Annotated in this window: 52 protein-coding genes (1 of these 52 running past the window's edge); 40 read left to right on the top strand and 12 right to left on the bottom strand. The window is 35.6% G+C overall.

From position 1 onward, the window contains the following. Positions 1 to 99: 99 nt before the first annotated feature. Positions 100 to 1,911, bottom strand: coding sequence for an excinuclease ABC subunit UvrC (gene uvrC, locus ACQV2T_RS03075; protein WP_428893226.1), 1,812 nt, complete (start codon positions 1,909 to 1,911; stop codon positions 100 to 102). Between the two features lie 15 nt (positions 1,912 to 1,926). Beyond that, complete coding sequence (locus tag ACQV2T_RS03080; protein ID WP_428893227.1) at positions 1,927 to 2,250, bottom strand: hypothetical protein; 324 nt, start codon at positions 2,248 to 2,250, stop codon at positions 1,927 to 1,929. A gap of 129 nt (positions 2,251 to 2,379) precedes the next feature. Here ACQV2T_RS03080 and ACQV2T_RS03085 point away from each other — a divergent pair, with 129 nt between their 5' ends. The 7 genes from ACQV2T_RS03085 (at position 2,380) to map (ending at position 9,733) form a co-directional block, all read left to right on the top strand. Further along, positions 2,380 to 4,083 (top strand): M3 family oligoendopeptidase, encoded by a 1,704-nt coding sequence (locus ACQV2T_RS03085; protein ID WP_428873571.1) that lies wholly within the window; start codon positions 2,380 to 2,382, stop codon positions 4,081 to 4,083. A gap of 25 nt (positions 4,084 to 4,108) precedes the next feature. Beyond that, a complete protein-coding gene (locus tag ACQV2T_RS03090) occupies positions 4,109 to 5,119 on the top strand; it encodes a Gfo/Idh/MocA family protein (RefSeq protein WP_428873572.1) in 1,011 nt (336 codons plus the stop codon). Positions 5,120 to 5,180: 61 nt separating this feature from the next. Then, entirely contained in the window at positions 5,181 to 6,449 is a 1,269-nt protein-coding gene (locus ACQV2T_RS03095) for a DEAD/DEAH box helicase (protein ID WP_428893228.1), read from the top strand. 97 nt (positions 6,450 to 6,546) lie between these two features. Continuing rightward, the gene (locus ACQV2T_RS03100; protein ID WP_428874871.1) at positions 6,547 to 7,698 is read left to right on the top strand and encodes a glycosyltransferase family 4 protein; all 1,152 of its coding nucleotides are present in this window, start codon (positions 6,547 to 6,549) and stop codon (positions 7,696 to 7,698) included. 109 nt (positions 7,699 to 7,807) lie between these two features. Next, entirely contained in the window at positions 7,808 to 8,053 is a 246-nt protein-coding gene (locus tag ACQV2T_RS03105) for a GlsB/YeaQ/YmgE family stress response membrane protein (protein WP_428873575.1), read from the top strand. Between the two features lie 84 nt (positions 8,054 to 8,137). Beyond that, entirely contained in the window at positions 8,138 to 8,929 is a 792-nt protein-coding gene (locus tag ACQV2T_RS03110) for an acyl-ACP thioesterase domain-containing protein (protein ID WP_428874870.1), read from the top strand. A gap of 45 nt (positions 8,930 to 8,974) precedes the next feature. Further along, positions 8,975 to 9,733 (top strand): type I methionyl aminopeptidase, encoded by a 759-nt coding sequence (gene map / locus ACQV2T_RS03115; RefSeq protein WP_428873577.1) that lies wholly within the window; start codon positions 8,975 to 8,977, stop codon positions 9,731 to 9,733. Between the two features lie 620 nt (positions 9,734 to 10,353). Here the strand turns inward: map and ACQV2T_RS03120 are convergent. Genes ACQV2T_RS03120 through ACQV2T_RS03135 form a run of 4 tightly spaced genes read right to left on the bottom strand, consistent with a single transcriptional unit; the run spans position 10,354 to position 13,475 of the window. Then, a complete protein-coding gene (locus tag ACQV2T_RS03120) occupies positions 10,354 to 11,466 on the bottom strand; it encodes a glycosyltransferase family 4 protein (RefSeq protein WP_428876296.1) in 1,113 nt (370 codons plus the stop codon). Positions 11,467 to 11,471: 5 nt separating this feature from the next. After that, a complete protein-coding gene (locus ACQV2T_RS03125; protein WP_428873579.1) occupies positions 11,472 to 11,744 on the bottom strand; it encodes a hypothetical protein in 273 nt (90 codons plus the stop codon). A gap of 24 nt (positions 11,745 to 11,768) precedes the next feature. Further along, on the bottom strand, positions 11,769 to 13,010 hold the full coding sequence (locus ACQV2T_RS03130) for an aminopeptidase (RefSeq protein ID WP_428893229.1): 1,242 nt from the start codon (positions 13,008 to 13,010) through the stop codon (positions 11,769 to 11,771). A 15-nt stretch (positions 13,011 to 13,025) separates the two neighbouring features. After that, entirely contained in the window at positions 13,026 to 13,475 is a 450-nt protein-coding gene (locus ACQV2T_RS03135) for a flavodoxin (RefSeq protein ID WP_428873581.1), read from the bottom strand. Between the two features lie 195 nt (positions 13,476 to 13,670). Here ACQV2T_RS03135 and galE point away from each other — a divergent pair, with 195 nt between their 5' ends. The 9 genes from galE (at position 13,671) to ACQV2T_RS03180 (ending at position 23,706) form a co-directional block, all read left to right on the top strand. Then, a complete protein-coding gene (gene galE / locus ACQV2T_RS03140) occupies positions 13,671 to 14,681 on the top strand; it encodes a UDP-glucose 4-epimerase GalE (protein ID WP_428873582.1) in 1,011 nt (336 codons plus the stop codon). A 24-nt stretch (positions 14,682 to 14,705) separates the two neighbouring features. Further along, on the top strand, positions 14,706 to 15,536 hold the full coding sequence (locus ACQV2T_RS03145; protein ID WP_428885015.1) for a hypothetical protein: 831 nt from the start codon (positions 14,706 to 14,708) through the stop codon (positions 15,534 to 15,536). Positions 15,537 to 15,559: 23 nt separating this feature from the next. After that, positions 15,560 to 16,735: a glycosyltransferase gene (locus ACQV2T_RS03150; protein ID WP_428885016.1), complete on the top strand. Its 1,176-nt coding sequence runs from the start codon at positions 15,560 to 15,562 to the stop codon at positions 16,733 to 16,735. 15 nt (positions 16,736 to 16,750) lie between these two features. After that, positions 16,751 to 18,151, top strand: coding sequence for a lipopolysaccharide biosynthesis protein (locus tag ACQV2T_RS03155; RefSeq protein WP_428893230.1), 1,401 nt, complete (start codon positions 16,751 to 16,753; stop codon positions 18,149 to 18,151). Between the two features lie 35 nt (positions 18,152 to 18,186). After that, positions 18,187 to 19,488 carry an O-antigen ligase family protein gene (locus tag ACQV2T_RS03160; protein ID WP_428873586.1) on the top strand — a complete coding sequence of 434 codons (1,302 nt, stop codon included), beginning with the start codon at positions 18,187 to 18,189 and terminating at the stop codon, positions 19,486 to 19,488. Further along, positions 19,485 to 20,552 (top strand): hypothetical protein, encoded by a 1,068-nt coding sequence (locus tag ACQV2T_RS03165; RefSeq protein ID WP_428873587.1) that lies wholly within the window; start codon positions 19,485 to 19,487, stop codon positions 20,550 to 20,552. Before ACQV2T_RS03160 ends, ACQV2T_RS03165 begins: the two co-directional genes overlap by 4 nt. 13 nt (positions 20,553 to 20,565) lie before the next feature. Next, positions 20,566 to 21,327, top strand: a complete 762-nt coding sequence (locus ACQV2T_RS03170; RefSeq protein WP_428873588.1) for a glycosyltransferase family 2 protein — start codon at positions 20,566 to 20,568, stop codon at positions 21,325 to 21,327. Between the two features lie 48 nt (positions 21,328 to 21,375). Beyond that, a complete protein-coding gene (locus tag ACQV2T_RS03175) occupies positions 21,376 to 22,698 on the top strand; it encodes a nucleotide sugar dehydrogenase (RefSeq protein WP_428873589.1) in 1,323 nt (440 codons plus the stop codon). A gap of 129 nt (positions 22,699 to 22,827) precedes the next feature. Then, positions 22,828 to 23,706, top strand: coding sequence for a M15 family metallopeptidase (locus ACQV2T_RS03180; RefSeq protein ID WP_428874865.1), 879 nt, complete (start codon positions 22,828 to 22,830; stop codon positions 23,704 to 23,706). A 158-nt stretch (positions 23,707 to 23,864) separates the two neighbouring features. On the opposite strand, the gene ACQV2T_RS03185 is transcribed toward ACQV2T_RS03180, so the two are convergent. Both ACQV2T_RS03185 and ACQV2T_RS03190 read right to left on the bottom strand, forming a co-directional pair. Beyond that, positions 23,865 to 24,419: a chromate transporter gene (locus ACQV2T_RS03185; protein ID WP_428873591.1), complete on the bottom strand. Its 555-nt coding sequence runs from the start codon at positions 24,417 to 24,419 to the stop codon at positions 23,865 to 23,867. 4 nt (positions 24,420 to 24,423) lie between these two features. Continuing rightward, complete coding sequence (locus tag ACQV2T_RS03190; RefSeq protein WP_428873592.1) at positions 24,424 to 24,975, bottom strand: chromate transporter; 552 nt, start codon at positions 24,973 to 24,975, stop codon at positions 24,424 to 24,426. Positions 24,976 to 25,119: 144 nt separating this feature from the next. On the opposite strand from ACQV2T_RS03190, the gene ACQV2T_RS03195 reads away from it, so the two are divergent. From ACQV2T_RS03195 to ACQV2T_RS03235, 9 genes are all read left to right on the top strand, one after another. Beyond that, entirely contained in the window at positions 25,120 to 26,235 is a 1,116-nt protein-coding gene (locus ACQV2T_RS03195; protein ID WP_428873593.1) for an ATP-NAD kinase family protein, read from the top strand. 300 nt (positions 26,236 to 26,535) lie between these two features. Continuing rightward, the gene (locus ACQV2T_RS03200; protein WP_428873594.1) at positions 26,536 to 28,206 is read left to right on the top strand and encodes a formate--tetrahydrofolate ligase; all 1,671 of its coding nucleotides are present in this window, start codon (positions 26,536 to 26,538) and stop codon (positions 28,204 to 28,206) included. A 94-nt stretch (positions 28,207 to 28,300) separates the two neighbouring features. Further along, positions 28,301 to 29,155, top strand: a complete 855-nt coding sequence (locus ACQV2T_RS03205) for a bifunctional 5,10-methylenetetrahydrofolate dehydrogenase/5,10-methenyltetrahydrofolate cyclohydrolase (RefSeq protein WP_428873595.1) — start codon at positions 28,301 to 28,303, stop codon at positions 29,153 to 29,155. A gap of 9 nt (positions 29,156 to 29,164) precedes the next feature. Beyond that, positions 29,165 to 29,791 (top strand): cyclodeaminase/cyclohydrolase family protein, encoded by a 627-nt coding sequence (locus tag ACQV2T_RS03210; RefSeq protein ID WP_428873596.1) that lies wholly within the window; start codon positions 29,165 to 29,167, stop codon positions 29,789 to 29,791. Between the two features lie 18 nt (positions 29,792 to 29,809). Next, the gene (gcvT, locus tag ACQV2T_RS03215) at positions 29,810 to 30,946 is read left to right on the top strand and encodes a glycine cleavage system aminomethyltransferase GcvT (RefSeq protein ID WP_428873597.1); all 1,137 of its coding nucleotides are present in this window, start codon (positions 29,810 to 29,812) and stop codon (positions 30,944 to 30,946) included. Between the two features lie 83 nt (positions 30,947 to 31,029). Then, positions 31,030 to 31,389, top strand: a complete 360-nt coding sequence (gene gcvH / locus ACQV2T_RS03220; RefSeq protein ID WP_428873598.1) for a glycine cleavage system protein GcvH — start codon at positions 31,030 to 31,032, stop codon at positions 31,387 to 31,389. 119 nt (positions 31,390 to 31,508) lie between these two features. After that, on the top strand, positions 31,509 to 32,858 hold the full coding sequence (gcvPA, locus tag ACQV2T_RS03225) for an aminomethyl-transferring glycine dehydrogenase subunit GcvPA (protein ID WP_428873599.1): 1,350 nt from the start codon (positions 31,509 to 31,511) through the stop codon (positions 32,856 to 32,858). Next, positions 32,858 to 34,351, top strand: coding sequence for an aminomethyl-transferring glycine dehydrogenase subunit GcvPB (gcvPB, locus tag ACQV2T_RS03230; protein WP_428873600.1), 1,494 nt, complete (start codon positions 32,858 to 32,860; stop codon positions 34,349 to 34,351). Before gcvPA ends, gcvPB begins: the two co-directional genes overlap by 1 nt. Positions 34,352 to 34,478: 127 nt before the next feature. Continuing rightward, a complete protein-coding gene (locus ACQV2T_RS03235) occupies positions 34,479 to 34,937 on the top strand; it encodes a Fur family transcriptional regulator (RefSeq protein WP_428874863.1) in 459 nt (152 codons plus the stop codon). Positions 34,938 to 34,985: 48 nt separating this feature from the next. Here ACQV2T_RS03235 and trpS read toward each other — a convergent pair whose 3' ends face one another. Beyond that, on the bottom strand, positions 34,986 to 35,975 hold the full coding sequence (gene trpS, locus ACQV2T_RS03240; RefSeq protein WP_428893231.1) for a tryptophan--tRNA ligase: 990 nt from the start codon (positions 35,973 to 35,975) through the stop codon (positions 34,986 to 34,988). A gap of 333 nt (positions 35,976 to 36,308) precedes the next feature. On the opposite strand from trpS, the gene spxA reads away from it, so the two are divergent. From spxA to pepF, 4 genes are all read left to right on the top strand, one after another. Then, positions 36,309 to 36,707, top strand: coding sequence for a transcriptional regulator SpxA (spxA, locus tag ACQV2T_RS03245; RefSeq protein ID WP_428873603.1), 399 nt, complete (start codon positions 36,309 to 36,311; stop codon positions 36,705 to 36,707). Positions 36,708 to 36,869: 162 nt separating this feature from the next. Next, the gene (locus tag ACQV2T_RS03250; protein ID WP_428873604.1) at positions 36,870 to 37,625 is read left to right on the top strand and encodes an adaptor protein MecA; all 756 of its coding nucleotides are present in this window, start codon (positions 36,870 to 36,872) and stop codon (positions 37,623 to 37,625) included. A gap of 58 nt (positions 37,626 to 37,683) precedes the next feature. Continuing rightward, positions 37,684 to 38,799, top strand: a complete 1,116-nt coding sequence (locus ACQV2T_RS03255) for a competence protein CoiA (protein ID WP_428874860.1) — start codon at positions 37,684 to 37,686, stop codon at positions 38,797 to 38,799. Between the two features lie 122 nt (positions 38,800 to 38,921). Then, positions 38,922 to 40,736, top strand: a complete 1,815-nt coding sequence (gene pepF / locus ACQV2T_RS03260; protein ID WP_428874859.1) for an oligoendopeptidase F — start codon at positions 38,922 to 38,924, stop codon at positions 40,734 to 40,736. A 43-nt stretch (positions 40,737 to 40,779) separates the two neighbouring features. Here the strand turns inward: pepF and trmB are convergent, their stop codons facing one another. The 3 genes from trmB to ACQV2T_RS03275 form a co-directional block, all read right to left on the bottom strand. Continuing rightward, a complete protein-coding gene (gene trmB, locus ACQV2T_RS03265; protein WP_428874857.1) occupies positions 40,780 to 41,457 on the bottom strand; it encodes a tRNA (guanosine(46)-N7)-methyltransferase TrmB in 678 nt (225 codons plus the stop codon). A gap of 12 nt (positions 41,458 to 41,469) precedes the next feature. Next, positions 41,470 to 42,249: a phosphotransferase family protein gene (locus ACQV2T_RS03270; protein ID WP_428873608.1), complete on the bottom strand. Its 780-nt coding sequence runs from the start codon at positions 42,247 to 42,249 to the stop codon at positions 41,470 to 41,472. 178 nt (positions 42,250 to 42,427) lie between these two features. Beyond that, positions 42,428 to 42,754 (bottom strand): hypothetical protein, encoded by a 327-nt coding sequence (locus ACQV2T_RS03275; protein ID WP_428873609.1) that lies wholly within the window; start codon positions 42,752 to 42,754, stop codon positions 42,428 to 42,430. Between the two features lie 197 nt (positions 42,755 to 42,951). Between ACQV2T_RS03275 and pepA the strand changes: the two genes are divergently transcribed. The 11 genes from pepA to mutM all read left to right on the top strand — a co-directional run. Next, entirely contained in the window at positions 42,952 to 44,025 is a 1,074-nt protein-coding gene (gene pepA, locus ACQV2T_RS03280) for a glutamyl aminopeptidase (protein ID WP_428885022.1), read from the top strand. A gap of 13 nt (positions 44,026 to 44,038) precedes the next feature. After that, the gene (gene ytpR / locus ACQV2T_RS03285) at positions 44,039 to 44,668 is read left to right on the top strand and encodes a YtpR family tRNA-binding protein (RefSeq protein WP_428873611.1); all 630 of its coding nucleotides are present in this window, start codon (positions 44,039 to 44,041) and stop codon (positions 44,666 to 44,668) included. A gap of 29 nt (positions 44,669 to 44,697) precedes the next feature. Then, positions 44,698 to 45,366: a hypothetical protein gene (locus ACQV2T_RS03290; protein ID WP_428873612.1), complete on the top strand. Its 669-nt coding sequence runs from the start codon at positions 44,698 to 44,700 to the stop codon at positions 45,364 to 45,366. Continuing rightward, entirely contained in the window at positions 45,366 to 46,700 is a 1,335-nt protein-coding gene (murC, locus tag ACQV2T_RS03295; protein ID WP_428873613.1) for a UDP-N-acetylmuramate--L-alanine ligase, read from the top strand. The genes ACQV2T_RS03290 and murC overlap by 1 nt, the downstream gene beginning before the upstream one ends. 63 nt (positions 46,701 to 46,763) lie before the next feature. Further along, the gene (polA, locus tag ACQV2T_RS03300) at positions 46,764 to 49,439 is read left to right on the top strand and encodes a DNA polymerase I (protein ID WP_428885023.1); all 2,676 of its coding nucleotides are present in this window, start codon (positions 46,764 to 46,766) and stop codon (positions 49,437 to 49,439) included. Positions 49,440 to 49,653: 214 nt separating this feature from the next. Next, positions 49,654 to 50,808, top strand: a complete 1,155-nt coding sequence (locus tag ACQV2T_RS03305; RefSeq protein ID WP_428874854.1) for a DUF819 domain-containing protein — start codon at positions 49,654 to 49,656, stop codon at positions 50,806 to 50,808. A gap of 225 nt (positions 50,809 to 51,033) precedes the next feature. After that, on the top strand, positions 51,034 to 51,435 hold the full coding sequence (locus ACQV2T_RS03310) for a GtrA family protein (RefSeq protein WP_428873616.1): 402 nt from the start codon (positions 51,034 to 51,036) through the stop codon (positions 51,433 to 51,435). Then, positions 51,432 to 52,373 carry a glycosyltransferase PgfS gene (gene pgfS / locus ACQV2T_RS03315; protein WP_428891864.1) on the top strand — a complete coding sequence of 314 codons (942 nt, stop codon included), beginning with the start codon at positions 51,432 to 51,434 and terminating at the stop codon, positions 52,371 to 52,373. Before ACQV2T_RS03310 ends, pgfS begins: the two co-directional genes overlap by 4 nt. Next, a complete protein-coding gene (locus ACQV2T_RS03320; protein WP_428891865.1) occupies positions 52,370 to 55,150 on the top strand; it encodes a YfhO family protein in 2,781 nt (926 codons plus the stop codon). Before pgfS ends, ACQV2T_RS03320 begins: the two co-directional genes overlap by 4 nt. Before the next feature lie 8 nt (positions 55,151 to 55,158). After that, entirely contained in the window at positions 55,159 to 57,174 is a 2,016-nt protein-coding gene (locus ACQV2T_RS03325) for a DUF2079 domain-containing protein (protein ID WP_428891866.1), read from the top strand. A 128-nt stretch (positions 57,175 to 57,302) separates the two neighbouring features. Then, positions 57,303 to 57,671, top strand: the 5' portion of a protein-coding gene (gene mutM, locus ACQV2T_RS03330) for a DNA-formamidopyrimidine glycosylase (protein ID WP_428876501.1). Its footprint extends 483 nt past the window's final position; only the first 369 of its 852 coding nucleotides appear in the window; it begins with the start codon at positions 57,303 to 57,305; its stop codon lies off the right edge, out of view.

The following is a 57,671-nucleotide window of genomic DNA, read 5'->3' on the forward strand; positions in this document are numbered from 1 at the left end:
AACACCTCCATTAAATTCATTTCACACGAATTCAACGGAGGTGTTTTTATGTTTGTCTCACTATTCGGGGTCAGTGCCAATTATGCAAGGTTTTTCTTATCAGTTATTAGAATCATTAAGAAATTCGAGAATTCGTTTTGAGGTCGGACGGGAAATGCCCAATCTACGCAGAGTGTCTACATCAGATTCTTTAATTTTTTGTAATGATTTAAAGTGTTTTAAAAGTTTAGAGCGTGTAGCCGGGCCAACTCCTGGTATAGTATCTAAAATAGAAGCCACCTGACTCTTAGCACGTACTTTTCGGTGATAAGATATTGCATACCGATGAACTTCTTCTTGCACTCTTTGAATAAAGTGGAAGGCTTGGGAACGCGGATCAAGGTCGACTATCTTTTCAGTGTAACCTTCCAGTAAGGAGGCCGTCTTGTGTTTATCATTTTTAACCATACCGACTACGGGGATAGCTAATCCTAACTCATTTTCCAAGACATCTCTAGCGGCTCTTACTTGTATAATCCCTCCATCCATCAAAATTAAATCAGGTAATGGTTTATTTTCTTTGAGCAAGCGAGTGTAACGACGCCTGATTACTTCTTGAGAATGAGCAAATTCATTGGCTCCATCTCCACTCTTAATCTTAAATTTACGGTAATTTTTGCGATCTGGTTTACCCTCTTGATAAACAACCATCCCCGAGACCGTATGAACACCTTGGATATGTGAGTGGTCAAATGCTTCAATATGATTAGCCTGTTCAATTTGAAGGGCCTCTGCTAACTCTTCGATGGCGCCCAGCGTTTTACGTGTGCTAGCTTCAATTAAGCGGAATTTCTCATCTAAAGCTAATTTAGCATTTTTTTCACACAAATCGAGCATTGCCTTTTTCTTTCCTCTAAGAGGTGTTTGAACAGGAATTTCAAAGACTTCTTCTAAAACCTCTTGATCAACAGAAGCAGGGACTAAGATAGCTTTTGGAATAACATTATATTGCTCTTTATAGAAGCGAGCAATATAAGTTGTTAGTTCATGATCTGGTTCTTTTTCACCATAACTAGGAAAAAGAGCAGCTTTACGTTTAAGAATAGAACCCTGTCTTAACATAAAGGTTTGTATAGATATCCATCCCCTATCATAATAGAAATTAAAGACATCCATATTATCATAATCTTGACTCATAATAGCTTGTCTTTCAACGGTTGTCTCAATATATTCAATCTGATCGCGTAAATCAGCAGCTTGTTCAAATTCTAGCTTATCAGCTGCTTCAGACATCTTGCGCTTCAAGTCGTTTTTAATTGGACCGACTTCACCATTAAAGAAACGTTTAATCCGATTAATTTGCTTTTGGTAGGTTTCTTTTGAAACGGGATGATCACAACAACCAATACACTGTCCCAAATGGTAGTAAAAGCAAGCGCGCTTTTCATTTTTACCACAACGTCTTAGAGGATAAATTTTATGTAATAATTGTTGAGTGGCTGTAGCGGCTTGTACGTTTGGAAAAGGTCCAAAATAATGTCCGCCATCCTTAAGAACTCGATTGGTAATAATTAATTGAGGGTCCTTTTCATTAGTTATTTTTAAATAAGGATACATACTGCCATCTTTAAGTTTTATATTGTATTGCGGTTTGTATTGTTGAATCAAATTAATTTCAAGGATCAAAGCTTCTTTGTTAGAATTGGTAACAATTGTTTCAAAATGATGAATCTCAGAAACCAGTTTTGTTGTTTTACTATCATGGGCTCCTCTGAAATAAGATCGCACGCGGTTTTTTAAGTTTTTAGCTTTGCCCACATAAATAATTTTATCATTAGCATCTTTCATTAAGTAGCATCCGGGCAATTCAGGTAATAAAGGGAGTCTTTGTTCAATATTATGTCGTATTTCTTCAGGGCTTTCTTTAGGCAAGGATGGGTCTCCTTTCTAGAGTTTTTTTTGATTAGGGAGTTGTTGGATTACTTTTTCATATGAGCGGGGGACTCTTTTTTCAATAAGATATTTTTCAGTAATAAATTGCTTTTTATTGTTAAAGTGTCCGTATATAAGAATCTGATCTCCCACCATAACCTCATACATAAAAGTTAAAGCTTTACGGGCAATCAAAGCAGTAAATTCTTGGTTAATTAAGTCAATAGGATTTAATGGATGCTTGATTAGTTTCAATTTAAATAAGACCAATGTCGGATCACTGGCCTTAATTAATTTTTGATAAATGACGATCCCTTTAAATTGAAATTTCTTAGTCATTTGGATGCTCCTTAAATTCACTTAGATATAGTATAGCAAAAGCAGTCAAAAAAGTTTATTTTTAAATCGTTTTCAGCATATTCACGCTGTGTTATAATAAAAATAATAAATAAAAAAGGATGTGGAAGCATGAAATTCAATGAATTCGAATATAAAAGACCAGATATGTCTCTTTTAAAACAGTCATTCCAACAGCAAATTGAGGGAATCAAAAAAGCTGAATCGGCTGAGGATGCACTTGCAGCGGTTAAGGCCATTCAAGACATTCAAAGAGATATTGAAACGAATTCAACATTAACTTCAATTCGTCATTCAGTGGATACCCGTGATCAATTCTATTCAGATGAAACGGATTTCTGGGATGAAAACTCACCCCTTATTAGTGAGTGGGAAAGTGACTATTATCGAGCTACACTTGGCTCACCTTATCGTAAAGAATTAGAAGAAGAACTACCTCACACTTTCTTTAAGTTAGCAGAAAATCATTTGAAAATCTTTTCTCCAGAAATTATACCGCTATTACAAAAGGAAAATCGTTTGGTATCAGAGTATGGTAAGTTAAAAGCTTCTGCTGAAATTGAGTATAAAGGTGAAATTTATAACTTATCAAGTATTGGCGCCTTTACTCAAGATGCTGATCGAAAAGTACGTAAAGAAACTTCTGAGTTAATTACTGATTGGTATTTAGAACGCCAAGATGAGTTTGATCGTATTTATGATCAATTAGTTAAAACGCGTCACGAAATTGCAACAAAGCTAGGTTTTAAAGATTTTGTTGAAGTGGGTTATGCGCGTATGGCACGTTTAGACTATGACCGTAAGGACGTTGAAGTCTATCGCAAAGAAGTGCAAAAACATGTCGTACCTTTAGCTGAGAAACTATTTGAACGTCAGCGTGAACGTCTAGGTTTGGATAAGCTAGCCTTTTATGACTTAGGTCTAACTTTCCCTACAGGCAATGCCAAACCTGAAGGAAGTCCAGAAGAGATTGTTGCTAAAGGTGTTGAAATGTACCATGAATTATCACCAGAAACAGGTGAGTTCATTGACTTATTAATTGAATACGATGTTTTAGATTTAGAGTCTAAACCAGGTAAAGATACAGGTGGTTATTGTACGTATCTACCAAATTACAAGACGCCTTATATTTTTGCCAACTTTAATGGTACATCACACGACGTTGAAGTATTGACTCACGAGGCAGGCCATGCCTTCCAAGTTTATAATTCAAGATGGATTCAAACCCCTGAAGCTGTATGGCCAACTTTAGAGTCTTGTGAGATTCATTCAATGTCAATGGAATTTTTAACTTGGCCATGGATGAAAAACTTCTTTGGTGATAGCATTGAGAAGTTTAAGTATCAACATTTAGCTGGAGCTGTTCAATTTATTCCTTATGGTGTTTGTGTGGACCACTTCCAACATGAAGTATATGAAAATCCAAACATGACACCAGAAGAACGTCGTCAAACTTGGAGAAAATTAGAAAAAATTTACAACCCTTGGATTGATTACCAAGGCAATGAGTTCTATGAAAATGGAGGCTGGTGGTTCAAACAATTGCACATCTTCACTATGCCTTTCTATTATATTGATTATACTTTGGCTCAAGTATGTGCTTTCCAATTCTGGAAACGTAGCCAAGTAGATCATGATCCAAAAGCTTGGGAAGATTATTTGAATATTTGTAAGGTTGGGGGAACTCAGACTTTCACAGAAATTATTGCAACAGGGAACTTGAAGTCACCATTTGAACCTGGCAATCTTGCGGATACTTTAGCAAGTATAGAGGCCTACCTCGACCAAGTCGATGAAGAAACTTTAAGAAAATAATGGTGATCCTAAAGGAGCGTTTGTCATGTTGAACTATGCGACGATCGGTAGCTCATGGATTACTGAGCAAATGATGAATGCGGCTCGGTTAACACAGCGTTACCATCTCACAGCGGTTTATTCACGTTATCTTGACTCGGCTAAACAGCTTGCACAAAAACATGATGCCGATTATTTTACCAATGAATTAAATAATATTCTCTATGATCCTAAAATCGAAGTGATTTATATCGCTAGTCCTAACTCCTTTCATTTTCAGCAGGCTATCCAAGCTGTAAAAGCAAAAAAGCATGTAATTATTGAAAAACCTATGGTAACCTCCTCGGCTCAATGGCATGAGCTCTATTCACTCGCTGACGAAGTCGGAGTTTATGTATTTGAAGCGGCAATGCACTATCATAGTCGAAATTATAGTCGTTTGAAGCCTTTAATTAAACATAAAATGAAAGAGTTGGACAGTCCTTTATATGGTGCTAACTTTAATATGGGACAATACTCTTCTCGCTATGAAACTTACTTAGAATCCAAAGAAAAGGGTTGGCAAGTTCCGAATGTTTTTAATGCTGATTTTCATGGTGGTTCCTTGATGGATTTAGGTGTCTATCCTTTATACATAGCGCTCGACTTATTTGGTCTTCCTGAATCTGTTTACTATCATGCGATAGATGATGGACGACAAGTTGATTTGTTTGGTACAGTCATTTTAAAGTATGCTCAAACACAAGTTTCAATCTTTTTGTCCAAGACTGTTCATTCTTTGATGCCGAGTGAAATTTATATTGGCCAAGAAACTTTTATCATTAATGATATCTCACGCTTAACCAAGGTGAGTTTAGTTAACACAGAGGGTAAGAAGGCCCAAATCATAGATTATTTACCAGCTAATCCAATGTTTGATGAGTTATTAAGCTTTTCAGATATGATCCTTGAAGAAAAAACAATTCATCAAGAAATATTGTATGAGAACTGGAGACAATTATCCTTGCAAGTGGTTCAAGTTCTTGAGTTATTACGTCAGTCAGCTAAACTATTATAAGACCCTTGAACGGTTAGAAGTCAATGACTTTTAGCCGTTCTTTCATGAAGAAGGAGATTGTATGAAGGAATTATCAAATACACAATTAAAAAAACACTGGCAAGAAAAACATTTTTCCGAGGCAACACCTATTCAAAAACAAGTCTATCCCTACCTTAAAAATGAAGAGCCGATTGTAGCTATTTCGCCAACTGGTACGGGAAAAACACTGGCCTATTTGCTTCCTATCCTAGAAAAGATTGAAGTAAACCAACATCTACAAGCCATCATATTTGCCCCTACTCAAGAATTAGCTCAGCAGATTTTTTTAGTGGTGGATGAATGGAGCCGATTACTTGGAATGACTTCTATGAGTATTGTTGGCGGTGCTAATGTCAAAAGACAAATTGAAAAATTAAAAAATAAACCGGAGCTTATTGTGGCAACTCCTGGACGTTTTAATGAGTTACTAAAGCAAACATCTAAACTGAAGGTTCACACGGTTAAATGGATTGTCTATGATGAAGCAGACTATCTTTTTTCAAAAGGTGAGCAGCAAATAGCAGACATTGAAATGATTGAGAAACGCCTCATGAGAGATATTAAACGCTATTATTTTTCAGCTACTAAAAGTAAAGATTTTCTTGATTATTTACAAGCAAAAAATTATGAATATGATCGTTTAGAAATTTCAATGCATTCAGCCAATATGCAAACTGAACATTTGTACCTAGAAGTTAACAATCGACAAAAAACAAATATGTTAAAACGTTTGGCTCAAATTGAAAGCATGCAAGCGATTGTCTTTTTTGATCAAATTAGTGAGTTAGAAAGAGCTGCTGCAAAAATGATTTTTGAAAATTTATCCATATCTGTACTTCATAGTCAATTAACCAATCGAGAAAGACAAATGGCCTTAGAACAGTTTAGACAGCAAAAAACAATCTATTTATTAACGACGGATTTAGCTTCTAGAGGACTTGATATAGAAGGAATACCTTATGTTATTCATTATCATCCAGCACGAGATGTGCGGACTTATTATCATCGTTCAGGAAGAACTGGACGCATGGGGAATGAGGGATGTGCTATTTCACTGGTCAATCAACAAGAAGCTATAGACCTAAAAAATATGCTTGATGACAGTAGTATCCACTTAGAAGAAAGAGTGCTTTATGATCGTAAATTATTAAATGAATGGCCTGAGGAGGAAGAAATAAAACGGTCTAGTAAACGAATAACCAAGAGTAAATCACATCCAAAAAAACCAAAAACAGCAGTCAAAGCTAAAAAGAAAAATCGTAAGCGTAATACTAAAAACATTGGGAAACCGCGCAAAAGGGAAAAATAAAAGCTTTACCTAAATTTTACAATAAATTTACAGTATCTTTTTATCATTGAGTTATAATAATTATTAAGATAGGACATTAAGGTAAAGGAGAAGTGAAATGAGAATTTTAATAGCAACAGAAACATTTGTACCTGCTACAGATGGTATCTGTACACGCCTTGCTCATATGACAGTTGCTATGAAGGACTTGGGTCATGAAATAATTGTCGTATCACCTGATTTAGGAATTACTGAGTATAAGGGTGTAGAGGTGATACCGATGGATTCTTTTAACTTTCCTTTATACAAATCACGTCCTTGGGGTTTACCTTCTCGCAAAATGAAAACAATTATTCAAAATTTTAAACCTGATATTATTCATGCAGTCAATCCATTTTTCATGGTAACTTCTGCTGTTAAATATGCTAAGCAATTGGGAATTCCTTTATTAGCTTCCTACCATACACACTTGCCTGATTATCTTGATTCCTATAATTTACCGCTCTTGAAACCAATTCTATGGGATTATATTCGCTTTTGGCATAATGACGCTGATTTAAATGTTACTGTTTCAGAAAGTTTAAAAGTAGAATTAATCCAACAGGGGATAGCTGCTGAAGGAGTTATGCCGCGTGGTATTGACCTTAAAAAGAGGCATCCTAAGTTTTTTGATCAGAATTTATATAACAAATGGACTTTTGGATTAGATAATCAAAAACTACTAGTCTATGTTGGACGACTTGCTGCTGAAAAAGATTTAGATCATTTATTACCAATCCTTTCTTACCGAGAGGATATCTGTTTAGCAATTGTTGGGGATGGTCCAGAGCGCCAACATTTAGAAGAATTATTTACAGGCACAAAAACGACCTTCACTGGCTTTTTAACTGGAGAAGACTTGTCTAAGGCATATGCAACAGGAGACGCCTTTATATTCCCATCTGTTTCAGAAACTTTTGGCTTAGTTATTTCAGAATCGATGGCTTCAGGAGTTCCGGTAATCGCTGCTGAAAATGGTCCTACCCTAGAACAAATTACTCCCAACCAAACAGGAATGATTTATCAATCAGGGAATATAAAGTCATTAATGGAAGCTTTAAAGATTTTAGATAATCCTTTAAAGCTTAAGAAAATGGGGTTAAGAGCCCGTCGAGAAGCTGAAAAATATTCATGGAAAAACGCCACCAGCATGCTGTTAAATTATTATGAAGAAACAATTCATCTTAGTTCTCAAAAACTCTCACATCTTAGTAAATTAGTAAATCAATAAAAGAGCAGCTCATCAAACGCTTAATAGGGTAAGGACAAAACAAAGGATTCGCAAAATGTAGTAATTTGTTATATAATTTATATAGAAATGAAAGAAAGAAGGTATAATTATGGGACTTATTATGACTTTAATTGTTGGAGGAATCATTGGATGGTTAGCAGGTATGGTTCTAGGTAAAGATATTCCTGGGGGAGTTATTGGAAATATCATTGCTGGTATCATCGGTTCATGGATAGGTGGTCAATTCTTCTCTAATTTTGGCCCTGTAGTATCTGGCATTGCTATTTTCCCATCATTAATTGGAGCGATTATTCTGATTGCAGTAGTATCCTTTGTCTTAAAGAAAACAAGATAAGTTGATTAGCTTAACACTTAGGCGGGTTCATTGAACCTGCCTTTTTTCTTTATTTACTGATATTCTTATTTGGGAGGAAATGACATGGTGGAAAAACTGACGTCTTATACTCAAACATTTAAAATAAATACTGATTGGTTTATCGATCCAGAAAATAAAAGTAATAATTTTACTAAACTATTAGAAGCTGTTCTGGAAACTTCCACAAGGCATGATCAAGTTAATCAATTTGATCAAACTGACTCTATTTTGGGGCAGGATGAAAGTTGGGTAATTACGCAAAACATCTGCATGATCAATCAACTGCCTCAATATGGTGATACGATTGAAGTTCAGACTAAGATTATTCAGGCCAACCGATTTTTATTAGAGCGGTGGTTCGAGATAAGGTCTAAAGATCATCTTTTGTTAGAATGTCAGATGCAATTCGCGGTGATTAATTTAAAAACTAGGAAAATGGGCCGTATTGCTCATAAAAAGTTAGAAGAATTACAACTTATTGACCACCAACAAGAGGTTAAGAAAATAAAGCTTAATTTTCCTGACGATATAACTCTTTGGAAAGAAAAAGACCAAGCTATAACAAATCAAGATATTGATTTTAATCATCATGTCAATAATCTTGTTTATATAAATTGGTCCATTGGTAGTCTTCCTTCTTGGTTACAAAATAATTATGACATAAAAAACTTAGCGATTAAGTATGGTCGAGAGTTGCTTAGAGAGCATCAAGTTAAAATTCTTACAGAGGCTAATGTCAAAATAGAGACTCAAACTGATGCTAAAAAAATAATAACTTATCAAACTATTTATAATGCTACTAATCAGCAAGAAGCGGCTCGGATTGAAATCGAATGGCTGGAAAAAGAGCTGTAATTCGTTATAATAGATTCGATAATGAAATTAGAAAGAAGGCTATTAATGATCACACTTAAATCTGAAAGAGAAATTCAAGCCATGAAAGAATCAGGAAAAATCCTTTCTGATATTCATGTAGCATTACGGGATTTTATAAAAGCGGGGCTAACTACTAAACAAATCGATCAATTTGTTCAAAATAAAATTGAAGCAGCTGGAGCTGTCGCTGCCCAAATCGGCTACGAAGGTTATAAATTTGCTACTTGCACCAGTGTTAATGACGAGATATGTCACGGTTTCCCATCTAATCGTAGCTTAAAAGCTGGTGATATAATAAAGGTAGACTTCTGTGTAGATTTTAATGGAGCTATCTCTGATTCTTGTTGGTGTTATGCGGTAGGTAAAATTAGTCCAGAGCATAAGCGATTAATGGAGGTTACCAAGGAAGCATTATATCGCGGGATTGAACAAGCTAGACCTGGGAATCGTATAGGGGATATTGGACATGCTATTCAAACATATGTGGAAAAAGAGGGCTTTGGTGTAGTTCGCGACTTTATTGGTCACGGTATTGGTCCTACTATCCATGAAGAACCAGCTGTTCCTCACTATGGTATAAAAGGCAAGGGACTTCGATTAAAAGAAGGCATGACAATTACCATTGAACCAATGGTAACCACAGGAGATTGGAAAATGAAGATGGATGCCAACGGTTGGACGGCCAGAACCCGAGACGGAGGATACTGTGCCCAGTACGAGCATTCATTAGCTATTGGACCAGACGGACCTATTTTATTGACTCAACAGGAAAATGAAATATAATTTAATTGTTTAAAAATAAAAACAAGGGGTTGGAACAAAAGCCCTGAATAATTAAAGAAAGTTCGGTAAACGGTATAATCGTTAATCGGACTTTTTCTTTAACAATATAAACATAGAAAGCGTTTCCTAATATAATAGTAGGAAACACAAAACTATTTAGGAGGGGCTTTCTATGTAGCAACAGTGTATTATGAATTAAACTTGCTTTCCTTTGAGAAGATCCAATACTAAGCGAGCTCTACGAGGAGCAATTCGAACAGATTCCAGAAGCAAATATTCGCCCACTTGAACTTGCCGATGGGCGACCTGTTTATCATCCTCGTGTCTTACTTAAAGTATTGTTATTTGCTTGTTCTAAAGGCAATTTTTCAGGCCGTCGTCTCAAAAAGTATCACCGAAAAACTGCCTAGGATTTTATTCCTCGTAAAGAAAAACACACCACTTGTCAAGCGACATCAACGGTCGCAATAGCTTTTCTAAGACCGATGTCGAGCGAATATTTATGGCCAATAATCTACGTCAATACGCAAAGTAACTTTCCAATCTGGGCTCGCTGTAAATTTTGAGGCAGGGCTGAGCAGCCCTTTTGTTCCAGCCCCTTGTTTTTATGATTGAAGCCTTTAGGAAATAATTGATTGATAGAGTTTTTCATAGCGGCTAATTATTTCATCCCATTTGAAGGGGTTGATTGCTTCTAAAGCATCTTGAGACAAACGTTCATAATGGTTTAAAATATAAAGAATTGCTTGATCGAAAGCTGTTTGATCAAATCGATCTACAGAAACGCCTACATGGTAATTTTTAAAAAATGAATCGAATCCTTCGTTTTGAGTATAGATTACTGGCAAACCTTGACTCATTGCTTCTGGATAGACTAATCCAAAGGTTTCAGGGAAAGATAGTAGGGCGAAAAGATCCATTGAACGATATAAACTGACCATTTCAGCTTTGTTTAAAGCGCCGTGGTAGGTAATATGATCCATTGCTTGCAATTGCTTGAGAATTTTAGCATCCCAATTGGGACCAGCAATATGTAACTCCGCCGCTTGGTATTTTTTTGAAAAGTGTTCGATCATTTTAGCTAATTCAACAAAACGTTTACCAGAAGATACTTTACCAGCGGTTACAATACGCAGTGGCTGATGACAAATAAATTTCTTTTCATTGAAGCGATTGTTATGCCAATAATCATCAATGCCGTTAGCAATGACCTGGCTTTTACCTTTAAGATTATCCAATTCTTTAGTGGGTATAAAGCGATTAAAAACCTGTTGGTAAGTATTTTGTGAAATAAAGATAATCTGCTTGGCATCGCGCATAATATCTAAGCCCACATTTCGCATCCATGGCATTTTTTCAAAAAAAGTATGTAGGTCCGCATTGCGTACAGCAACAATATAGGGGACATGATATTTAAGATAAACTTGTCTAGCTAACCAACCATTTGAAAAGAGTGAGTGTGCATGAGTAAGATCAAAGCTATCTAAACTGTATGATTCTTTTAAATCTTGCCAAATCTTATGGTGTTTAAGTGGAAAAAACCAGCGCATCCATTGATCGTGATTTCTAGATAGATTTAAGTAATCTCCACTAGCTGCTACTCTTTCTTGAGGGAATTGATGCGAAATGGGGACATAAACTTTTAATTTATGTCCCTGCTTTACTTGACGATCATAGACTTGTTTAAATAAACCAGAAGTTGAGAAATAGGAATTAATATGTAAAATATCCATATTATCTACTCTTGCCCTTCTTCGATTAGGGCTTCTAATGAAGAAAGTCGATTTTCTAAATCTTCAACTTTTTGATTCATGGCAGCTTGACTGCCTTCATATTCTTTCGTTGTTGGAATAGAGAAAGCTTTTACAGACAGATAAACAAGTAAGAAGAAAATAATGATGCCGATGATTAGAAGCGGCCAACCGGTTCGGTCTACCCGTCGATCTATTTCTTCAATGTGTTTGGTTATTTCTTCTTCAAAATTTGTGTTAAAGTTTGAAGGGGTTACCATCCTTAACACCTCCTTCTAAAGTGATTAAAATGCCCATTCACCTTTACGGAAGATCGGGGTAACAGTACCATCTACTGAGATTCCATCAACATTCATTTCCGCATTTCCTACCATAAAGTCCACGTGAACATTCGAGCGATTAAGTCCCACTTCCTCTAGCTCTTTTTGGCTCATTTTAGCACCATTTTTTACAGAAGTAGCGTAGGCTTGTCCTAATGCGATGTGGTTAGAAGCATTTTCGTCAAATAGAGTATTAAAGAAGATAATGCCTGATTGAGAAATTGGTGATTGATGCGGAACAAGCGCTACTTCACCTAAGGAATCAGAACCCTCATTTTCTTCTACCAGTTGACGTAAGGTTTCTTCACCTTCTTTGGCTGATACTTCGGTAACTTTACCGTCTTTGAAAGTGAATTTCATTTCATCAATTATAGTTCCACCATAAGCTAATGGTTTAGAAGAAGAAATATAGCCCTCTGCACGTCTTGAATCTGGAGCTGTAAAGACTTCTTCTGTAGGCATGTTAGCAATAAAGACTTCGCCTTTTTCATTAAGTGATCCGGCACTTTCCCAGACATGGTTTTTAGGTAAGCCGACAGTGAAATCAGTTCCAGGTCCTGTATAATGCAACTGATCGAATTGTTGTTCATTAAGGAAGCGTGCTTTTTCGCTAAGACGATCTTCATGTTCATCCCAAGCTTTAATTGGGTCTTCTTCATAAATACGTGTTGTTTTAAAAATTTGATCCCATAAAGCGTCTACTTGTTCTTCAGAAGTTTTTAGTTCAGGGAAAACAAGAGCAGCCCACTCTTTACCTGCACCTGCAACAACTAACCATGAAACAAGATTTGATTGTGTCGCAATACGTACATCTTTCATAGCTTGAGAAGAAGCACGGTTTGCTGCGTTTATTTTTGCAGGATCAATTCCTTTAAGAACATTTGGATCACTTGAACGTAGTGAGATACGTTTAGCTCTCTTTTCTACAAAGTAATTGCCTTCATCAATTATAAATTGCGGAATATCGGTCAGTGTTTCTTCAGATTGATGGGTAAAATGAAGACGAGTTAATGTATCGTCTGCCCAATTTACTTTAACAAACTTAGCACCTGCTTTGTAAGCAGCTTCAGTCACTAAGCGAACTAATGGGGCTTGATCAAGATCAGCGAAAATTAAAATATAATCTTCTTTACTAACTGCAATTCCTTTATTGACGATTAAGTTTGCATATTTTTCAAGAAGTTGATCAAAATTTTTTAAAGTCATAGTATACCTCTTTCCTTATTGATTTAATTTTTCAGCAATACCATCAGCTAAAGCTTGAAGACGTTCAATATCCTCACCTTCGGCATTTAAGTTAATTTTACATGATGGGCCACCAGCTTGAGCGCCTACTTTTAAAAATTGTTTTTCAAAGTGATCGACAGCACCACAAAAGACTTCATAGTAAGTATCGCCTGAACCAAAAACACCAAAGACTTTATCTGATAGATCTAATTCACCCAAATCATCGTAAAAATCTAGCATTTCGTCTGGTAGTACTCCATCGACTCCGTAAGTATAAGAACCGATTAATACAGCATCATATTCTAAAAAGTCTTCTGCATCTGCTTGCATGACTTCAACCACATCAGTAGTGATACCGTGAGCTTCAAGACGCTCAGCAATAATATCAGCCATTTCTTCGGTATTTCCAGTAAGACTTGCAAAAATGATTAATGCCTCTGCCATTATATTCCCCCTTAAGGTTAAGTTGTTTTAAACCTTGTGTTATTATATCAAACTTCATAGCAATTGTGGACCTCAATTCCTATTAGGTTAAGAAGTAGGAGTAAATTTAGGAAGAAATTATGAAGAATGAATCTAGCTAGATTTGTTATGCTATAATTAATCAGAATATAAATAAGCTAAGGATGGAGGCTATATATGTCAATCTTAGTTACAGGTGGAACTGGATATATCGGCAGTCATACAGTTATTGAACTATTAAACAATGATCAAGAAGTAATCGTTGTCGATAATTTTTCAAATTCAAAACCAGAGGTTTTAAATCGTATTCATACAATTACTGGTAAAAACGTTACTTTTTATCAAACTAACATTGAAGATAAACAGGCAATGGCTCAAATTTTTAAAAATCATCCTGTTGATTTAGTCATTCATTTTGCTGGCTATAAGGCTGTTGGTGAATCTGTTGAAAAACCTTTAAAGTATTATCATAATAATCTTAGTGGTACAATTACCTTGCTCGAAGTCATGCAGGAAAACCAAGTCAAAAATATTATTTTCTCATCTTCAGCAACTGTTTATGGTGAGGCACATAAAGCGCCATTTGATGAATCAATGCCGACGGGTGAGGCTAGTAATCCCTATGGTTATACAAAATTAGTCTTAGAAAAAATATTGCAAGACTTATCGTATTCTGATTCTGAGTGGTCGGTGACTTTATTACGTTATTTTAATCCTATTGGAGCACATCATTCTGGCTTGATTGGTGAAGATCCTCAGGGAATTCCTAATAATTTAATGCCATATATTACTCAAGTAGCAATCGGTAAGCGCCGTGAATTGCAAGTGTTTGGTAATGATTATCCAACACACGATGGAACAGGTGTGCGTGATTATATTCATGTAGTAGATCTTGCACAAGGTCATCAAAAAGCGATTAGCCACAATCTAAAAAATAAAGGTGTCGCAATATTTAATCTGGGGACCGGTCAAGGTTATTCTGTCCTAGATTTAATTAGGGCATTTGAAAAAGCCAATCAAGTCCAAATACCTTATCAAATCGTGGATCGTCGGCCAGGGGATATCGCGATTGCCTATGCCAATCCTGAAAGGGCTAATCAAGAGTTGAATTGGAAGGCTCAAAAAAACTTATATGCCATGTGTTTAGATTCATGGAATTGGCAGAAAAAAAATCCTGAAGGATTTTAATGATAAATTGAACGGAGGAAGCATATGTTTCCAGAACAGAAATCAGACAAACGTCCTTTTTTTTCAAAAAGACTTTTGGTCTTTTTTCTTGTAATGATTCTTTTAGTTTTTTCTACTTTTCTCTTTTTTGGCTATCTGGATGATTTGAAAAATTCTTTCCAAGGCACCTTTGTCCATAATCCTTCTGAATGGCAATACTATACTATTGGACAAGAATTACTAGAAAAAAAAGATAGGTCTTTTGAAGACTTAGCAAAAGATGGCATCGAGCTCTTAGTTTTGAGCTATGATTACAGTCAAGCAGGCCGAATTGGGGAGAAAAGAATTAAAGAATTAACTTATTATTTATGGGATTTTAATCAAGAAAAGATAGTCCAAGTCAACATCGATCCACAATTAGATTTATTTATATCAGATACTAAAATGTCAAAAACAATCAGAGAATATGGTTTAAAGCAAGGAGAGTTAGCTTTAGTTGAACAATTGACTCAATCATATAATTTGCCCATTGATTTTTTAATTGTCTTAGATCTTGATAGGTTAGAAGAAGTTGCTAAAAAGAACTCTAATGGAGTATTATTCAAAAATATTAACAATGATGATCGGCAAGAACAAAAGACAAGTCAAATTATGGCTGACAATTTAATGGATTATCATCACTTTTTAAAACTAGCCAAAGAATTAAATCAAACGGATTACCTGGTAAAAAGTAACATTGGTTTTAACCATTTTTTAAAATTTACTCTCTACTATAATCTTCAAAAGGGTCAAAAAACTGAAACATTTGACCTATCTAGCACACAAACAAGAAGTGAAAGAGAAAGATTACTAGAATCCCTAAATTTAAATCAGTAGAAAGTCGTATAAGGAGGAAGCTTTTGCAAAAAATTAGAATCCTACATCTAATGTCATCTTTTGGAGGAGGCATTTCTACATTTATTCACAATTTAGCTAAAGAAGCTAGCAATCAAGAGATGGTTTTTGATGTAGCTACCTACAGTCAAGTGCCTGACTATTTTAAACAGACGATTGAAGAGACGGGTGGTCAGATTTATTTTCTGAATAACCCCAAAAAAACTTCTTGGCAATCCTTTAAGAATAGTTTTGCTAAAGCTTTTCAAGAGAATGCCTACCAAGTAGTTTATAGTCATATTGCAGGTTACCGTTCAGTCATTTATTATTATTTAGCCCATCAATTCCAAAAGGATACGCCCTTTGATTTCTATATTCATGGGCATTACCGTTATGACAAAAATCCAGCTTTAAAAAATAAATTGATGCAAGTTTTTGATGCGCAAGTCAATAGAAGATTGTCTCGTTTACCGATTGGATGTTCTCAACTTTCAATAGAAGAATTGTTTGCTTTGAAAGTTGGAGAATCCTCTGTGGTTATTCCAAATAGCATAGAGCCCAATGATTTCTTTATCGATTTTGAAAAGAAGCGAACAAGTCGTAAATATTGGCTAAGCAAATTCACTAAGAAAAGTAAACAAAGTCTAATAATTGGACAAGTGGGGCGTTTAACGGCAATTAAAAATCATCCTTTGACCTTAGAAGTCGTAGCTTATAGTAAAAAGCAGCATCATCCCTTGCGTTTAGTGATTGCTGGTGAGGGGGAAGATCGGGATTTTTTAGAAAAAGAGGTAGAAAAAAAAGAAATTGATGCCCAAGTTTTCTTTGCTGGCAGAATTAGTCCGGTTGCTAATTTATTAGCCGGTATCGATTTATTAATTATGCCCTCTTTTTCTGAAGGTTTTGGCACGGTAGCCATTGAAGCTCAAGCGGTAGGCATTCCCGTGCTTGCCAGCGATCAAATAAGTCAAGAAGTAGACTTGGGCTTGGGGTTGATTCAATTTTTATCTTTAAATTGTGAACCTAAAGAATGGTATCAAAGGCTGATTGAATTTTATCATCAAAGTTCAACTAAAATTCCCACTGATGAAGAACGATTTAGAAGTATACAAGCTAAGTCCCTTACTAATGAAGCTGCAGCCAAGCTGTATCGCCAGGTGTTAGATCATCAAGTGAGCCATTTTCGGATAGATTCGAGGTAATATATGAAACATTTTATGAAAAGATTAACAGGGTTTTCCTTAGGACCGATTATTGGTGCATTAATTTCACTGATTCAAATCCGCATTTTGACTCAGTTGTTAGTAGCAGACCAATATGGGGTTTCAGGATTGTATCGAAACTTAATCTTAAACATTCCTAATTTTCTTTATATTGGTCTCGATCAGGCTTTTTCTCGTGAATTTCATCAAGCTGCATCTAAAAAACATCTTTTTCAACAAGCAATTATTATCCCGATCGGGATGGGAATCCTTCTATCATTTGTTATGCTTGTTTTTAATCAGACCATTGCGAATTGGTTGTTTAGTGATCCTAACGCAGGCTATATTGTGATTTGGAGTACAATTTTACTTATTTCAATGATTATTGAACGCTTCGTACTCATTTCTATTCGTATGCAAGAAAAAGCAAAAGAATATTCTGGCTTTACCATTTTATTAAAGAGTTTAATTTTTGCAGTTTCCTTGTCTATAATTGCTTTGGGCATTCGCGATTTTCGTGTAGTGGTTTTTGGAATGATTTTTGGTCAACTTATAGGGGATAGTTTTCTTTTCTTACGTTATAGAGATTTGTTATCGTGGAATGATTTTGTTGTTGACTATGACCTTATAAAAAAATTATTATCTTTTGGTTTTCCGCTTATGATTGCAATGTCTCTTAATTCGGTGCTCAATACAATTGATAGCTTAATGCTTCGGTCTTTTTCTACCAAAAAAGAATTAGGGTTTTATGCTGCGGGCATCGCGATTGTCAATATGATTGGTATTTTAAAGACAGCATTTGCAACCTTTTGGGTTCCTACTGCCTATCGATGGCATGATGAAGGCAAGTCAATGAAGCATTATAAATTTATTTCAGACGCTGTTCTTTTTGTTTTAACGGGTATCTTTTTTGGGATTCTTGTATTTCGCCCCTTGATTATGATGATTTTAGGCGAGGACTATCGTTCTGTTCAGTATATTCTTGGCTTGCTCTGTTTTCCTCATATTATGTATACACTTTCTGAAACAACGACACTGGGAATTGTTTTTTCACGCAAGACCTATTTTAATACATTGGTTTCTTTATTGGCTTTGATTCCTAGTTTTTTTATTAATCTCTGGCTCACTCCAAGATGGGGAGCTTTAGGAGCAGCCACCGCGTCATCCGGAGCCTACATCATGTTTTATCTAGCTAGAACTTATTTTTCAAGTCGGACAGGCTTTTATTTCAAACAAAGTAAACATCTCATGTCCATTTGTTTAATGTTTATTGCTGCCTTCATTAACACTAGTGATTATGCTTATCGTTTGTCTGTAACATTTGGCTTAGCTTTGGTCTGTCTCATTATTCAGTTTTCGACCATCCAAGATGGTTATCAAATCTGGCGTAATCCTGAGAAATGGGATTTTAATTAATTGTTCGAAAAGAAAGAGTAAGAAAGGAGTGGCCCATGTTTCTATATTGTTTACTTTTAGTTACGAGTGTTTTTTTAGGTTCGCAAATTTTAGCCGTTGAAACGCCAATTGCTCAAATTACCCTTTACCGAATTCTTGCTCTTTTTTCTGTTCTGATTCTTGCTTGGCAAATTTTACAAAAAGATCGAAAGCTTTTATTGGTGTTACCCTCTGCTTCAACACGTATGCTTTTTTGTTTTTTAGCTTGGTGGTTAATTGCTTTAACAACAGGTCTTTGGGCTGAAAATTTTAAAGATTGGCTGCAAGTTTCATTTTTAATGACGGTTGGCATGGCATCAATTGTGGCTATTTATTTTTGGGTGGGTACTAAAAGACAGTGGTTTCGTCTGGCTCAAGCCATGTGGGGGATGATGACTGCCTTAGTATTTTGGGGCTATATCGAAATTATCGGTAATATCTATGTATTTGCAGATATGACCAAATTGGATAAATATGGAACTTTTGATTCCCAACCTTGGACTCGGATTCCAATCACCTTTTTTGCCAATCAAAATGACTATGCTACTTTACTTTTAGCGTATGTCACCCTCTGTATGGTTCTATACTATTACAGTCAAAGATATTGGCAAAGGATGTTCTTACTATTAATGTTTGCATTAACAACATTTTTAATCTACCAAACTAGCTCAAGAATGTCCTTAATATGTTTAATTCTTTTTATCGGCTTACAACTAGTTCGCAACTTCAAGTTGGATCTTTTCCAAGGGAAAAGACTTTATATAATGACCGCCTTTATTATTTTTATGATGTTAATTCCACCTATACGTGAAAAAGTTTTTGAAGTGATTTTTCTAGGTGGTCCACAAGCAGGCTTATCTGGTGATACTAAGCGAATGAATATCTGGCGAAATGGTTTACTTTATTTGACCCAAACTTTTGGCTTAGGGGTAGGATCGGGGAATATCGAGCATTGGGCTAAAGTAAGACCTATCTGGCCAACTAATGAAATAACCAATATGCATAATTGGTGGCTTGAAATTTTAGTTTCTAATGGCATTCTTTCACTGTTACTTTATTTATGGGCATACATTGGAATGATAAGACGGTTGGAGTTTGTTGCTAGAGTGGGGAGAAAGACCTCTGTTTTACAAAGCAATATTTCTTTTGTATTCTATAGTTTTTTAATTATTTTTATTCTAGCAAGTATTACTAGTGCAAATAATATGTTGATTGAATGGCACTGGGTATTTTTTGCTTTAATTATAAGTTGGGTAAAAATAATCGATACAAAAGAACAAACGCAGGATTTTAAAAGTAAAAGGAGTTTAGGAATATGAGCTTAGCTACAGTTTTTCACGAGTTATACCGCTTTATTAAAAATAATTTTAGAAGAATTATGTTTGGATCAGTTATTATCTCATTATTAGTTGTAGGAGGAAGGTATGTCGTTAACCGCTTAATAAATAGTGATAAAATTGAATCATATAATTATCTAGCCCATGCCTATCAACAAGACCCAGCTTCATTCCAAGTGATTGTTACAATGGAAGATGGCAGTCTATTTTCAACTGCGGCTGTCTTTGATGACTATTTTGCGACACCAACTATTATTAAACAAATTGAAGCAGAAACTGGTATCGAGTTTGGAAAATGGCTTCAAGCAGAAAAAAAACTTGAAATGTATAAGACCAACACTTTTCGAGGTGGGCTTGCAGGAATTCGAGATGCCGCTTCAAATGTTATTACTTTAAGATTTTTGGTGGGGAATAATGCTGAAGAAAACTTAAAGATAGCCGAAGCATATGCTGAATTATTAGAAAAACAAAAGCTACCTTTCCTCGGGAAAAATACTGTCTCAATCATTCGGTCACCAGAAATTGGAGAAATGATTCCAATTGATTTGATCGAAGAAGTTCCTAGTAGGGAAACTTTGACCCCATTTCAAACTAAAGAGGCTAAAGGAAGTATTATCTATGGCTTATTGGGTCTCTTTTTAGGCGCTATTTTATCGATAGCTTGGAGCATGATTGCACATTATCGAAGACATAAAATAGGCTATGCTTTTGATTATACTTGGGGAATTAATGATCTGCATTTTATTTATAACCGTCAAGATAATCGAGAAGTCTTAGAAAAATTAATTCGAACTCCTAGTGATAGTCAGCGAGTAATCCTTAGACAACAAAAGCATCAAGAAGTGAATGTTCAAGAACTAATCTCTCCTGAAGGAAACACCTACGGAGTGCAAGCGACTAACTTAGCAAGTCTTGATGCAAACTTTTCACCAAATGAAATTGTTATCGTCTTAGACGCTAATATTACCGATAAAAAGTGGTATAATGACCAACGCCAATTGGCAGAGCTTTATCAAGCAAGAATCAAGATAATTCAGATTATTTAAGGAGAATTGTGAGATGAATTCAAAATCAGGATTGGTGTCGATAATAACCCCTGTTTATAACGCAGAAAGATTCTTAAAAAAAACCATCGAGAGCGTGCTTAATCAGAGTTATCAGAATTGGGAGTGGTTGCTAGTCAATGATTGCTCAAATGATATTAGTGTGAGAATAATTCAAGAATTTGCACAAGAAGATAGCCGTATTCAATTGGTTAATTTATCAAAAAACTCTGGTGCCGCAGTGGCAAGAAACAAGGGGCTTGAATTGGCTAGAGGTAGATATATTTCATTTATTGATAGTGATGATGTTTGGGAATATTGTAAGTTGGAGAAACAATTAGCATTTATGCAAGAAAAGGCGCTATCTTTTACTTATACAAATTTTTCCTTAATAGATGAAAGTGGAGAAACCCTTAAAGAAACAGTAGATTTACCAGAACGTTTAGATTATAATGGCCTTCTAAAAAACACAGCCATTGCTTGCTCTACAGTAATGATTGATCGTGAAAAAATAGGAGACTTTAGAATGCCTTTAGTGCGGAAAGGACAAGACACAGCAACTTGGCTAATGTTAATGCGTGAACGAAAAATTGAAGCTTATGCTTTAAATGAAGTGCTTAATCACTATCGTCAAGTTTCTGGTTCTATTTCCTCCAACAAGCTTTCAGCTCTTAAGCGAACATGGTACACTTATCGCCATTTAGAAAAATTACCACTATATCAGTGCATATATTATTATAGTCATTATGTTTTTCAGGCAATTAAAAGGCGGTTATAATTTAACAAGCAATTATATAAGATAGCTAAATAAGGTTAGGAGACAAAAATGAATATATATCAAAATTTAATTGAAGGTAAAACAAAGTTAGCAGTTGTAGGTTTAGGGTATGTGGGTATGCCGATTGCCATAGAATTTGCTAAGCACATTGAAACAATTGGCTATGACAACAATGTTCATAAAGTGGAGCAATATTTGCAGGGTATCGATCCAACTCTAGAGGTTGGAGACGAAGCAGTCAAGAATACAAATTTAGCTTTCACCTACGACCAAAGTAGGCTAAAAGAAGCGAACTTTATTATTGTTGCGGTTCCAACGCCTATCAATCAAGATAAGACACCTAATTTAGATCCGGTTATTTCAGCCACAAGAACCGTAGGTAAAAACATGTCTAAAGGGACTTTAGTTGCTTATGAGTCAACGGTTTATCCTGGGGTTACTGAGGAAATGTGTATTGAAGAACTTGAAGAAAGTTCAGGATTAGTGCATGGTGTTGATTTTTGGGTAGGTTATTCACCTGAAAGAATTAATCCAGGAGATAAGGTCCATACTTTACCAAAAATTAAAAAGATCGTTTCTGCTACAACTGCTGATGCTTTAGATACAATGGCTAAAGTATATGAACTAGTAATTGAAGCGGGTGTTCATCGTGCACCAAGTATTAAAGTTGCTGAAGCCGCTAAAGTTGTTGAAAATAGTCAAAGAGATATTAACATTGCATTTATGAATGAGTTAGCTCTCGTTTTTGATCGAATGGAAATTGATTCGCAAGATGTTATTGATGCCATGAATACCAAATGGAATGCTTTAGGTTTCACACCAGGACTAGTGGGAGGACACTGTATTGGTGTAGATCCTTACTACTTTGTTTACGAGGCAGAAAACTTGGGCTATCATAGTCAGATTATTCTTTCTGGTCGCCAAATAAATGATCAAATGGGAGATTTTATTGGTGATAAGTTGATTAAGCTCATGGTTAAGGCGGGTAAAAAAGTAACAGACTCTAAAGTAGTTATTTTGGGTCTAACTTTTAAAGAACATACACCAGATACGCGCAACTCAAAAGTTGCCGATATTATCAATTATTTAAGGACTTTCGATATTGAGCCTGTTGTAGTAGATCCTTGGGCTGAATCAAGTGATGCCAAAGCAGAATATGATGTTGATTTAACAGCGTTCGATCAAGTTCAGGATGCGGATGCTGTTATCTTTGCAGTAGCTCATCAGGAATTTCGAGAACTAAATAATACAAGCATCGAAAAATTGTTTAATGCAAAATTATCACCTAAAGAAAGAGTTCTTATAGATGTCAAAAGCATACTGGATGCTGATTATTTTAAGGAAGCTGGCTATACTTTTTGGCGCTTATAATAATAGCTGGCTCTTAAGCACTTTATCGAACAGGATAAATAGTTTGAGAGTTTCCTTAAGTAGTTTGCGTATCAGAATGTTTATTATTGGAACACTTGATCCTTTGAAAACAAATATGAGGTGATAAAAATGAGTATTAAGAAAATTTTCTTAATATTTTTACTTCTACTTATTTTTCCTTTTGACAAAGCGGTGGCTTTAGCTAAATACAATTTACCAGAATTGAGTCAGATTGATGCGATAAAATCAAATGCTAGTGTTGATGAATTAATTGATTCAATTCCTGCTGAGGGAAATTTAAATGATCCCAATTTACTTTTGGTGAATCCAAGCAACCCAATCAACAATCAAATTGAAGTTGATTTAGTTACTTCAATTGAAGGAATTCCATATGCTGCTAACATTGAAGAAAAACTTAGTCAGCTGTTACAAGCAGGTTTGGAGGATGGTTATCTATTTACAATTATTTCAGGATACCGTTCGACAAATCAGCAAGCAGGGTTAGAAAGTTCTAGAAAACAGTCTTTAATGGCGGTCGGTTATAGTGAATCAGAAGCGAGATATTTAACCAATTTATATACAGCACCAGCAAATGCCACAGAGCATATGACTGGGCTCGCTATTGATATATTAGGTCAAGATTGGACCAGCATAGGAGGAGGCTTAACTGAAAATTATAGCGAAACGGCATCGGCCCAATGGTTAGTAGAAAATGCAGCCAATTTTGGGTTTATTTTAAGATACCCTCAAAATAAGACAGAAATGACTACTTTTAATTTTGAACCTTGGCATTATCGCTATGTAGGTCAACTAAATGCGCAATTTATGATGGAACATGGGCTTACTCTTGAAGAGTACCTAGCCCTTATTGAAGAACGTGACCGGCGTAAAAAAATTGAAAAAGTAAAACAAGCGGCTGAAAATCAAGCGGTTGATGAAGCAAAAAGGTGGTTAGAAGAACAAAAGAAAACGATTGATAAACTGTTTTATAACTCATCAACTGATTAAATGACAAAGAGCTTGTGACCGAAGTTAGCTAAAACACCGTCCTTAACACTGTTAAACAGCGTTAAGGACGGTGTTTTAGTTTTATTAAATAAACAAAGAGTTGCCTACCTTCTGTTTAATATAACCCTAAAAAGGACAAATGAGTAACAACTAATTTTTTAAAATGCATGATAAATCAAATTAACAATCCCTGCAGAAATCATAATCACGATGGGGTTAGCTTTAAACTTATTAAGTAATAGCATGGCTATAATAAAAATTACCAACATTAACCAATTAGGGTCCATCCAAACAACAGTCTCTTTTTGCCAAATAGCATTCACAAAAATTGATAAGCCCGAACTAGCTATTAAGGCAATCACTATAGGCCTAAGGATAAAAAGGGTATCTTGCATTAAACTTAGTTTTTGAAAACGCTGATAAAGATAGGCTAAAAAAGTCACGATAATTATCGATGGTAAGGTACAGCCGATAGTAGCAACTATTGCACCACTGACACCACCGATTTGAGTACCAATAAAAGTAGAGGCATTAATAGCAATTGGACCAGGTGTCATTTGTGAGATTGTAATTAGATGACCAAATTCTTCTAAAGATAGCCAATGCTCTTGGTGAACAACCAAGTCTTCAATCAAAGGCAAAGCAGCATAGCCACCACCAAAAGAAAGTAAGCCAATATTTAAAAAAGTAAGAAATAGTTCCCAATAAATCAAGTAATCACCTCTTCAAATAAGAATAAATAAAGCCACCACATAAAGAAATAAGAATTAACCATGAAATCGGGAAGTTAAAATAACTAACTAAAATGAGTGCGCTTATAAAAATGAGAATTAGATACTTTTCTTTTTGTTTAACAAGATCTTTGATCATGGTATAAACAACAGAAACAATTACCGCTGCTACTCCCGCTTGCATTCCTTCTAACATCCAAGCCACCCATTGATTTTCAATAAAGACCTGATAAAAATGTGCAATGATAGAGATAATTGCAAAAGGAGGAAGGATAGTGGCAAAAACAGTGGTGAGAACACCGAGCCATCCTGCTAATTGATAACCTACAATCACCGCGGCATTAATAGCGATTGCCCCTGGAGAAGATTGAGCGATTGCGATTAAATCGAGCATTTGATTTTCTTCAAACCAATGATAGTCATCAACAAATTGCTTTTTCATAAGACTTACAATTACATAACCTCCACCAAAGGTAAAAGCACTTAATAGAAAAGTCACTCTAAACAATTTGATATAAAATTTCAAATTTTTTTGCAAAAAATCACTCCTACAAGGAACTTGTAAAATCAGACAATTTAAATTATAGAAAGAAAAGTAAAAATTGTAAACTAGAGCTTAGGTATGACAAGAACATTTATAAGACCTATAATAGAATAGAAGATTATTGAGAGGAGAGAATTAATGAAAAAATTAGGAATTGTAGTAAATCCCATTGCTGGTATGGGAGGACGAGTTGGTTTAAAAGGTACCGATGGTAAAGATGTATTAACTGAGGCGATTAAGAGAGGAGCTAATCCTGAGGCCCCTTTAAAAGCCTTGAAAGCGCTCAAAGAATTAGCTCCTCTTAAAGAAGAATTAATTGTATATGTTGCTTCTGGTAAAATGGGAGAAGATTTAGTAAAAGAAACCGAATTGAATTATGAAGTGATTCATCAAATCGATGGTGACAGTATGGCGAAGGATACCATTCATTTAGTTGAAAAATTTCAAGAGAGAGAGGTGGATTTAATACTTTTTGCAGGAGGCGACGGAACGGCACGTGATATTGCTTCAGTTACTCAACTTGCTATTCCAACGATTGGGATACCAGCGGGTGTTAAGATTCATTCTCCTGTTTATGCAGTGACACCGGAACATGCCGGTAAGTTAGCTTTGAGGTATTTGAAAGACAAGGAATTGTCTCTAAAAGATGAGGAAGTTATTGATATTGAAGAAGATGCATTCCGTAGGGATGAAATAATTACTAAAGTCTATGGATACCTAAGTGTTCCTTATGATGAAAGTCATTTACAAAATTTGAAATCACCTACTCCTCAATCGGATGAGGCAGCAAGAGTTTCTATAGCGCTTGATATTATAGATAGAATGGAAGAAGATGTCTTCTACATTATTGGCTCTGGTTCAACAGTTGCTCCGGTAATGTTAGAGTTAGGTCTGGAACCAACATTATTAGGTGTTGATATCATTCGAAATAAAAAAGTTGTAAAAAAAGATGTCTATGAACAAGAGATTTTGGATATCATTGGGGACAAGCCAGCTAAATTGATTGTTACACCGATGGGTGGTCAAGGATATCTCTTTGGCCGAGGCAATCATCAATTATCTGACAAGGTTCTTGCCAAGCTAGATAAAGAGGATATTATAATCGTTGCAACACCAGGAAAATTAAACACCTTAAAAGGTCAACCGCTTTTAGTTTATACAGGTAATCGTGAAATTGATGAAAAATTAGCTGGTTATCATAAAATTTTACTAGGATACCATAACTCCAGAATGTATAAGGTAAGTGCAATTTAAGAAATAACGAAAATTTTGTGAAAAAAGATTAAGTTGACCAAGTGGTTATCACTATATTAATAACAACTTTCATCTATTAAATAGCGGTTGTGAAAAGCACAACTAACTTTCTTTATTGATAATATAAACAAATTTAGTACTTGCTTACATAAAAATGTTTGTGAAAAAACCGAATTGCAAGCTAAAAATGCAATTTTTTAAAAACTGTCTGCAAAATGTAAGAGTTTCCTAACGTTTTATGGTATGATGAAAGATGCATAGAGATACTATGTGATTTATCTAAAGGGGGAAAAGATTTTAATGAAGACAGATATTCAAATCGCACAGGAAGCTAAATTGCAACCAATTGAAGATGTGGCTGCAAAGTTAGGTATTTCTAATGATGTATTAGAGCCTTACGGTAAAACAAAAGCTAAAATCGATTTTACTAAATTAGATATGGATAACAAGGACTTAGGAAAATTAATTCTTGTTACAGCGATTACTCCAACTCCTGCTGGTGAAGGTAAAACAACTACTTCAATCGGCTTGGCAGACGGAATGTCTAAAATTGGTAAGAAAACAGCAGTTGCTTTACGTGAGCCTTCATTAGGACCAGTATTTGGTATTAAAGGTGGAGCAGCTGGTGGTGGATACGCACAAGTTGTTCCAATGGAAGATATTAACTTACACTTTACTGGAGACTTCCACGCGATTGGAGCAGCAACTAACTTAATCGCTGCCTTATTAGATAACCACATCCACCATGGTAACGCATTAGATATTGATACAAACCGAATTGTATGGCGTCGTGTTGTCGATATGAACGACCGTCAATTACGTAATATTGTAAATGGATTAGGCCGTCGTGTTGATGGAGTAACACGTGAAGATGGTTACGACATCGTTGTAGCTTCTGAAGTAATGGCAGCATTCTGTCTATCTAATAATTTACAAGAATTAAAAGAAAAATTAGGTAATATGATCGTTGCTTACACTCGTAAAGATAATAAGCCAGTTACTGTTAAAGATATTAATGGTGCTGGAGCTGCAACTGCATTACTTAAAGATGCAATCAAGCCAAATATTGTACAAACTTTAGAAGGGACACCAGCTTTTGTGCACGGTGGACCATTCGCAAACATTGCTCACGGATGCAACTCAATTATTGCAACGAAACTAGCAATGAATTATGCAGATTACACAATTACTGAAGCTGGTTTCGGTGCAGACTTAGGTGCTGAGAAATTCTTAGACATCAAATGTCGTCAAGCAGGGATAGCTCCTTCAGCAGTTGTAATCGTTGCAACAATCCGTGCATTGAAGATGCATGGTGGAGTTGATAAAAAAGAATTAGGACCTGAAAATGTAGAAGCTTTACGTAAAGGTATGCCTAACTTAATGCGTCACATTAACAATATTAAGAATGTGTTCGGATTAAACCCAGTAGTAGCTATCAATGCGTTCCCAACTGATACAGATGCCGAAATTGAAGCATTACGTGAAGAATGTGAAAAAGAAGGCGTTAAAGTTGTTCTTTCAACTCACTTCTCTGATGGAGGTGAAGGTGCAACTGAACTAGCTAAGGCTGTAGTTGAAGCATCTGAAAAAGAAAGCAACTTTAAGTTTGCTTATGATGTAGAAGCTTCTATCGAAGAAAAACTTGAAACATTAGTAACTAGAATCTACGGTGGTGCAAAAGTTGAGTTTACTTCAGTAGCTAAGAAGAAAATTAAGCAATTCACCGAGCAAGGACATGGTAAATTACCAATTTGTATGGCTAAAACGCAATATTCATTCTCCGATGATCCTAAATTATTAGGAGCTCCAGAAGGATTTACTGTTACTATCCGTGACTTAACCGTTTCTGCTGGTGCAGGCTTCCTAGTTGCTATGACAGGTGACATTATGAAGATGCCTGGCTTACCAAAAGAACCAGCTGCTAACCGTATTGATGTTGATGAAAAAGGTAACATTGAAGGATTGTTCTAAAAAGAATTGATTCTAAGATAAAATTAATAGTCGAGCGAGTAAATTTTTGCTCGTTCGACTTTTACAGTGTATTGAATAGAAAAGGGAGGATCTTATGGGTAAGATTTTAGATGGTAAAGAAGTTGGGAAAGCAATTCGCGAGCGTACTCGTCAAGAAGCAGAAGCTTTAAGAGAAAAAGGGATTGTTCCTAAATTAGTAGTGTTACGTGTCGATGAAAACCCTTCTTCCATGGCTTATGAAAAAAATGCTATGAAAGTAATGGAAAAATGTGGAATCGAAGCAGAAGCTCGTACTGAATTGGATGCTAAGACCACCGAAGATGTCTTAAAAATTATCGATGAATTAAATGCAGATAAATCTGTGTCAGGCGTTATCATTATGCAACCATTCCCAGAAGGAATTGAGCGAGCAGAAATTGCTGAGCGCTTAAATCCATATAAAGACGTAGATGCCTTGAACCCAGTTAACTTAGGTAAGCTAATTAACAATGATCCAACTGCAATGGCTCCTTCTACAGCACAAGCTTGTATCGAAATTCTTGATTACTATGACTATGAATTAGAGGGTGCTGAAGTTTGTGTTATTGGTTCATCACCAGTTGTTGGTAAGCCATTAGCAGTTATGTTATCAAACCGTAATGCAACTGTTTCAAATACACATGTCTATACTAAAGACAACACTATCCACACTACTTTAGCTGACATTGTGGTCTCAGCTACCGGAGCTTTAGGACTTGTTGGCCCTGACTACATTAAAGAAGGTGCAACAGTAATTGATGTTGGCTTTGGTTACAAAGATGGTAAGGCAACTGGAGATGTTCGCTTTGATGAAGTTGAACCTAAAGCAAGTGCTATCACTCCTGTCCCAGGTGGTGTTGGTTCTGTAACAACAGGTGTTCTGGCTTCACAAGTTGTTAAAGGTGCTAAGCTTCTAAATGGCTTAGAATAGGAGCGCGTAATGAAAGAATTAAAAGTCACAGAATTTATTGACAAGTTAGCTTCTAATGATCCAACTCCTGGTGGAGGGGCTGCAGCGGGCGTTACAGCTGGATTGGGTATTGGTGCTATTTTGATGGCTATGATTTTCTCGCAAAGTGATAAATTGTCTAAAGAGGATCAAACTTTTCTTGCTAAAAAAATTGAAGAGTTTGAAAAAAGTAAAGAGATTTTTGTGAACATTATCGACCGCGATGCAACTGAGTTTGAACCACTTTCTAAAGCGTATGGTATGCCGAGAGCAACAGACGTAGAAAAACAAGTGCGTAATGAAGCAATTCAAAGTGGGTTAGTAATTGCATCTCAACCTCCAGTTGACTTGATTTCAGAAGTCAGCCAAATTGTGGAGGGCTTTGACAAGGTTATTCCTTTAATTAAAAAAATCATCGTTTCCGATGTTGGTGTAGGTCTTCAAATGTTACGTTCGGCTGTTCAGGCTTCTTCATTAAACTTATATATTAATGGAGGACAGCTTAAGGATAAGGAAAAGCAAGAAGAGTATTATGAGCTTGCTAACAACAAGGTCGCTGAATTGTCCTCTCAATTAGATGAATACTACGCACAAGTCAAAGATATTTTAATCAAGTAAGGCGAAGGAGATAGTATAATGACAAACGTTCAATTAGATGAAAATGGATTGAAAAAAACACCTATGTATGACTATTACATCGAAAAAGGATGCAAGATTACAGATTTTGGTGGATGGGGATTACCAATTCAAATCACCAAAATTGCTGAGGAGCACGAGGCAGTTCGTAATGCAGTAGGTTTATTTGACGCTTCACATATGGGAGAGGTTCGTGTTAAATCGGCTAAGATGAATGCTTATGACTGGTGGAACGGATTAATCACTAATGATGTGCATAAAGCTACTTTCAACGGAAAAGCTCAATATACCGCTGTATGTAAAGAAGATGGCGGCATCTTAGATGATTTGATTTATTACCGCCGCAATGATGACGAGTTTGTTGCAACTCCAAACGGCTCTAACCGTGAAAAGATTGTTCAATGGATGCATGATCATAATCAAGAGGGTCAAGTTGAGATCACAGATGAAACTTATGACTGGGGATTAATCGCTGTTCAAGGACCAAATGCTGAAGAATTATTGGCTCGCATTACAGATACTAACTTGAAAGAGATTGAATATTATTCTTATAAGCAAGATCAAGTAGTAGCTGGTTTTGATCGTGTTCAAATCTCACGTACTGGTTATACCGGTGAAGAAGGTTTCGAACTATATATTCCAGCTGAACATATGCTTGAGATTTGGAAGAAATTAGTTGAAGAAGGTCAAGATTTAGGTGTTAAAGAATGTGCGCTAGGAGCACGTGATACTTTACGCCTTGAAGCTGGTTTACCACTGTATGGCAATGACTTCGATGAGAGCGTCAACCCAATCGCAGGTGGTATTGCATTTGCAGCACCAAAAGCTAAAGAAGCAGATTACATCGGAAAAGAAGCAATTGCTGCTTATCGCGCCGGCGATAAGAAAGAAGCGTCTCGAGGATTTAAGATTGACGGCAAACAAATCGCTCGTCATGGTATGGAAGTTAAAAATCAAGAGGGTGAAGTGATTGGGGTAGTAACATCAGGAACGAAATCACCTACATTAGGATACCCTCTAGGTTTCATGCGTGTTGCCACTGATTATAAAGTTGGTGATAAAGTAATTATCGATATCCGCGGTAAAGAAATTGAAGCAGAATTAACTAAGAAAGACTGGTTAGCTGCTAGTAAGTAAATTTAAACTAAAGTGGTTTCATTTTTGTTAAATGTTTGATAAAATGAGCACATAAACAATTTTAAGAAAAGGGGTCATTTATAATGTCACAAGTATTTTTTACAGAAGAACACGAATTTATTGAAATTTTAGCACCTAACAAAGCACGTGTAGGTATCACTGCTTTTGCTGCAGAGCAATTAGGAGATATCGTTCACGTTGAATTACCAGAAGTCGACGATGAATTTGATGCTGAAGAAGAAATCGCAACAGTAGAATCTGTTAAATCTGTATCTGAAGTATACGCACCTTTTGCAGGTAAAGTAGTTGCGGTGAACGAAGAGTTAGAAGATGCACCAGAATCAGTTAACGAAGATGCTCAAGGTAAAGGATGGTTCTTCGAAATTGAAACTGAAGAAGACATCGATACATCAGAATTCTTAACTGAAGAGCCAGCTGAATAATCATAAATTTTAAAGGTTTGTTTATTAGAGTGACTCTATGTCACTCTAATATTTAAGTCAAAATTGCTATTAATTTAAAAAGTACGAATTAAAGAAAAAAATAGACTAAGGAGCAGATCATGGCAAAATTTAGATATTTACCTAACACAGACCAAGACCGCCAAGCAATGCTAGAAACAATTGGCGTTAAAGATATTATGGATATCTTCTCTGACTTGCCAGAAAATGTACGCCGTACAGGCAAAATGAACTTACCTGAACCACTTTCTGAATTGGAAATTGTTAAAGAACTGACTAGAATGTCGGCTCTAAACACTTCGTCCAGTCAAATGCCTTTTTTCTTAGGTGCTGGAACGTATGACCACCATGTACCTTCGATTGTTAATCATATTATTATGCGTCAAGAGTTCTTAACTGCTTATGTTCCCTACCAACCAGAAGTATCTCAAGGAGAATTGCAAGCATTATTTGAATGGCAAACAATGATTGCTGAACTGACAGGTATGGATTTGGCAAACTGTGGTATGTATGATGGATATAACGCAGTTTCCGAAGCAGCAAACCTTGCGTTTAACCATGTTAAGAAGTCTAAAAAAGTATTAGTTTCTAAAGGGTTAAACCCACAAGCAATTGAAACTGTAAAAACTTACGGTTTCGGTAAAGATTACGCTGTTGAAGAAATAGCACTTGAAAATGAAGTCACAAGTCTTGAAGATTTAAAAGCTAAATTAGATGCTGAAGTAGCGGCAGTTATTGTTCAATATCCAAACTTCTTTGGATCGGTTGAGGATTTAAAAGCAATTAAGTCAGCTTTAGAAGGAACAAAAACATTGTTAATTGTTTCTGCTAATCCATTAGCTCTTGGAAAACTAGAAAAACCAGGTGCTTTTGGAGCAGATATTACTGTTGGAGATGTTCAGCCTTTCGGTATACCAATGTCTTTAGGTGGCCCTCACTGTGGTTACTTTGCCGTTAATGACAAGTTAATGCGTAAGATTCCTTCGCGTATTGTCGGGGAAACAGTAGATGAAGAAGGTAGACGTGGATTCGTTATGACCCTTTCTACACGCGAGCAACATATCCGTCGTGAAAAGGCAACCTCTAACTACTCTTCAAACCAAGCTTTATTCGCTTTAGCATCATCTATTGCTATGTCAGCATACGGTAAGGTTGGTATTCAAGAATTAGCACAGGCTAATATCAATAATACACATTATCTTGCGAAAGAACTAAAAGCAGCAGGTTTTGAAGTTCTTAACACTAGACCGTTTTTCAACGAGTTTGTTATCAAACTAAATAAAGATGTACGTCAAGTCAATAAAGAATTATTTGAAAAAGGATTTGTTGGTGGCTTTGATGCTTCAAAAGCAATTGGTGTTGATAATGCCTATCTACTTTGTGTAACTGAAAAGCGTACCAAAGAAGAAATGGATAAATTTGTAACTGCTTTAGTGGAGGTGGCAAAATAATGATCTTACAAGATTATGATAAATTGATTTTTGAAATTTCGCAAGAAGGGCACACAGCTTATGATTTGCCAGTTTCTGAAGTAGAAGAGTATGACTTATTATCAGAATTAGGAGAATATGCACGTCAAGAACCTGCGCGTTTGCCAGAAGCTTCTGAACTACAAATTGTACGTCACTATACAGCACTTTCAAACCGTAACTTTGGTGTTGAATCAGGTCCTTATCCATTAGGATCATGTACAATGAAGTATAATCCAAAGATTAACGAAGATGTAGCTGCTATGGATGGCTTTGCGAATATTCATCCTTTACAAGATCCAGACACTATTCAAGGTGCACTACAATTAATGTATGAATTACAAGAATATTTGAAGGAAATCACTCAATTTCCAGCATTAACTTTACAACCAGCTGCAGGTGCTCAAGGTGAGTTAGCAGCAATATTAGCTTTTAAAGCTTATTTTGAATCCATTGGAGAATTGGAGCAACGTCGAGTAATACTAATTCCTGACTCTGCTCACGGAACAAATCCAGCCACAGCTATGGTAGCTGGTTTCGAAACGGTTGAGCTTCCTTCCACTCCAGAAGGGATTATTGATGTCGAGGCAGTGCGTGCTGCTGTAGGGCCAAATATTGCCGGTATTATGATTACAAACCCATCAACAGCTGGTTTGTTTGAAAAAGATGCTAAGGAAATTGTAGATATTGTTCACGAAGCGGGTGGACTTGCTTATTATGATGGTGCAAACTTAAATGCTATTATGGGATTAACTTCTCCAGGTGCAATGGGCTTTGACGCTTGTCACTTGAACTTACATAAGACCTTTACTGGACCTCATGGTGGTGGAGGACCAGGATCAGGACCAATTGGCGTTGTGGATAAATTAGCACCATTTATTCCTGGACCCAATGTGGTAAAAAATGGCGACAAATATGAGCTTGAAACACCTGAGAAATCTTATGGTCGTATCAAAGGAAACTTTGGAAACTTTGGTGTAAACGTTCGTGCTTATACATACATTCGCTCAATGGGAGCTGAAGGATTACGTCGTGCTTCTGAAGATGCTGTTCTTAATGCTAACTATTTACGAGTACGTGTTAATGAATACTTTGATGCACCATTCCCTAACTTCAACAAAAACGACTTTGTATTGGACTTAAGTCGTCACAAGAAAGATTATGGAGTAACAGCTAAAGATGTTGGTAAGCGACTTTTAGACTTTGGTATTCATGCTCCAACAACTTACTTCCCATTGCATGTTAATGAATGTTTAATGGTTGAGCCGACTGAAACAGAATCTAAGCAAGACTTAGATTATGTAGCAGATATCTTAATTAAGATTAATCAAGAGGCTATTAATAATCCTGAAATTGTTCAAACAGCTCCACATAATACACCTGTAAGACGTTTGGATGAAGCAGGAGCTTCTCGTAAGCCAGTTCTAAAATATACTTTTGAGAAACATGAATCAGAATCTGCTGAAGTAGAATAAAAAAATCAAAATCAACTGATCTCGGTCAGTTGATTTTTTGATGGATATAATTTAAAATGTTAAATTGTAACAGCTTCAATTTATTATCATTCATTTCTATATAAACATATTAGAAGGTGGTTTGTCCATGCAAACAGAAAAGGCTATTGAATCCGATATTAATCAACTTTTAGAAAAAATGAAGAAGGGTAAAGTTCGTATAACTCCTCAAAGACGAGCCATCTTAAAAACAATCTTGACAAAAGTCAAGCATCCAAGTGTTGAAGAGATTTACCAGCAAGTTCAACAAGACTATCCACAAATGAGTTTAGCAACAGTTTATAATAATGTTCGTGCTTTTGTGAATGCAGGCATTTTACAAGAGTTGAACATTGATGAAAAAACAAAACACTATGATATTAATGTGCATCCCCACGGACATACAATTTGCGAAGCTTGTGGAAAAATTGAAGATGTTTTTTTAAATCAATTTAATGATATATACACCGAAATAAAAGAGTTAGGTAAATTTAAGGTAAGAGCGATGGAAGTATCCTTTTATGGGTTTTGTCAAGAGTGTTATGAGAAAGAAGCACAAAACAATTAAAGAAAACTGCCAACTTGTTGAATAAGTTGGCAGTTTTTTTGCTATGTACTATCTATATCGTATACCCATTACTTTCTCCATACGAGCCAATGTCTGAGAAGCTGTTTCATTAGCTTTAGTTGCACCTATAGAAAGAATATCATAAAGTTCATCGCTTGCGATTAGCTGATTATAACGCTTTTGAATAGGCTCTAAGACAGATACAACTAAATCAGCTAAGTCTGATTTAAAGCGACCATAACCTAAGTCATGATATTGATTAACGATCTTTTTAATTGGCTGTTCACTTAAGCTTGCGTAAATTTCAATTAAGTTGGATAAACCAGCTTGGTTAGCCGTGTCATAATTAACGACTCCAATTGAATCAGTAACAGCTGATTTAATTTTCTTAATGATTTGACGCGGTTCATCCAACATTGAGATTTTACTTTTTTCATTTTCATCTGATTTGGACATTTTTCGACTTGGGTCTTGCAGACTCATAACTCGCTTACCAGCATTTGGATAAATAGGTTCTGGTTTAACTAATATGTCTTCTCCGTAGCGGTTGTTAAAACGGTCTACAAAATTTCTTGTTAATTCAATATGCTGACGCTGGTCATCACCTACTGGAACATATTTAGCATCATAAAGAACTATATCACCAACCATTAATGCCGGGTAACAAAGTAAGCCAGCACCAACTGATTCTTGTTTAGCAGACTTGTCTTTATATTGTGTCATTCGTTCTAGCTCACCTACGCCAATCTGACAGGTAATGAGCCAAGCAATTTGAGAGTGAGCAGGTACTTCTGATTGTACGAATACTGTGGATTTGTTCGGATCGATACCAATCGCTAAATAAAGGGCAGCTAGTTGCTTAGTTTGTCTTACCAATATTTCAGGGTCCTGTGGGACTGTGATGGCATGTTGATTCACAATACAATAGGTTGCTTGATATTTATCTTGTAAATCAACAAATGATTTCATGGCTCCAATATAGTTTCCAAGAGTAGGTATGGAGGATGGTTGTACACCGGAAAAAATGGTCTCTTTCATGATCTTCCTCTTTCTAATGGCTTATATTTACATTAATAATTATAACCTATCTAAAATTAAATGCTAGCTTTTATGAAAAAAGATTGAGTGTTTTCACAAACTGGCAGTTTTTCATCAGTAATTCTAATAAATGTCACACACTAATCATTGATTATAGTTTGCTTTAAAGCATTTTTGTTGCTATAATTCTATATGTAGTACTAAATACTTTGTGAAACTCACTTATTGTATCGAATAGATTTGATTGTTAAATGATAAAATCTTAAGTTCAATAATTGAATATGTACGTGTCTTTAAGAGAGAAGAATGTTCACAAGAGAGGATGATCTTTTAATGGTAACATTATATGTAACTCCAAGTTGCACGTCATGTAGAAAAGCCCGTTCATGGCTAGAAGAAAATAATATTGCATTCGAAGAGCGCAATATTTTCACTGAACCTTTAACGATAAACGAAATAAAAGGTATTTTGCGTATGACAGAGGAAGGGACAGAGGATATCGTTTCAACTCGGTCAAAAGCCTATTCAGAATTAGATGTAGAAATCAGCGAATTACCTTTAAATGATTTTTTTGAGTTAGTTCAAAATCAACCAGGTTTGTTGCGTCGACCAATTATTTTAGATGATAAACGCATTCAGATTGGTTACAACGAGGATGAAATCAGACGTTTCTTGCCTCGAGAAGTAAGAGCTCGCGCATTGCGTCACGCTCGTGCTTTGGTAAATGAATAAACAAAAATTTGAGCCTTCGGGCTCTTTTTTTGAATAAATAGAATTGCATTGGATAAGCTTGCATAGACAATGTATTTTTGCTAAAATTACGGAACATGACATAATGCTTGGTATGTCTGTTTGTAAGTAGTATAATGGATAAGAAGGTGGAGGTGAATTGCTATGGAAATGGAGCATATAAATGATAACCTAATTAAAGTTCTAATTGGATCTGAGGATCTAGAAGAACGGGGTATCGACTTTTTAGACCTAATAGGGGACCAATCACGGATTGAAAAATTCTTTTACTCAATTTTAGAAGAAGTGGATATTGACCATCATTTTCACGATTCAGAAGCTGTGACATTCCAAGTGATTCCTAACAGCGAAGGCTTAGAATTGTATATTAGCCGTGCCAATGTTGAGGAACTTGATGAGGTTTGGGAAGATGAACTAACGAAGCGTCTTAAAGAACGCAAAGAAATGTCCCTGAAGGAATCCTCTAGTGAAAATATGACCGATTCAACTGCTGAATCGAATCAACAAGTAAGCTCCTCTACTAATAAGAAAACTAAGAAGACGGCGATTGAGTCGATGATGAATTTATTTAATCCTAAGTCTGAGTCAAAAGATGAAGACTTATCACAAGAGCAACCTATTGAAGGAGTCATTCGTTTTAGTTCATTGGATAATTTTTTAAGACTAGCTCGTGAAATACCAAGCGAATTGCTAGTTTCAGATCTATATTATATGAATTCGCATTATTTCTTGATTCTCTATGATTTAGAACGAACAGTAAGTAAAGATAAACTTGCAACTAAGTTATTGACTCTCTTCGAGTTTGGAGAAATATCAATGGTCACTGCATCTGTTCTAGCAGAACACGGTGAGTTATTAAGAAAAGAAGATGCACTCTTCTTCTTTGGAAATCAATTTTAAATCAATTAAACACCTAACCCCCTTTAGATCTGTATTTCAGATTAAAGGGGGGTTATTAATGTACGCGGCAATAAATCAATTTGGTGAGTTAATCTATGCAAAAGAAGCAAAAAAGGATCAGATTTATGTTTGTCCGTACTGCTTAACTAAAGTAGTTTTAATTAATAAAGAAAAAGGGCGTTCTTACTTCCGACATTTAAAAGCTTGTTCATTAGATATTAAAAATGAGGGTACTTATTTAAAATTTGGTTTAAAAGAGACTCACAGAGGAGAAAGTAAAGAACATAAGCAGGCCAAAAATTTATTACGAGATAATTTCCGAAACTTTGGCTATGAATGTGCGCAAGAGGTTATTTTTGAAAAAATAAATCAGATTGCTGATCTTATGGTCGAAGATAGCTCCTGCGCTTGGATAGTTGAGTATCAAAAATCAGTCATTTCATCAATTGATATGGATAAAAGACAAAAAAATTATCAAGCACTCGGTTTTCAAGTTCAATGGTTAATTGATGATTATTATTTTAAACAACGGGGCTTAAGTACATGGGTTCGACGTTGTATCGCATATTCAAAGAAACTTGGTTATCACGTTTGGACTTTAGATTTAAATCAGTACGAATTAAAATGTTATCACCATATACCTTTAGTTTATAGTTTAAATAATTTAGATATTAAGCTTACAAGCTATTCTTATAAAGAAAATTGGCTATTGGCACTTAATGGAAGCTTAAAAGCAAAGAGCGATGTGAAAAATATTTATTTGAAAAGAAGCGAGTCTAGGAGTATTTCTCTAATTGACTATTCTTTTATTATTCAATCAATAAAATCCAATCTTTCTTATCGTGTTTTCTTAAACCAGCTCTACAACTATCAAATTAACTTGGAAGAAATACCCAGATGGGTTTTTAATAATTGGCAGGTGCAAGCGATGAAAGAGCCTGGCTGGCTGATTTGGATTTGGGCCTTTGAATCAATGTTATGGCTGAATAGAAATTTGAAAATCAACCCTGAAGGAGAGGGGTTAAACTTTTCTTCCTTTTCCTCGAGGATGAATGAACATTTAGATAACAACCACTTTAGTATGTTTCACTTTCCTTTAATGGGCCAATCTAAAACTATATTAGAAGAAACTTTATATATTCTTTATTATGTTCTAAAAAGATTAATGGAGTAAAAACGATTTGTTAGAGAGTCAGAAAAAATTTTTTTAAATCATCTAATTAATTAATGATACCGTTCCCATTTAGGATCTAATTATGATAAACTAAGATTATCATAAGAAAAGGGAGTAATGTTATGTCTACACATAAAGCACGTAAGCGTTCTGAGATAGAAGAAAAATATACCTGGGATTTGTCATCCATGTATAAAGACCAAGAAGCTTTTGAATCGGATTTTACAAAGGCTCAACAAATGATTGGTGATTTGAAGGACTTAGAGGGCACGCTAGGTCGAAGTGCAGATCAGCTTGTTAAAGCGATTGAAACGATGAAAGAAACTGAGAGAATCGTTGAAAACTTATATGTTTATAGTCACTTAATCAGTGATCAAGATCAAACCGTTTCTGCTTCACAAAGCTTACAAGCGCGTACATTGCAATTAATTACTGAATTTGATGGAGCTACAGCTTTCTTTGATCCTGAGCTTTTAGCGATTGATGAGGAGAAACTACAGGAATTTATTAAGACCAATGAGTCATTAAAAAAATACCGTCAGTTTCTAGATAATGCAGTACGTTTTCGCCCACACACTTTAAGCCATGCAGAAGAGCTTTTGTTGGCTAAAGCGGGTGAAATTTTTGCCACACCAAGCAAAACATTTGGCTTATTGACTGATGCCGATTTGAGGTTTCCTACTATCAAGGATGAAGAAGGCCATGAAGTAGAGTTAACGCACTCGGTTTATGGAAAGATGCTTGAATCTTCTGACCGTCGCGTTAGAAAAGAAACTTTCCAAAAATATTATAGTATTTTCGACCAATTTAAAAATACATATGCTAGCTTAATTTCTAGTCAAATGAAAGCTCATAATTATCAAGCAAAAGTACGTCACTTTGACTCTGCTCGACAAGCTGCTCTTTTCCAAAACAATGTGCCAGAGTCAGTGTATGATACATTGTTAGAGGCTGTTCATTCACGTTTAAATCTTTTACATCGTTATGTAGCACTTCGTAAAGACTTACTAGGTGTTGAAGATTTAGAAATGTACGATATGTATACACCTTTATTAGGTGAAGCTCCAATTAAAGTGACTTATGAAGAGGCGCAGTCGATTATTTTGGAAGCTGTAAAACCAATGGGTGAAGACTATGTGGCAATAATGAAGGAAGCTTTTGCTGACCGTTGGATTGACCTTTATGAAAATATCGGTAAACGATCAGGAGCTTATTCTTCAGGAACCTATGATTCTAAGCCATATATTTTAATGAACTGGCAAGACTCAATTAATCACCTTTATACCTTAATTCATGAGCTAGGGCATTCTGCACACTCATACTTAAGTCGCAATAACCAAGAGCATATCTATTCTGGTTATTCTATTTTCTTAGCAGAAATTGCGTCGACTACTAATGAAAACTTATTAACTTATTACTTATTAGACAAATATAAAGATCCCGAAATTCGTCTATTCATCTTAAATCATTTCTTAGACGGAGCTAAAGGTACCGTCTTCCGACAAACACAGTTTGCTGAATTTGAACACTTTATGCATACTGCAGATGCTGAAGGCACACCTTTAACACAGGAGTTTCTTTCAGAAAATTATCGTGAGTTAAATGCTAAATACTACGGGGAGGCAGTTAATTCAGATTCTGAGATTGTGCTAGAGTGGTCACGTATTCCTCACTTCTACTATAATTATTATGTTTTTCAATATGCCACAGGATTCTCGGCAGCAACTTACTTTGCAGCTAAAATCTATCAAGGAGATAAAGAAGCTTTAGAGAATTACAAAGGTTTCTTAAAGTCAGGGTCTTCTAAATATGCTGTAGATACTATGAAAGACGCTGGCTTAGATATGACTCAAGCAAATTATATTTTAGCGACGCTTGATGTTTTTGAAGAAAGGCTCGATGAGTTTGAGTCAATCTTGAAAGAACACCGTTCATAATCAGAAAAGTTTTAAATAAATACCCCCCTCAATAGACGAATACCTATTGAGGGGGTTGTGTGTTTAGCAAGCTATTATTTTTTTGTGGGAAATAGGCCTCTAAGCGATAGATTGGGTGACCTTTGGCTGAGAATTTTTCCTCGTATTCAGTTTGTATGTTTCCTTGAAAATCGCTATGATGAAGATCTAACCATACTTGACGAAAAACGAAACCATATTGACTCATAGAAGCTAAAGAATACTGAAAGAGACTCATATTATCTGTCTTGAAATGAATATCCCCATCAAGTTTTAAAATTGTTTGGTATTGGCTTAAAAATTTAGGGGAAGTTAAACGTCGTTTAGTATGACGAGCCTTGGGCCAAGGATCAGAAAAGTTAAGATATACACGGTTGACTTCTCCATCACTAAAGAAATGGTTCAAATCGCCACCGTGGGCATTAATAATTTGTAAATTTTCTAGTTGGGTATTTAGTTGTAAATCCAGAATAGAAACAGCTACTGAAGTTTGTAATTCGATGGCAATATAGTTGATGTTAGGATGGGCTTTAGCCATTTCAACTATAAATTGTCCTTTACCTGATCCAACTTCAATATGAATGGGTTGATTTTTAGCAAAACGCTTTTGCCATTCCCCCTTAAAGTCTTGGGGATTTTGAGTAACATATTTTGGATAGGCCTTTAATTTATCAGCGGCCCATGGTTTATGACGTAATCTCATAGTCTCTCCTTTTTAATTTTCATAGATGTTTTTTAGCAAAACAACAGTTTCATTGACTTGATAATGACGATCTTCTGCATAATATTCTTTAATCAGATTAAGGCAAGCTAGGAGACTGTACCATTTTACCCGTTTTTGAAAGGAGTCAGTAATAGGAAATTCATAGAGATTAAACCATTGCATCCATTCTGTAGGTGAAAAATAATGACAAAGTAGATAGCAGATATCAAATAGTGGATCAGCAATTTTAACATTATCCCAATCGACTAAGTATAAATGTTGGTCATTTGTTAACAAAAAGTTATTATGATTAAGATCTCCGTGACAGATGCAGTAGTCTATCTCTAAAAAATCTCGATCAATCATGTGCTCCATCTGCTGGATAATATGATTAAAATAGCTGTGAAACTTTAATGAATGGGGTAGACCTTGATAATAATCCTTTATTAAATCTAGAGGAGACGACTCCTGAGCTTTTGCGCGTTTGAGTAGATTCAAAAGAGAATCGTTTTGGTGGATAGAGCGGATCAAATCAATGACTTCTTGGTTAGCCATATCCTGTTTATTTAATAATTGACCCTCCTCCCATTCTTGAGCAGTTAATATGTCTCCCGTATAAGTTCTTTGAGTCCATTTTAGTTTAGGGGTAATACCTTCAGCAGCTAAAGCAGCGATAAAGGGCGAGGTGTTACGTTTAAAAAAGACTTTTTCGTCTTTACTGACGCCCATATAAGCTTGACCAGTGTTTCCGCTCAATGGGGTTATTTGCCATTCTTCACTATCATGGTACATAACCTCGCTCCTTTCATTAAAGTGATACTCTTTATTCTAACATGCTAATCTTTTAGGTCAACAGCTTTTATTTTTGATTATAAATAATAATATATAGATTATTTTAAAAGTATAAATGGATTAGTAAAATTTGAACATAAGAAAAAGCACCTTAAAGTGCTTAGAAAATGTATGTAAGTTAAGCTTCGAAGGTATTTAAAATTTCTCCAGTATAGATATCTGCAACAAAGTGGTAGTGAACGATCTGGTCATTTTCCTTACGTGAGATGCCTCCTGTGTATACCAATGGACGGGAATTGTAGGTAGTATATTCAATAGGGTCATAATCGATCCAAGAACCTGTGATTTCTCCTTCAAGCGCGAAGGCTTCACGAATACTTTCTAATACCTTACCAGCGTTTAAGGGGCGATTTTCCTTATATAATAGCGTACCTGCAGCACCAATAACAATTCCAGATATCAACACAATTGTTCCTAGTAAGCTGTAATTTTTGTTTTGAGACATATCTTTCCTCCTATTTGTGATAAGTAATCTAACTTCTTATCGCTTTTGAAACTTATCTTGATCATACCATAAATTTTATTTAAAGAATACTTTTCAAACTTGTACGCCAATTGCTTTTAAAGTATTTTTGTGACAGAATAAAAGGAGAATAATAAGTCAAATAAAGATGAGGAGGGTGTGGCTTAGCCACAAATTTTATGAACGATCAAACTTTTGCCTTAATAAAAAAGTTAACTGAATTACAAGGAATCTCAGGTCACGAAAAACGTGTTAGAGACTTCATGCATCAAGAAATGTCTCCGCTTGTTGATGAAATACATCAGTCTAGTTTAGGAAATATCTTTGGTATCAAACATAGTAAGAAAGAGGGAGCACCTCGTTTAATGGTGGCAGCGCATATGGATGAAGTGGGCTTTATGGTTCGTGAAATTACCGATCGAGGCCTTTTCAGAGTAGTCCCAATTGGTGGATGGAACCCTTATGTGATTTCAGCCCAACGCTTTACGTTGCAAACTAAAAAAGGCGATTATCCGATTGTATCTGGAGCAGTTCCTCCTCATCTCTTAAGAGAAAAAGGCGCTAAATCACAGCTTAAGGCTGATTCTATTCTTTTTGATGCAGGATTTACTTCTAAGGAAGAAGCAGAAGAATTTGGAGTGAGATTAGGCGATCCAATTGTACCCCAAGTGGAAACTATTAAGACAGCAAACGGTAAATCAATTCTGTCTAAAGCATGGGATAACCGTTATGGATGTACAGTTGTATTAGAAACGCTTCGTGAAATTCAAAATGAAGAACTCAATAATGAATTAATTATTGGAGCAAGTGTTCAAGAAGAAGTTGGTTTAAGAGGTATTAGAGGGGGCGTTCATGAATTCCAACCGGATCTTTTTGTAGCGGTGGACTGTTCACCAGCAAATGATATTGAAAAAGCGACTCAAAGTGAAGGGCAATTAGGTGGAGGGTTCTTACTGAGAATCCAAGATCCTGGTATGATTACTCACAAAGGCTTGCGCGAGTATATTGAAGATACTGCAAACACCCATAATATTCCCTACCAATGTTTCTTCTCTAAAGGTGGTACTGATGCTGGAGCTGCTCATACTATGAATAAGGGTGTTCCTAGTGCAGTGATTGGAGTTCCAGCACGTTATATTCACGGCCATCAAACTTTATTTACTATCTCAGATTATGAAGCAGCCAAAGAAATGCTCTTGCATTTAGTACGTAATTTTGATCGCACGACTTATGAAACGATTATTAAATCATAAAAGGAGCAATTAAATGAAAAGTTTAGCATTTTATAATAAAGAAGGAATTGGCGATGTACTTCTTTTAACTAATGGAATAACGGATGAAGATCATCTCAGCTACGAACGCAAAGGGGATGTTACCATAATTAGAGATCAGACAAATGATCAAGTGATGGGTATTAATATTCATCGTTTATCTAAGCATTTTAAAGTGGAGGGTCAAGGTCTTGTTAAATTAAATAAAGAACAAGAAATGCTGGTTAAAAACCTCATTAAAGAGGCAGGCTTTGATTTAGAGGTCGAAATCGATCGAGAAGAAAAATTTGTGGTTGGATTCGTTGAAGAATGTCAAGCTCACGAAGATTCTGACCATTTAAATATTACTCAAACACGAGTGAGCGAAGATGAAGTCTTACAAATTGTTTGTGGAGCAGCTAATATTGCGCAGGGTCAAAAAGTTTTAGTGGCCAAATCAGGTGCAGTGATGCCTTCGGGCGCAATTATATGGCCTGGTGAATTACGAGGCGTTCCTTCTAGAGGTATGATTTGTTCTACCCGAGAGCTTGGTTTAGAAGATATTCAAAATGATCCAGGCATCTGGGTATTGCCGAATCATTTTGAAGTAGGAACAAGTTTAGCAGAAGTAATTCAAAGCTATTAATTTAGAGAAAAATCACAAAGGAGATCGCTATGACTTCTGAATATAAAGGTCCAGCTTTCAAAAAAGGTCATCACTTAGCTGGAAACAAGAAAAGAAAATTTCATCTTGGTATGGGGAGTCATCGTAGTTCTGAACACGCTTTAGAAGAGCCCGCTTTTAAAAAGGTTCAAAAGAAGATAGAATCTAATAGAATGTCAGATAGACCTTCTGATCGGTGGTTTGAATCCGGTTCAGGAATATTAGAAAGCTTTTCAGACAAACCACTATCATCCTCTTATCAAACAGCTTATGGACGGGAAGCAAAGCATTACCGACTTGAAAAAGCTAGTCAAGCCATGCAAAGCAAGAAAACTTTAGATGAACAGTTTGAAAATGAGCCAAATGAGACAAAGTTTTCTTATGCTTATGATATTCCTTTCTTGCATAATAAAGATTATCGTAGGAATAATATGGAAAACAAATTGCAAAAGGATTATAATAACTCATTGTCTACAAGCGAAAGAGAAAAAACTAAACAAGGCAATCAAGTAATAGAAGAACGTTTAGCCAATATTGATCATTCCTTGAAAGCAGTTCAACGGATGCAAGAAGGGCATCAAGAGTGTTGGACTATGAAAAAAGTTGACCGTCAGATACTCAAACGTTTAGTGAAAGACAAGCAATCCTTTCTCTTGTTTACTAAGGAGGATAATGAATAATGTTAGATAAAAATACTGTTTATCACTTTGTGGGAATAAAAGGCTCTGGTATGTCTGCCCTTGCTTTGGTTTTACATGGTGAAGGATACCATGTACAAGGCAGTGATGTAGCTACTTATTTCTTTACACAACAAGAATTAGAAAATCAATCCATCAAAATTCTAGAATTTTCAGCCGATAATATCCAAGCGAGGCAAACGATTATAGCAGGCAATGCATTTAATGATGAACACCCTGAGTTAGTGAAAGCGAGAGAATTAGGTCTACCTATTTATCGCTACCATACCTTTATTGGTGACTTATTAAAACAATACACTTCAATTGCTGTCACAGGTTCACACGGTAAGACTTCTACGACTGGTTTGCTGGCCCATACTTTAAAAAAACTAGCTCCTCTTTCTTATCTCATTGGTGATGGTACGGGTTTTGGCGATGAAGAATCTACCTATTTTGCCTTAGAGGCTTGTGAATATCGCCGTCATTTCATGGCCTATCAACCTGATTATGCGATTATCACCAATATTGATTTCGACCATCCAGACTATTATCAATCCATTGAAGATGTCTTTTCAGCCTTTAATGACTTTAGCCACCAAGCAAAAAAAGGAATTATCGCTTGGGGGGATGACCCATTTTTATCTAAATTGCAATCAAATGTTCCTGTCTATCGCTATGGCCTCAATGATAACCAAGAGTTTTATACTGATAATATTCAACGTACGCCAAAAGGCTCTGATTTTGACGTATATATTAAAGGAGAAAAATTTGGACACTTTCACCTTCCTGCTTATGGCGAGCATAATATTTTAAATGCCTTAGCGGTTATTACCTTACTCTATTTAGAAGGATTTAAGGCTAAAGACATTGCTGAACAAATGGCAAGCTTTCAGGGGGTAAAGCGTCGTTTTTCAGTAAGACAAGTTGAAGATTTAATTATTATTGATGACTATGCCCACCATCCAAGTGAGATAAAAGCAACAATTGATGCGGCTCAACAAAAATATCCTAATCGACGGGTAGTAGCAATCTTTCAACCCCATACTTTCAGTCGTACCGTAGCTTTGCTTAATGAATTTGCTGAAGCTTTATCAATTGCAGATCATGTTCATTTAGTTGATATTTTTACTTCAGCTAGAGAACAATCAGGTGATGTCAAAATTGAAGATTTAGCTAGAATGATTAATGAAAAAGTTGAAATTATTTCGAAAGATCATCTTTCACCGCTTATGGATTACAAAGATGAAGTCCTTTTATTCATGGGAGCGGGAGATATCGACCATTTAGCTCGTCAATTTGAAACAGCCTATGCGAGTCTTCATGTAAAAAATTTATAATGTAATTTGATTCTTAAAGCCAGCGAATTCGTTGGCTTTTTGCATAAATAAAGGAGTGACATAATGTCAAAACGTACCATACTTTTAATTGATGGATCGAGTTTAGCCTTTCGTTCTTTCTTTTCAATCCTTGATATTGAACGTTTTAAAAATCGATCAGGTCTTCATACTAATGCTCTTTTCACTTTTAAGAGAATGTTAGATAATGTCTTGAGTCAATTTAAGCCAACCCATGTTTTAGTGGCATTTGATAAGAGTGGTGGCACTTTTCGGACAGAAAAATATCAAGACTATAAAAGTGGACGCCAAAAGACACCTACTGAATTCAAAGAGCAGATTCCATATTTTCGTGTGCTGTTAGAAGCCTATGGTATTAAACATTATTCTTTAAGTAATTATGAAGCGGATGATATTATAGGAACTCTTGCTTATCAAGCAGGCCAAGCAGATCAAGTTATTGTCCTATCTGGAGATAAAGATTTAACTCAATTAGCCAGTGATAAAACAACTGTGTATATTACGCGTAAAGGTGTTTCTGACCTAGAAGCATACACCCCTCAATCAATCCAAGAAAAATGGGGGATTGAGCCTTTACAAATTATTGACATGAAAGGTCTTATGGGGGATTCATCTGATAATTACCCAGGTATTACTAGAGTGGGTGAGAAGACAGCACTTAAATTACTTCATCAGTTTGGTTCAGTAGAAGCCATGTATGATCGCTTAGATGAGTTAAAAGCTTCTAAAATGAAAGAAAACATTATTAATGATGAAGCTAATGCAAGGATGAGTAAAGATTTAGCTCGTATTCTTCATGATGCACCGATAGAATTGACAATTGAGGAGACTCTTTTGCACCAACCAGATTACCAAGCTTTAGCTGAGTTCTATCGTCAAATGGACTTTCAAACCTTCTTGAAAGACTTGCAAGTTGAGCAAGGGGAGTCGAGTACGATTAATCAAGCAGCAGAAGATTTACCTGAAATTTCCATCCAAGTAATCGATTCAGCAGACCGGATTGAACCCACTATCTTACCTGATCAAGCAGTGTATTACAGTGAAATCTTACAGGACAATTATCACTTTGCCCCTATTAAAGCGGTCGCTTGGTTAGATTTTAAACAAAATCAATTGTACATCCTTCCTGAAGACTTAGCTTTTAGCAGTCAAGTTTTTAAAGAGTGGTTAACTAACGAAGACAAGCAAAAAATCTTTTTTGATTATAAACGTGAAGCGGTCATAGCTTCCCGTTACGATACACAAATTAATGGCATAATGATGGATGTTTTGATTGCCACTTATTTAATTGATACAAAAAACAACCAAGAACTTGCGGATGTGGCGAATCTTTTAAATCTGCCAGTGACAGTGCAATACGATGAAACGATCTATGGTAAGGGAGCAAAAAGAGCTTTACCTGAAAATAAGGATCAGTTTTACCAACATTTAGCCAATAAATTACAAACTCTAAAAGCAGTTCAACAACCATTAGAAAATCGTTTAGAAGAACTAGAGATGACAGACCTCTATCATGAAATAGAGTTACCTTTGGCTCAAACCTTAGCCAAGATTGAAATCGGTGGCATAAAGGTTGATCGTTCAACTCTAGATGAAAAAAATGAGCAAGTTCTAATTCGTATGCAAAAAATGGAAGAAGAAATTCATAACATGGCTGGCTCAACTTTCAATGTGAATTCTCCTAAACAATTGGGTATTGTTCTTTTTGAAGATTTAGGCTTGCCTATTATCAAGAAAACAAAAACCGGGTATTCTACAGCAGCTGATGTTTTGGAAAAGTTGAAAGACAAGCATCCCATTGTCCCAGCTATTTTAGCCTATCGACAGATTGCAAAATTACAGTCGACCTATTTAGCAGGGCTTCCACCCTATATTAAAGAAGATGGTAAGATTCACACACGCTTTGTCCAAACTTTAACTCAAACAGGACGTCTTTCATCCACTGATCCTAACTTACAAAACATACCAATCCGAATCGAAGAAGGACGGCTAGTGCGTCAAGCTTTTGTACCAAGCAAGAAGGGCTGGAAGTTATTTGGGGCGGATTATTCACAAATTGAATTACGCGTTTTAGCTCATATTTCGCAAGATCAACACATGCAAGAAGCGTTTAGAAATAATGAAGATATCCACTCTGCTACGGCTAGAAGAGTCTTTAACCTAGAAGATGATCAGGCAGTAGATGCAGACCACCGTCGCCAAGCCAAGGCAGTTAACTTTGGAATAGTATATGGAATTTCTGATTATGGTTTATCACAAAATTTAAACATTACCCGTAAAAAAGCCAAGGCTTTTATTGATCGTTACTTTGAAATGTTTCCGGGCATCAAAACATTTATGGAAACGATTGTGGAAGAAGCTAAAGAAAGAGGCTATGTAAAAACACTCTTCAATCGCCGGCGTTATTTACCGGATATTCACGCTACCAATTTTAATGTTCGTTCCTTTGCAGAACGAACTGCTATGAACTCGCCAATTCAAGGAAGTGCGGCTGATATTATTAAAGTTGCCATGGTTAATTTAGATCAGCGCTTGAAAGAGGAAGACCTTCAATCACGCATGATTTTACAGATACATGACGAATTGATCCTTGAAGGACCAGAAGAAGAAATGTCGATCTTAGAAAAAATAGTTCCACAAGTGATGGAGGAGGCTGCTGATTTGAGTGTTCCACTAAAAGTAGACTATCATTATGGAGATTCTTGGTTGGAGCTTAAATAAATAGAAATAAACTCACAACAAAATGTCTTAGAACTTGAAAATTCTTAAGAATTTAACTTGTGAGTTTTTGATTTATCATATGTAAAAGTTTACTAATTTTTGTTATATTGAGAAACTTAAATTTTTCATTGACGCACTTTTAAAATTAATATAAAATAAAACTAGCCACTTTGAAAGCGTTATCAAACAGTGGTAAAATAAAAGGAGGTTTTTTATGATTACGAATGGATTTCACTTTATCGCCTTCATGTTACTTTTCATAGGTGTAATGGTTTGGCTTGAAAGCAAGTATAAGGATTCGAAGTTCTTTACTTATGTACCAGCACTGATAATAGTTTATTTTGGAACGATGTTATTTTCAACCTTTGGTTTTTGGCAAGGGGAGGAAGTCTTGGGTGCAAGGGGAGCGATTAAGGATGCTATTCTTCCAGCTATGATCTTTCTAATGCTTCTAAGAGCTGATTTAAGAGATATTGCCAAGTTAGGCTGGAAAATGATCCTATCATTTTTCTCAGCAACAATCACGATTACAATAGGCTTTGTAATCGCTTTCACCCTATTCAAAGGCATCCTATCGCCGGATGCTCCGCTCACGCTTGGTGCCTTAGCAGGTAGTTGGGTAGGTGGCGTCCAAAATATGTCTGCTGTTATGGAATCATTAAATCTTAATAGTGAAAGTATGGGATACACTCTTTTGATTGATTCGATTGATTATTCAATGTGGATAATGTTCTTGTTAGCTATGGTACCTTTTGCTAAAAAGTTTAATAAATGGACCAAGGCTGACACCTCTGTCATAGATAAAGTGAATGAAAATTTAACTATTAAATTTGATAAAATTAGCACAGCCATTGAGCATCATCATATTCTACTGTTATTAGGTTTAGCTTTTAGTTTTACTGCCCTAGCACAAACGATAGCTGGCTACTTACCTGGTAACTTTGAAACAGGCTGGACAATCATTATCGTTACTTTTATTGGTTTAGCGTGCGCTATGACACCTTTAGGTAAGATTCCGGGTGCCCCACAGCTATCTAATGTTTTGTTATATTTATTAATTGGTTTAATTGCAGCTACTTCAAATTTTGCCGAATTAACCCAAGCCCCAGCTTATATTTTAACTGGTTTTGTTATTTTGTTAGTTCACGGCATATTAATGTTAATTATAGCTAAGCTTTTTAAGTTGGATTTATTCACATGTGGGGTGGCTTCATTAGCTAATATAGGTGGAGTAGCATCTGCACCAGTTTTAGCAGCGGCTTATTCTCAATCTTTAGTGCCTATTGCTGTATTAATGGCCTTAATAGGTGTAAGTACGGGAACATTTATTGGAATACTAATTTCAAATCTTTTAGCATTTTTAGCTTAAAATCTTTAAAAACTGTATCTTTTAAGATGTGACAACAATAGACGATTGTTTGAATGATATTTTATCTGTCTACTTGACAGGGGGCATATCAGAAATTCAATCGTCTTTTTTGTGTCCTTATTAAGACAAAATCTTTAAAATAGCTTGAAGCTTCTAAGCTAGGATGAAAGTCCCCCCCTCTTAGTATATAATAATTGGTGTACATAAAAGAAAAGGACGGAAATTATGATAAAATTAATGAAGCAAATCACTCGTTTTGTTTTTGTTGGAGGGACAGCGACCCTACTAGATATGGGGATCCTCTATTTGCTTAATTATCAATTTGGTGTTAATCACCATATTGCCGCAACCATTGCTTTTGTAGTAGCTACCTTTTATAACTATTACCTGTCTATGAAATTTGTTTTTAAAAGTAAGTTTGAAGCAGGAGAACGACATAAAGAATTTCTGGCTTTTTTCATTTTAAGTGTTATCGGATTGCTAATCACCCTAATCGGCTTGGTAATCTTTGTAGATTGGCTCAAGTGGGATGTAATGATTTCTAAGGTGCTGATCGGTATTGTTGTGATGATTTTTAATTTCGTGACACGTAAAATTTATTTTGAAGGGGAGGCAGACCTACATTGAAAATAACAATTTTGATTCCCTTTTATAATGAAGAAGAAATGATCGAAAAGACTCACCAAGTTTTAAGTAAAGAATTGAAAACAATGGTTGAGTTCGAATTTGAATTACTTTATGTGAATGATGGCTCCTCCGATCACACCTTAGAATTGATGCGAAAAATTGCTGAACAAGATGAGCGAGTTAAATACCTTTCATTTAGTCGCAATTTTGGTAAGGAGGCTGCAATGTTAGCGGGCTTTGATCATGCCAGTGGCGAAGCAGTTATTATTATGGATGGAGATTTACAAAATCCGCCATATTTAATTAAAGAAATGATTGCTAAATATCAAGAAGGCTATGATGTGGTGAATGCCAAGCGAAGTCGAGATGGCGAACGAAAAACAACCAGTTTTTTTGCAAAAATCTTTTATAAAGTTGCCAACACCATGATGGATGTCGAATTGACGGATGGTGTTTCGGATTTTCGTCTGTTATCACGGCCAGCCATTAATGCTATTATCTCATTAAGAGAGTATAATCGTTTTTCTAAAGGATTATTTTCTTGGATAGGTTTTAAGGAAACGGTCATTGAATATGAAAATGAATTACGACAAGCAGGACAAACAAAATGGTCATTCAAAAAGTCTTTAAACTACGCTTTAGATGGAATCCTATCCTTTTCTAATCATCCCTTAAGAATGATTTTTGGCTTAGGTTTAACTTGTATTGCAATTGCCGGACTCTATATTATATGGTTACTTTTTAACTACTTTAGTGATCCGAGTCAAGCAGTATCAGGTTACTTCACCACTATTTTTACAATTGTATTTTTTGGAGGCGTTCAATTAGTCTCCATTGGGGTTTTAGGTGAATATATTGGTAAAATATTCTATGAGGTAAAGGGAAGGCCTCATTATATTATTGAAGAAAGCAATATTAAGAAGGGGGACCAGGAATGAAGAAAAAAACATGGATTTATGGAATGAGCGGCTTGGCTCCTTTGGCCTTAATGCTAGTAGGGTGGTTTATTAATGATTTCTTTCCTTTTGGAGAAAAGTCTTTCTTAGCTATCGACTTTAATCAGCAATTTATTGATTTATATATATTTATGCGAAATTCTTTTTATTCAGGTGATTTTGGCGCTTTGTTTTATTCTTTTACCAAATCAATTGGAGGAAATATGATTGGGGCTTGGGCTTATTACTTAATGAGTCCTTTCAATATATTTTATTTAATTTTACCCATGAAATGGATAACCTATGCTATATTTTTATCGGTATGGTTGCGGTATGGGGCTATGGGCTTATCCATGGCTTATTATCTTATTAAACGCCATGGTGGCCAAAAAAGACCTTATTTGACTTTGATTTTGGCTACCACCTATGCCTTGAATGGTTTCGCTGTGTCTTATCAAATGACACCTATTTTTATGGATGCATTATGGCTAATGCCTCTGCTGCTTGTAGCGCTAGAAAATGTACTGGATGGTAAAAAGCCTTACACCTACATTTTTCTTTTGGCTTCGACTATGATCATTCAATATTATATGGGCTATATGATTTGCTTGTTTATTTTATTCTATAGTTTTTATTATTTGTTTGTTCAATATTACCAAGTACATAAAGACCATTATTTTAAATTTTTAGGACAAAATGTTGTTCGCTTAGGTATGTTTTCTCTAATAGGAATTGGACTGTCAGCTCTATTATTAGTGCCTAACATTTATAACTTACTCTTTTCAAAAGCTGCTTTGGAATCGACTCTATCTTTTGATTGGGAATTACAAATAAATCCATTAGATATCTTTGCTAAGTTAATGATAGGGGCTTTTGATAATGAGTCATGGTCTGCGGGACCGAACTTACCCAACATATATGTTGGGTCCTTAGCTATGGTGGGGGTAATCAGTTATTTCCTATCGAAAACAATTAAAACCAGCCATAAATGGGCGAGCGCTACTGTTTTAACTATCTTCTTCTTTTCTATGACCCATGAATTCACTAGCAAGATTTGGCATATGGGACAAAATCCAGCAGGCTTTTTCTATCGTTTTTCTTGGATTCTAGTCTTTTTCCTTATCTTATTAGCTTATCAAGGACTCAAGGATAAAGTGATTGAAAGCCAGGAAGTTTTCATTGGAATAGCTATTGCCCTCTTAATTCAGTCTGTAGTGATGGTCAAGGAATATTCTTTCCTGACTCCTGAACAAAGACAAGCTTCCGCCTTTATTTTTGGGCTAATGTGGTTGGTTCTTTATTTAGTAAAACAGCCTCACTTTAAATGGCTGCTAGTTTTATTATTAAGTTTTGGAGAGTTAAGTGCCAATGCCTATCTTTCCCAGGGAAGACTAAATCATAACAATGCTTTTAAATTTGAAAATGCACTGGATGTCATTGACGAATCTATTGATAAAATTCGTCCAGACAAAAGCGATTTTTACCGTATCTCTAAAACATTCTATCGGTCTAAAAATGATCCGATGACTTTTAGTTATCCTGGAATGACAACCTTCACCTCTAGTTTAGAAGGCTCTACACGAGATTTGTTCGAAGAACTAGGGAATTCAGCGATTGATGCATCTATTTATTATTATGGTACTCCTTTAACTGATGCTCTATTCGGAGTGAAGTATTTTGTAAATAATGAACCCTTTTCAAGTGATGATCAAGCTGTTATTGATCAGACTTATATTTTTCCAACGGATGTGACACGCCTAGATATTACTAATGAGGCGAATAAGGTAGATGAAACCGATCGATTTACCATTTTCCAAACGCCTAAAACATTGCCGATTGCTTTTGGAGTAAGTAATCAGTTGGCTCAATTGAATTTAATTGAAAACCGACCGATCGCTAACCAAAATGCGATTGCTCAAGCTCTCCTATCAGATGATACAGAAATTTTCAAACTGGTTGAGACCGAGGTGACTTTAACCAACTTAATTCATGGAGCGACACAATCAGGAGGTCAAATCTTTTCTCGTGAAGATAATACACTGGATGGTTCAATGAAGTTGATTTTTACGCCAACTACTGATGATTCCTACTTTGTCGATATTCCGCGCAGTTTATCAACCTATAAGGGAGAAGTCGACATTTTATTAAATGGACAGAATTACGATTATCGCTCTAAATTCGGAGCCAATCAAGTCTTTAATATTGCCCATCAAGCCAAAGGTCAAGAACAAGAGTTGGAGATCATTATTAAGGCTGACCGACAATTCAATTTGACAGATCTGAAGATTTACCAAATGGATCAAAATAAGGTTAACCAAATAATCGAAGACCGGCAGTCAGAGGCCATACAAATAGAAGAGTGGGGCTCCAACTATGTGAGAGGTTCGATTACAATTAAAGATAGCCCTTGGGTGTTTACTTCTATTCCGTACGACCAAGGATGGCAAGTGAAGGTCGATGGAGAACTTGTAGAAGACGAAAAAATATGGGATTCTCTTTTGGCCTTTCAAGTAGAAGCTGGCGAACATCAACTTGAAATGATCTTTCAGCCGAGAGGCCTTTTATTGGGAGCAGGCATTACTAGTTTGTCTGCCTTAAGTTTAATTGCTTGGGCTCTTCTAGAGCAAAAGTACGGCAAGTTCTTAATGTTTCATCGAAATGGTGAGTCGTTAAATAAACGACAAATTGGTCGCTCAGCCAAAAAGTCTCCTACTGACCAGCAGGTTGAAAGGTTCAAAATTACAAAAGATCCAACGAATGACATTAAAGTAGAGGAGTAAATTTCAAGATGAGTCAGAAAAAATCTTTAATTATTTCTTGGTCACTTGGCTTTCACTTTCTATCAGCTTATCTAATAACGGCGATTTTAAACATTATGATGTGTCCTGAACTCAATGTTTTGGTCATTCTGGATAATCAAGTGTCCATATTTTCTTTTTTAAGTATGCTTGTTTTAGTTTTTTCACTTTTATTAGCGGGCGATTTTCATTTTTCAAGAGAAGATTTAAGAGGAGAATTTTTTACTATTGTCTTAGTAATATTTTGTCTATTCTTTACATGGCAAAACTCATCCTTAGTAATCGTCTTGGGTGTGTTTTTTCTTTTAATGACCTACTATTGCTATCTCTTTTTCAATAGACTTAAGAAACAATTCATTGTATTGGGAGGAGCTTTTATCTTAGCGATACGCTTCATTTATCTGGCTGTTTTTTTGAATGAAGAAACATTTGTAACAAATAGTTCATCAATGGATAAAAAATTATTAATCTTATTTATTTTAAGTGCTATTTTAGCTTACTTCTTAACTCGTGGAAGTCTTCTGGAACGATTAAATTTAAGAATGAGGTCAGGGAGTTTATGGGCAATATTCTTTCTGTCCATTATATTGTATGCATCAACAGTTGGCTTATGGGTAATTGCTAGAGTTTTAGTCTATGCTTCACCGACTTATGATATGGGCATTTTTTCGCAGATGTTTGAGAGTATGGCGAATGGGATGGGGCCTATTACAACTTTAGAAAGAGGAGAAAAGTTGTCACATTTTGCAGTGCATCTCTCTCCTATTCATTATTTAATTCTGCCTGTTTATTGGCTATTACCGAGTCCTTTGACTATTCAAGCGCTTCAAGTTCTCATTGTAATGTCAGGAGTCATACCTTTATATTTAATACTTAATCAGTTAAAGTGGAGTGTGAAGTATCGAATTGTCTTTCTTTTGCTCTATTTATGGATGCCATCATTGACTAGCGGTCAATTCTATGACTATCATGAAAATTGTTTTTTAGCACCATTAGTTTTATGGTTAATTTATGCCGACTTCAGTCAATCGAGCTGGAAGATGGCGGTAGCAACCCTATTATTATTAGCAGTCAAAGAAGATGCGATTGTTTATGTAATAAGTATCGGGGCTTTCTTTTTATTACAAAATCTTTGGCCCCAAACGTCTAAGGTAAAAAAAGTAATACTGGGGCTTCAGATTATTATACCAATAGCTTATTTTTTCTTTGCTATTACTTGGTTAAGACACTTTGGCACTGGGGCAATGACTAGTCGCTTTGCCAATTTTATGCTGACAGACCAAGAGGGTTTAATCCATGCGGTCTTTAATGCCATAAAAAACCCCGCATTCACATTAGCAAGTATTTTTACTTATGAAAAGTTAAAGTATCTCTTGATTATTTTTGCAAGCCAGGCCTTCTTACCCTTGCTACAAGTTTCATGGCGCCCGTATATTTTATTGTTACCCCTTTTGGTCATCAATCTTGTCAGTGACTGGCCTTATCAAGTCGACTTATTTAAACAATATCACTTTGGGTCGAGCACGCTTATTCTTTTTATGTCTATCATAACCATTGAACATTGGCAAAGAAGAAAAGTGTATCTGTTTCGAACCAAAAAAATCTCATTTGAACAATTATCTAGCTTTTTCATCACCTTATCAATATTAGCAAGCCTTTCGTTTTTTGTAACAATGATAGGCCCTAGAAAGTATGATTATCAATCCTATCAAAACGACACTGAATTTTATCAATCGATTCAAAAGACCTTAGCTAAAATACCAAAAAATAGTAGAGTTGTGACGGTATCCTCATATACGACACCTTTATCAAAAAATTCAGAACTCTATGATCTTTTCTATCATAATAATCGAGAAGTAGACCTTACTATTGATTATGTTGTTTTTAATCGCTCAATTTTAGAAGGTCAATCAGAAGAAAAACAAGTAATTGAAAAATATCTTGCTTCAGGCTATATTGAAAGTGATCTTTCAGGTAGGGATGTTGTTATTTTAGAAGCTAGATAAATTTTTGAACCACCTAATCCTAGGTGGTTTTTAAAATAGGACGATATCATCTTTACTATTCGACATAACCGACAAAGTTCTTCTTTCATGATAAAATAAAAATAGATTTCAGTTTAGGAGTGGGTTAAATGCCAGAATTACCAGAAGTAAATGCTGTCATGATTGGATTGAATCAGTTGGTTCAAGGAAAGACCATAAAAAAAGTAAATGTTTATTGGCCTAGAATAGTAGGGGCTGAAAATGCTGAAGAAGTAAAATTGTTTGCTAATCAGTTAATCGACCAACAAATCATTGAAGTCAAACGAAGAGGAAAATATTTAATATTTATTCTTAGCGATAAGGTTATGATTTCGCATTTGCGAATGGAAGGTAAATATCAATACACTCCTCAAGATCAATTGACATCCTATCAAAAAGATAAGCACACTCATGTCGAATTTATGTTCTCTGATGGAACTTTATTGAACTATCATGACGTTAGAAAGTTTGGTCGGATT

Origin of the sequence: Facklamia sp. P13069 (assembly GCF_050409405.1) — a bacterium.
GTDB lineage: Bacteria > Bacillota > Bacilli > Lactobacillales > Aerococcaceae > Facklamia.

What these genes read in the sequence shown, in the direction of transcription:
- ACQV2T_RS03205 (WP_428873595.1), top strand. Translation starts at nt 28,301, where the DNA reads ATGGGTAAGATTTTAGATGGTAAAGAAGTTGGGAAAGCAATTCGCGAG.
- gcvH (WP_428873598.1), top strand. Translation starts at nt 31,030, where the DNA reads ATGTCACAAGTATTTTTTACAGAAGAACACGAATTTATTGAAATTTTA.
- ACQV2T_RS03180 (WP_428874865.1), top strand. Translation starts at nt 22,828, where the DNA reads ATGAGTATTAAGAAAATTTTCTTAATATTTTTACTTCTACTTATTTTT.
- murC (WP_428873613.1), top strand. Translation starts at nt 45,366, where the DNA reads ATGTTAGATAAAAATACTGTTTATCACTTTGTGGGAATAAAAGGCTCT.
- ACQV2T_RS03135 (WP_428873581.1), bottom strand. Translation starts at nt 13,475, where the DNA reads ATGGCAGAGGCATTAATCATTTTTGCAAGTCTTACTGGAAATACCGAA.
- ACQV2T_RS03250 (WP_428873604.1), top strand. Translation starts at nt 36,870, where the DNA reads ATGGAAATGGAGCATATAAATGATAACCTAATTAAAGTTCTAATTGGA.
- ACQV2T_RS03310 (WP_428873616.1), top strand. Translation starts at nt 51,034, where the DNA reads ATGATAAAATTAATGAAGCAAATCACTCGTTTTGTTTTTGTTGGAGGG.
- gcvT (WP_428873597.1), top strand. Translation starts at nt 29,810, where the DNA reads ATGACAAACGTTCAATTAGATGAAAATGGATTGAAAAAAACACCTATG.
- ACQV2T_RS03080 (WP_428893227.1), bottom strand. Translation starts at nt 2,250, where the DNA reads ATGACTAAGAAATTTCAATTTAAAGGGATCGTCATTTATCAAAAATTA.
- ACQV2T_RS03130 (WP_428893229.1), bottom strand. Translation starts at nt 13,010, where the DNA reads ATGACTTTAAAAAATTTTGATCAACTTCTTGAAAAATATGCAAACTTA.
- ACQV2T_RS03235 (WP_428874863.1), top strand. Translation starts at nt 34,479, where the DNA reads ATGCAAACAGAAAAGGCTATTGAATCCGATATTAATCAACTTTTAGAA.
- map (WP_428873577.1), top strand. Translation starts at nt 8,975, where the DNA reads ATGATCACACTTAAATCTGAAAGAGAAATTCAAGCCATGAAAGAATCA.
- trpS (WP_428893231.1), bottom strand. Translation starts at nt 35,975, where the DNA reads ATGAAAGAGACCATTTTTTCCGGTGTACAACCATCCTCCATACCTACT.
- polA (WP_428885023.1), top strand. Translation starts at nt 46,764, where the DNA reads ATGTCAAAACGTACCATACTTTTAATTGATGGATCGAGTTTAGCCTTT.
- ytpR (WP_428873611.1), top strand. Translation starts at nt 44,039, where the DNA reads ATGAAAAGTTTAGCATTTTATAATAAAGAAGGAATTGGCGATGTACTT.
- ACQV2T_RS03120 (WP_428876296.1), bottom strand. Translation starts at nt 11,466, where the DNA reads ATGGATATTTTACATATTAATTCCTATTTCTCAACTTCTGGTTTATTT.
- gcvPB (WP_428873600.1), top strand. Translation starts at nt 32,858, where the DNA reads ATGATCTTACAAGATTATGATAAATTGATTTTTGAAATTTCGCAAGAA.
- ACQV2T_RS03085 (WP_428873571.1), top strand. Translation starts at nt 2,380, where the DNA reads ATGAAATTCAATGAATTCGAATATAAAAGACCAGATATGTCTCTTTTA.
- ACQV2T_RS03095 (WP_428893228.1), top strand. Translation starts at nt 5,181, where the DNA reads ATGAAGGAATTATCAAATACACAATTAAAAAAACACTGGCAAGAAAAA.
- ACQV2T_RS03100 (WP_428874871.1), top strand. Translation starts at nt 6,547, where the DNA reads ATGAGAATTTTAATAGCAACAGAAACATTTGTACCTGCTACAGATGGT.
- ACQV2T_RS03165 (WP_428873587.1), top strand. Translation starts at nt 19,485, where the DNA reads ATGAGCTTAGCTACAGTTTTTCACGAGTTATACCGCTTTATTAAAAAT.
- ACQV2T_RS03290 (WP_428873612.1), top strand. Translation starts at nt 44,698, where the DNA reads ATGACTTCTGAATATAAAGGTCCAGCTTTCAAAAAAGGTCATCACTTA.
- ACQV2T_RS03145 (WP_428885015.1), top strand. Translation starts at nt 14,706, where the DNA reads ATGTTTCCAGAACAGAAATCAGACAAACGTCCTTTTTTTTCAAAAAGA.
- galE (WP_428873582.1), top strand. Translation starts at nt 13,671, where the DNA reads ATGTCAATCTTAGTTACAGGTGGAACTGGATATATCGGCAGTCATACA.
- ACQV2T_RS03160 (WP_428873586.1), top strand. Translation starts at nt 18,187, where the DNA reads ATGTTTCTATATTGTTTACTTTTAGTTACGAGTGTTTTTTTAGGTTCG.
- pepF (WP_428874859.1), top strand. Translation starts at nt 38,922, where the DNA reads ATGTCTACACATAAAGCACGTAAGCGTTCTGAGATAGAAGAAAAATAT.
- pepA (WP_428885022.1), top strand. Translation starts at nt 42,952, where the DNA reads ATGAACGATCAAACTTTTGCCTTAATAAAAAAGTTAACTGAATTACAA.
- ACQV2T_RS03275 (WP_428873609.1), bottom strand. Translation starts at nt 42,754, where the DNA reads ATGTCTCAAAACAAAAATTACAGCTTACTAGGAACAATTGTGTTGATA.
- ACQV2T_RS03200 (WP_428873594.1), top strand. Translation starts at nt 26,536, where the DNA reads ATGAAGACAGATATTCAAATCGCACAGGAAGCTAAATTGCAACCAATT.
- spxA (WP_428873603.1), top strand. Translation starts at nt 36,309, where the DNA reads ATGGTAACATTATATGTAACTCCAAGTTGCACGTCATGTAGAAAAGCC.
- ACQV2T_RS03325 (WP_428891866.1), top strand. Translation starts at nt 55,159, where the DNA reads ATGAGTCAGAAAAAATCTTTAATTATTTCTTGGTCACTTGGCTTTCAC.
- ACQV2T_RS03210 (WP_428873596.1), top strand. Translation starts at nt 29,165, where the DNA reads ATGAAAGAATTAAAAGTCACAGAATTTATTGACAAGTTAGCTTCTAAT.
- ACQV2T_RS03320 (WP_428891865.1), top strand. Translation starts at nt 52,370, where the DNA reads ATGAAGAAAAAAACATGGATTTATGGAATGAGCGGCTTGGCTCCTTTG.
- ACQV2T_RS03125 (WP_428873579.1), bottom strand. Translation starts at nt 11,744, where the DNA reads ATGGTAACCCCTTCAAACTTTAACACAAATTTTGAAGAAGAAATAACC.
- ACQV2T_RS03155 (WP_428893230.1), top strand. Translation starts at nt 16,751, where the DNA reads ATGAAAAGATTAACAGGGTTTTCCTTAGGACCGATTATTGGTGCATTA.
- ACQV2T_RS03270 (WP_428873608.1), bottom strand. Translation starts at nt 42,249, where the DNA reads ATGTACCATGATAGTGAAGAATGGCAAATAACCCCATTGAGCGGAAAC.
- ACQV2T_RS03175 (WP_428873589.1), top strand. Translation starts at nt 21,376, where the DNA reads ATGAATATATATCAAAATTTAATTGAAGGTAAAACAAAGTTAGCAGTT.
- ACQV2T_RS03105 (WP_428873575.1), top strand. Translation starts at nt 7,808, where the DNA reads ATGGGACTTATTATGACTTTAATTGTTGGAGGAATCATTGGATGGTTA.
- ACQV2T_RS03255 (WP_428874860.1), top strand. Translation starts at nt 37,684, where the DNA reads ATGTACGCGGCAATAAATCAATTTGGTGAGTTAATCTATGCAAAAGAA.
- trmB (WP_428874857.1), bottom strand. Translation starts at nt 41,457, where the DNA reads ATGAGATTACGTCATAAACCATGGGCCGCTGATAAATTAAAGGCCTAT.
- ACQV2T_RS03170 (WP_428873588.1), top strand. Translation starts at nt 20,566, where the DNA reads ATGAATTCAAAATCAGGATTGGTGTCGATAATAACCCCTGTTTATAAC.
- ACQV2T_RS03195 (WP_428873593.1), top strand. Translation starts at nt 25,120, where the DNA reads ATGAAAAAATTAGGAATTGTAGTAAATCCCATTGCTGGTATGGGAGGA.
- ACQV2T_RS03090 (WP_428873572.1), top strand. Translation starts at nt 4,109, where the DNA reads ATGTTGAACTATGCGACGATCGGTAGCTCATGGATTACTGAGCAAATG.
- ACQV2T_RS03305 (WP_428874854.1), top strand. Translation starts at nt 49,654, where the DNA reads ATGATTACGAATGGATTTCACTTTATCGCCTTCATGTTACTTTTCATA.
- gcvPA (WP_428873599.1), top strand. Translation starts at nt 31,509, where the DNA reads ATGGCAAAATTTAGATATTTACCTAACACAGACCAAGACCGCCAAGCA.
- ACQV2T_RS03110 (WP_428874870.1), top strand. Translation starts at nt 8,138, where the DNA reads ATGGTGGAAAAACTGACGTCTTATACTCAAACATTTAAAATAAATACT.